Origin of the sequence: Acidiphilium sp. JA12-A1, assembly GCF_000724705.2 — a bacterium.
Classification (GTDB): Bacteria; Pseudomonadota; Alphaproteobacteria; order Acetobacterales; family Acetobacteraceae; genus Acidiphilium; species Acidiphilium multivorum.
In genome coordinates, this window is record NZ_JFHO01000013.1 from 1 (window position 1) to 55411 (window position 55411).

Genomic DNA, 55411 nt, shown 5'->3' on the forward strand with positions numbered 1-55411 from the left:
GTGCGGCGCGGGGTGGGCGCGGTTTCGGCGGCAGCGCGAGGGCGGGCGGCGGGGCGATGCCGATGGTGTGGCAGAGCGGGCGGAGGATGCGGCCGGCGGCGGGGGTGGCGGCGATGAAGGCCCGCATGTCCGGCGCATCGAGCAGGGCGCGGAGTTGCGGGGCCAGGGATGCGGTGGCGGGAAAGGCGCGGCGGAGCCAGCCATGGGCGCGCGGGAGACGGTGCGGCGGGCCGGAGCGGCCGGGACGGCCGGGACGGCGGCGCGCCGGGGCTCGCGGCCTGGTGGCAAGGGCTTCGAGGCGGGCGCAGAGGCGGCGCAGGCGGGTCCAGGCGAGGACGGTCAGCGCGCCGCGCCGGTGACGCACGCCCTCCGCCGCGACGCAGGCGCAGAGCGCGGCGATGAAGCCGGCGAAGCGGAGCAGGAAGCCGGGCGATGCGGGGGCGGCGGCCGTCATTCCCGCTAACAAGCATGACCGGCCGGGGGTGGGCAAGGAGGTTGCGCCGGCGGATCAGCCCCCTGCCGGATTTCGGGACGGCTCCCGGCTTTTTCGACGCCGTCTCCGGACAAAGTGTCGGAAAACTTTACACATTGCGGCGACCGAAACTTTATCCCATTGAAATCATTTATTTTATTTTGTCGGCATGATTTTTGCTTTCGAAACGAACGTTGGCATTGGCGCCGCCAGGCCGCTTCACGAACGAGACCGGGACATTTTGGTCCCACAGGCAAAGGAATAAACGGATGCAACACAAACGGAACGGGTCGGGGATGCTCAGGGCCGCCCTGCTCGGGGCTGTGGCCTGCGGCGCGATCAGCCTCGCGGGCGTGGCCACGGCCCATGCGACGCCGGTCAGCGGGACGTACAACATCACCGTGTGGCAGGGCACCAATCCCAATCCCGGCCACAGCAACGATCCGTCGCAGCTCGCCAATACGAGCAACACGATTTTCAATGGATCGGTCGGCAGTGAACTCGCGGCCTTCACCTATACGGGCGCTCTCAACCTGTACCAGCCCGGCACTGCCAATAATGGCGAAGGCAATATCCTGGACTTCATGAACAGCGCCCACGGCACCCTGTCCAACTTCACTTATGGCGGCAATTCGAACGTTCTCAACGTCGCCATGAGCTCAAGCGGGTTCAACCTGACGACCGTCTTTGAAATCCAGGGATATCTCGACCATTCCCTTACCGGCACGATCAACAGCGACGATGGGTCGACCGTCTATACCAATAATCTCCAGACTGTGATCGCCGGCGCGGCCGCCCCGCAAACCGCGTCCAACCCCTACAGCTTCAGCCTGCCCGGCAATAGTGCTTTCCAGATTCTCTATGTCGAGGCCAATGGCGCACCGGCGCAGCTGACTGTGAATGAAACGAGCGTTCCGGAGCCCGGCTCGCTTGCGCTGCTGGGGACCGGTCTTCTCGGCCTCGGGCTGATCAGCACGCGTCGGCGCCGCAAGGCCTGACGATCGCGCCACCGAGCGCCTGAGCGCGGCCGGATCGGAGATTACCGATCCGGCCGTTTGCGTTTGGCGTTGCGGCGGGTTTCCGCGCCACCATTTGATGGGCGGGACGATTACGGTGGGGGCCATGACGCTGGAGGCGGGCATTGTTCCGATTTCCGCGACGGAGCGGATCGGGCCGGGGCTGACGGAGGCGGCGTTCCGGGCGTCGCCGCGCGGGGCGGGTGCGCGGGAGTTTGTTCGCAACGATCCGCACCGGTCGTATCTGCTGAAGCCTGTCTCGTTCGAGGGGCGGGATTGGATTGCGGTCGTGTATTTCACCGATGGGCGGCTGATGCGGGCGTCGCTGTCGCGGATCACGGATCGAACCTGGCTCACGGTCGATCCTGAGTATGAGCAGCAATGGACCGCAGCGCTCAAGGCGGAGATGGAGACAAGGCTGCAACGGCCGCTTCCGGCTACATTTCCGTGGGGAGAGATCGACGTCGAATACGATCAGCGGTCAATTTCAGGGTATCTTATTTTCAGTTATTTCGGGCGGTAGGGCGGTGCGCGTAGAAAGATGAGGCCCGATCAAGAGTGCCAGATGGTCGTGCATAGCGGTGCCAATTCGGAATTCCTTCGACATGCAGTCCGGGGACAGAGGCTAATCAGACAGTTAAAGGATTGAGGCGCGATGACGCGGGCAGCAAGAAGGGTCTTGGCAGACTGTGAGATCGCTCTTGAGATGTTGGAGACCGAGCAGAATCTCGACCGCTGGCGCGTTCATTGGGCGGGTGCGGTCGCACTTGCACGCGCTGTCGGCCACGTGCTTCACAAAGTTGACGGCGCAGACGTTCACCTTAAGCAGAAAATTGAGATCGCTTATAAAAGATGGATTTCTGACGATCCTCAGCACGCCATCTTCAGAGAATTTATTGATGAAGAACGAAATAATATCCTGAAAGAATACCACTTCAACTTGAACCCCCTCGACGAAGTCGATATCGTTACAATGCAGTCAGTTCGAGATGCTAACGCAGACAAACCATCTGAGGTTCCTCATGTATTTCCGATAAGTGATAACATCTACCGCCCAATCCTTGATGGCTACAGCGAAGGCGATGATGCACGTGACGTCTACCGCGAGGCTCTTGACTGGTGGAACGCCGAACTCACTGCAATCGAGCAGACAGTTTCGGATAGAGACCCTAGATCTACTGCTGGATCATAATTATGAACGACCCATTTTCTCAAAATTCATATATCTTTCTTAGTTATTTATGAGATCTCATATAATTTTATTTGCCGACCTGAGATGAAACTCCACATCATATTCAAAAAGATATAGATTCGGAACAACAGATGCCGCATAACGTAGCTTCTCGCTGATTGCCTTCGCAACTATTACCCCAAAAACATCACGGTCCTTTCCAATCGTTTGCCTTATCCATCCCATATAACGCGCAACTTGGCCTACTGCATGATCATGGCTATTAGCGCGCTTCAACTCGAATACGAAAAACGAGCCTTTTTCATCAACTGCCACTATATCAATTGGTCCAACGGCTGTCGGATACTCAATACCTTCACGACCAGTCAGATCGACGTAAAGTCGCAAGTGCACCCCGTTAACTGCGACTTGTGCAAGATTTGCTGCTAGAAAGTCACGTAGTTGGTACTCAAGCGAAAATGCCGCGGAGCCGACATTATCTTGGAAATCTTCATCTGACCCGAGTACTTCGTCGACAATGTCTAATGTTTCCGCCCCCGGTTTAACGAGCCGTATCTCAGTGGGGGTCTGCTGCATGGTCCACCCCATCCGACGCAATCCGGATCGAAGTTGGTGTGATGTGCTCATTGTTGGGTCAAGTCCCGATGGCGTTTCTTCGGGGTTCCGTCGCAACCACTCCTTCAGAGGAAAAAGCTCGACTCCTCCGTCTTCACGCGGAATTACGACAATGTGACGCTGAACCGGCATCTTCCTGTCCCTACACGCACCTGATGTGGCGGACGCGAGCCAGTGCACCACGATCAGAAATAATCACCGCCTGCTCGATAGAAAGTCAAGAAATACGGAATATCCCGCACGCACGAGGCTTTGTGTGGATAGCTGAAATGAACCAACCTCCCTGCGACGAATGCAAAGCTAAACTCGCAGGAGGGCACACACCCTGCTCAGTCCGTTCTGAGATCGCCAAGACAGACGACTGCCGCAATAATCTTGCAAGTATCCCCGCCGAAGCGGGGGGATCAAAATCATGAGGCGGATTGGTGGGTGGTGGCGAAGGTGATTTCGGGCCAGCGTTCGGCGGTGAAGCGGAGAGAAAAAGTGTCGCGGGCGAGGAAGACGGGGGAGTCGTCGCGGTCGTGGCCGAGGGTGGACTGGTTGGCTTCGATGAAGTCTTTCAGGCGTTTGGGGTCGGGGCAGGAAATCCAGCGGGCGGTGACGTAGGGGGCGGGTTCGAAGCGGATGGGGATCTTGTATTCGGCGTCGATGCGGGCTTGCAGGACGTCGAGCTGGAGGGCGCCGACGACGCCGACGATCCAGTCAGCACCCAGCATCGGGCGGAAGACCTGGGCGACACCTTCCTCGGCGAGGTCTTCGAGGGCGCGGCGGAGCTGTTTGGCTTTCATCGGGTCGGTCAGGACGACGCGGCGGAGGATTTCGGGGGCGAAGCTGGGGATGCCGGTGAAACGGAGGGTTTCGCCTTCGGTCAGCGTGTCGCCCACGCGGAGCGAGCCGTGGTTGGGGATGCCGATGATGTCGCCGGGGAAGGCTTCCTCGGCGAGGGAGCGGTCCTGGGCGAAGAAGAAGATCGGGGCCTGGATGGCCATCGGCTTGCCGGTGCGGACGTGGAGCAGTTTCATGCCGCGCTGGAAGCGGCCCGAGCAGATGCGGGTGAAGGCGATGCGGTCGCGGTGGTTGGGGTCCATGTTGGCCTGGACCTTGAAGACGAAGCCGGTGACGGATTTTTGATCCGCGCGGACGGGGTGGGGTTCGGCGCGCTGGGTGGTGGGCGGCGGGGCGTGTTCGGCGAGGAGGGAGAGGAGTTCGAGGACGCCGTAATCCTTCAGCGCGGTGCCGAAGACGACGGGGGTGAGGTGACCGGCGAGGAAGGCTTCGCGGTCGAAGGCGGGGTAGGCGCCGGCGAGTTCGACGGCATCGCGCAGGTCGGCCATCTGCTCGTCGGGGATGGTGACGGGTTCGGCGGGTTCGCCATCCGGGGCGACGCGGCCGATGGGGCGGTTGGCGCGGATGTCCCAGCAGCCGCGGAAGAGGCCGCCCATGCCGACGGGCCAGACGAGGGGGCAGACGTCGAGCGCGAGGGTGTTCGCGATTTCATCGAGGAGCGAAAACGGGTCCTGGCCTTCGCGGTCGATCTTGTTGACGAAGGTGATGATCGGGATGTCGCGCAGGCGGCAGACCTCGAAGAGCTTGAGGGTCTGGGCCTCGATGCCGCGGGCGGCGTCGATGACCATGACGGCGGCGTCGACCGCGGTGAGGGTGCGGTAGGTGTCTTCGGAGAAGTCCTGGTGGCCGGGCGTGTCGAGCAGGTTGAAGACGACGTCGTGCCAGGTGAAGGTCATGACCGAGGAGGTGACGGAGATGCCGCGCTGGCGTTCGATGGCCATCCAGTCCGAGCGGGTGTTGCGGCGCTCGCGGCGGGCCTTGACCATGCCGGCCTCGCGGATGGCGCCGCCGAAGAGGAGGAGCTTCTCGGTCAGGGTGGTCTTGCCGGCGTCGGGGTGGGAGATGATCGCGAAGGTGCGGCGGGGGAAGGCGCCGGTGCTGGCGGGGGAAGCGTCCTGCGCGAGCGTTGTCAATTCGTCACTCATGCCCAGCCTATAGCAACGGCGGGGCTTGATGGGTAGGCAAGGCGGATGAGCGGGACGCGCGGGGCGGTGCTGATCGGGGCGGAGGTGTATCGGGCGGCGATCGCGGCGCCGCCGCATCCGCTGGCGACGATGAGGGCGCCGGTGGCGGAGGATCTGATCCGGGCGATGGGGTGGCTGGCGGCGGGGCAGTATCGGACGGCGCCGGTGGCGGGGCGTGCGGCGCTGGAGCGGTTTCACGATCCGGCCTATCTCGACGCGCTGGAGGCGGCGGAGCGGACGCAGGAGGTGCCGGCGGAGGCGCGGGCGCGGTTCGGCATCGGGGCGGAGGGGAATCCGTTGCATCGCGCGGTGTATCGGCGGCCGGCGACCTCGGCGGGGGGCGCGATGCTGGCGGCACGGCTGACGGCGGAGGGCGGGGTCGCGCATGTGCCGGCGGCGGGGAACCATCATGCCTGGCCGGCGCGGGCGAGCGGGTTCTGCTACATCAACGACGCGGTGCTGGCGCTGATGGAGTGGCTCGACCTTGGGCTGGAGCGGCTGGTCTATCTCGATCTCGACGCGCATCACGGCGATGGGGTGGAGGCGGCGTTCGCGCGCGATGGGCGAGTGACGACGATCAGCGTGCATGAGGCGGGGCGGTGGCCGCGGACGGGGGGGACGAGCGACGCGGCGGCGGGGGTGTTCAATTTTGCCGTGCCGGAGGGGTTTTGCGACGCGGAGCTGGCGTTCCTGATGGAGGCGCGGATCGTGCCGGCGATCGCGGCGGCGCGGCCGGAGGGGATCGTGTTCCTGCCGGGGGCGGATGCGCTGGCGGATGATCCGATGAGCCGGCTGGCGCTGTCGAACCGGGGGTTGTGGGCGGCGCTGGAGGCGATCCGCGGGCTGGCGCCGCGGCTGATCGTGCTCGGGGGTGGCGGGTATAACCCGTATGCGCTCGGGCGGGCCTGGGCGGGGTTGTGGGGCGTGCTGAACGGGCACGCGGTGCCGGAGGCGCTGCCGCCGGCGGCCTTGGACGTGCTGGCGGGAATCAGCTATTTCCGCGGGCAGTCGCGGCCGAGGCCGGCGCACTGGCTCACCCGCCTCGACGATCCGCCGCAGGCGGGCCTGGTGCGGGACGAGGTGCGCCGCCTCGCCGCGTGACGCAACAAGGAGCAGGACGATGAGACGCTGGATGGGAATTTGCCTTGCGGCCGGGATTGCTGGCGGATCGGCCGTCGGGGTGGCCGCGGCGGCGATCACCGGGCCGCAGGCGAAGCTGCCGACCGAGACGATCACCATCGTCAACCAGCACGGCAAGCGGTTCACCTTCACGGTGGAGAAGGCGATCACGCCGAAGCAGCAGGAAATCGGGCTGATGTTCCGCAAGAGCGTGGCGGCGGACGAGGGGATGATCTTTCCGTGGAACCCGCCGCAGGTGTCCGAGATGTGGATGAAGAACACGCTGGTGCCGCTGGACATGGTGTTCGTCGGGCCGCACGGGACGATCCGGCATATCGCCAACGAGACGGTGCCGCAGAGCCTGCGGATCATTTCCAGCCATGTGAAGGTGGCGGCGACGATCGAATTGCAGGGCGGGATCACCGCGAAGGACGACATCGATGTCGGCGACAAGGTGATCGGGCCGCAATTCGGCGACGACAAGTGAGGCGCTTGCCTCGCACCTTGGAGGCGCTGTAGTAGCAAGCGTCCGTGCGGGGCGTGGCGCAGCCTGGTAGCGCGCTTGTTTTGGGTACAAGAGGCCCCCGGTTCGAATCCGGGCGCCCCGAGACGGACCGACCGAGAGGAATGCCGCATGAATCGCGCCCGCATCTATCTGCCGCCGAAATCCGCCATGCAGTCCGGCTGGGCGAAGACGAGGGAATGGGTACTGGAGTTCGAGCCGGCGATGGCGAAGCGGATCGACCCGCTGATGGGCTGGACCGGCAGCGGCGACATGATGGCGAGCCAGGTGCGGCTGAGCTTCGCGACCCGCGAGGAGGCCATCGCCTATGCGGAGAAGCATGGAATCGCCTTCGACCTCGAGATCCCGACCGAGCGGCACCGGCGGCCCAAGGCCTATGCCGACAATTTCCGCGCGGACCGGCGGGCGAACTGGACGCACTGAGGCGGCCCGGTCTGGCATTCGGCGGCGAATTGGGCGATGTTCGCCGCCGCACGGCCCTGTAGCTCAACTGGATAGAGCACCCGCCTTCTAAGCGGGTGGTTGCGTGTTCGAGTCACGCCAGGGTCGCCAGTTCTATCAACGGGTTGCGTGAGGTTTCATCCCCCTGCCCTGCTCCGTCATCGTGCCTTGCGGGGCACAGTTCGCGGGCCGCGAGACGGCCAACTTCGTGCGGATATGCGATTGTTTGCGCCGCCCGTATCCGGGTGCGCGGCGCCGGGAACGGCGCGGCCGCTGCGGCGTTGCGAAAAAAAAGCCCCGGATCTCTCCGGGGCTTACCGTCAGAAATGATCTCCCTGAACGCGGATCTCTGAAACCAAGGCCGTTGAAAGAAAGGGGTCCTGAAATTCGATCGTCTAATTACATATCGATTAATGATTTTTCATGACACATCGGTTAATTAATTACAACCAGTCTCATTAAAATGTGATCATTGTTTATATTTTGATACAGACGGTTACGCATCGCGCCGGCCGATCGCCGGCGCGCAAGGCCGTGACGGCGGCAGCACCCTGTGGCGACGAAGTGCGGGAGCGAACGCGGTTCCGTTCGCGACGGCAGGCAGGGAAGCGCGCCGGCCCGATGCGCACGCACGCGAAGGGCGGCCGTGCAAGGGGCATTCGCGACAAGGGCGACAAAAGACACAAAAATAAGGAAAGTATTAATTACGAGATAAGAGATAGTTATAGAGACAGCCGTTAATTTTTTGTTGATCATTTGTGACTAGTTTTCCGACAAAAAACATAAAAACCATAAACAAAAATGAGGTCGGAGATGACGATAGTCTATCGCGTAAAATGGGTCCTGTTTGGATTTGCCGTTGGCCTGGTGGTGTCTGGATTTATTCTCGCGTTTGCGAAATATACATACGTCAACCGGATTTCCTTTCTTTCCAATTACCGTTTCAATAACAAGAAGAGCCTGATGTATTTCAATCAGGCCATTCATTATGCCGAATTCAACACGGGGCAATTCATACATACGGCCGAAAGTCAGGACAGCCATAATGGCCATCTTTATATTGCAGTAAATTCAAACAATATAAATCATTACAGCATATTGATTTCCAAAATCTCGGCACGGGTATGCCGCTTCATTGTCGACATGTCATACAGTTCAAATATCATAAAAGACGTATATATAAACAGGAAGGAAATCGACCGGTTTCAGTTCCAGCCGATCAGCGGCCGGTTCCTGCTGGTGAACGGCAAGGCGGTCTCCATCGAGCAGAATGCCTATGCGCGACGGGTGTGCGAAAGGGCGGATGGCCGCGTGCAGATCCGCCTGGAGATCATGGATCATGCCCGGGAAGACTGATGCCGCCGGCCGGGCGTGGCGCGGCACGCCGATGACGCGCATCGGGACGACACGACGGACCTTGCCGATGGCCGGGCACGGCAGGATCGGGGCCGGGCCGGCATGAACGTCCGCACCGAGGGAGGCGATCAGGCGATGGCGTCGCCGCGGCACCGTCTCCGCGCCCTGATCGAATGGATCAGCGCGAAAAGCGTCGTGCTCTACGATCGTCCGCTGATGGCGCTGACGGTCGTCCTGCTCGGCGCGATCGCCCTTGTCGATCTCGCCCTGCTGATCAGGGCGGTCTCCGGCGCGTCCGCATCGCATGCGGCGCTCTATCCCGTTGATAAATAAGTTATCCTTTTCCGGTCGGACGATGGTCCGGCGATCACGGAGCGGGCCGGCATGCGGCGCGCCGCGAGGCGCCAGGGCGGGGCGAGGAACGCCCTTGCGGGCGGCGGCGCCATAATATAGACATCATGCATTCCTGATTTGTTCGAATGTTGCTCGCCCATGACGATTTCCTGTGCCGCTCCGGCGCGCCGGCCATGGCTGCTGCTGGCCCTGCTGGCGGCGGGCGTGCTCGGCCACGCGCGGCCGGCCGCGGCGGCCGCCTGGTCGGGCTCGGCGGTGCTGGCCGAGGCGGCGGCGATGCCCGCGCGGCCGGACGGGCTGCGCTTCACCCGCGATTCGGCGGATGCGGCGAGCGGCAATGACGGCTTCACCCTGACCTCGCCGTTCGGGGCCCGGCAGCAGGTCAGCTACGGCATCGATGACCGCGCCTACGGCGCCTATGAAGAGACGACGCTGACCGACACCGTCATCGGCGATGGCGGGGAGCGCCTCAGCGTGTCTGGCGGGCTGGCGCGGCGGCGCCAGGGGGACGGGACGGATGCCGGCTACGCCATGACGACCGGCGTTTCCTATCGCTGGCGCGGCGCCACCTGGGGCGGAACGCTGCGGGCGCGGCTGCAACGGTCGGATATCGGGTTCGGGTATGGGCCGGTCTGGCTCGCGCCGGGCGGTGGGCGGCAGCGCGACGTGCTGCTGCGCTGCGCCGGGCGGCGGCACGATGGCGGCGGGACGACGAGCCTCGCCGGCACGGTGATGCTGGGGCGCGGCAGCGCCGGGTTCGACCCCGCCGCGCCGGGGCTCGCCCGCTCCGATTTCGCCTATGGCCGGCTGACGCTGACGCGCAGCACCGCGCTGCCGGCGGGTGCCGTGCTGACCACGGCGTTCTGCGACCAGTTCGGCAGCGGCCTGCTGTTCAATGCCGATCGCGTCAGCCTGGGCGATCTCGCCAGCGCCGATCCGGCCCTCGCGCCGATTTCGCCGGCGAGCCGCGGCGTGCTGGCCGGGCAGCAGGCGGTGTTTCCGCTCGGGGCGGCGGGCGGCCTGCGGATGCTGCGCGGCGGCGTGTTCTGGAATGTCGCGCGCACCGCGCAGCCGGCCGGCGCCGGGATGCCCGGCAGCCGCGCGATGATGACGGCGGCGGGGGTCGAGATGCGCTCGCGGCTGTTCCGCCGGGTGTCGATCGACGCCGATCTCGGCTGGGAACGGCTGAACGCGGGCAACGGGCCGCGCAACCGCCCGTTCGGACGGTTCGCGGTCTCGCTGGTGTTCTGAGCCGGCCCCCTGCCCTGCCCGGCCCGGCCGCCTCGGGTCAGCCGCCTCGGGTCAGCCGCCTCGGGTCAGCCGCGCGCGGGAGAGGCGAGTGGCGCGCGCATCCGCTTCAGCCAGGCCGGATGCGCGGCGATCCATGCCGCGGCGACCGGCCCGACGGCCTCGCGCTTGACCTGGATGTCATACATCATGCGGCTTTCCGCCCGGACCGGCAGGCGGAAGCGGTGCAACAGGCCGCCGATGGCGGGGCATTGCGCGGCGTAGCCGGCGCGCGTCAGGATCAGGCTTCGCGCCGCCCCCTGGTCGTGGCCGAAGGCGGCGCCGCCGCCGCCGAGGTAGCGGATGCGGTATTCGACGTTCATCGCGTCGGGCTGCCAGCCGAGGAACAGGATCGGCTCGTGGTGGCGGATCTTCGCCGCCAGCGCCCGCAGCATGCCGCCGGCGCCGGCCTGCACGAGGTGGAAGCCGCCGAGGCCGTCGGTGTTGCGGCGGATCATCGACAGCAGCTGACGGTCGCCGACATTGTCGGGCTCGATGCCGTAGATCGTGTGGTCGAGTTGGCCGGCGAACTTGTGGATGTCCGCGAAGTCCTTCAGGCCGGCGCGGTAGAGATAGGCCGGCACCGCGAGCGTGTGGCGGGCGCCGGAAAGGTCGGTCCCGGCCACGGCGATGCGCTTGCGGGCGACATCGGAATCCCGGATCGCGGTGACCGATGACATCCAGTTATCGGGCCGCCAGTCCTGCAGGTAGACGTCGAGCCGGCCGGTGGCGAGGCGATGGTAGATCGTCTTGAGGCGGGCAGGCTCGATCCTCACCTGGTAGCCGAAGGGTGCCACGACGGCGCCGAAGACGGCGTTCTGCACCTGGTTGTCGAGCCATCCGCCATGGCCGAGGCGGATCGTGCGGCAGGCGGCTGGCGGCTGCGCCCGCGCCGGGGCCGGGGCGATCGCGATGGCGGCGGCGCAAAGGGCGGACAGTCGCAGGGTTCGTGCAAGCATGGTTTCCTCATCATCAAGCGGGGCGCGGCCCGCCGGTTGCTGCTATCGGCCCGCAGGCGGCCTGCCAAGCGGGCGGGGCGCGCGATCACGCAACCGTGCCCGGCGGCGGCGCGAAGGCGGGGGTTGATTCATCTCCGGCAGTTATCAAACCTATTCCTCCATCGCTCTAGGACGATGAATCCGGCAGGCCTACATCCTGGACATCGCGGATGAGACGGCCCCGTCGTGAGGCCGGGACATCCGGAAAGTTCAGGAGACTGACAATGAAAAAGACCATCATCGCTTCCGTGGCGGCCGCCGCTCTGCTGGGTATCTCCGGCACCGCCCTTGCCGGCATGGGCATCCCCAACCTGCCGGCCCAGCCGATCACCGCGCAGACCCCTCCCGGCGTGATCGGGCAGGCCTACCCGTCCTTCACCGGGCCGTCGCAGCCGGTGGTGAACGTGCCGTTCGCGCACAAGGTGGTTGGCAACAGCTGATCGCGAACTGATCGGGCGCGGCGGCCGTCACATTTCCGCGCATCACGCGACGTTGCCTTGAGCGGCGTCGCCGTGCTGCGACATCTGGGACATGAGGACGGAAGCCGCGATCTGCCTGATTGTCCTGGGGTTCGGAGCGGGTGCTCGCGCCATGGCGGCGGGGCGCCCGCATTTCGTCTCCGAGATCGGACACTGGATGGTGCTCAGGGACGGCAGGGGACGGCATGAAGTGTGCTACGCGGCGACTTACCCGGTCTGGGGCCCCATGAAGGGACGGAGCGGGCGGCGCCTCGTGCTGATCGTGGCGGAGCATCGCGGCCATGCGGCGGAGACCGCCATCGACGGGCTCGCGGCGGCGCCGGCCGACCCGGCGGTGCGAATCGGCCCGCGGCGGGTCCGCTTCCGCACGCGCGGCGCCATCGCCTTCGCGCCGGCGGCAAGGCCGGTCATCCATGATCTGAAGGCGTACAAGCGGGTGTATCTGGGCGTCGATACCGGGCGGCACGGCGTGGCCACAACGGCCTTCAGCCTCGACGGATTCACCAAGGCCCATGCGCTGAGCAGGAAGATCTGCGCGATCGCGTGGACGGGACGGCCGCTGCGCGGCGATGCGGACAGCACGGAGACGGGACGGCACCATGCCTCGACCAACTGAGAGCCGGCGGGATTCGCCGCGGACGCAGCCGCGAAAGGAAGGCGGCGAGCTGCCGGTATGGGTGTTCGGGCTGGTCCCCCTCGTGGTGGCCGCGCTGATGCTGCTGCTCGCGCTGCGGGTGTAGAGCACGTTCCGATCCCGATGGATCGGATGTCGTGCTCTATCTTGTTGATAACCAGAGCATCTTTATCCGATCAGATGACTCCATCTGATCGGATGGTGCTCTAGAGAGGTTTCGGGAGGCGAAGGCGCCGGAACATACGGGGCGGCTCGGCTTGTCTCGCCCCCCGGCGCGCAATAGCATGGCCGATGCCGGTCATTGCCGCGCCGCACCGAGCCGATGCGGCGGAGAGGGTGGCCGGACGATCGCCGCAACTTGATCCCGGCCAACCAGCAGGAGCCACGATGACCCGCCTCGATGCCAAGCTCGCCCGGATCCGCGCGGGGAAGTACCGGCCCAGCGACTTCATCATCGCCGATGCGAAGGACGGCGACATGGGACCGAGCATCACCGCGGCGGGGCCGAAGCGCGAGCGCGACGGCAGCTGGACCCGCCACCGCACCAGGGCCGAGTTCCTCGACCAGGTCAGGGCGATCGTCGCGCAGGACATCGTCGATATCATGCTCGTCTCGGCCTCCAACCTCGAAGTGCTGGCGGCGCAGGGCACGTTCGCCGGCAGCGCGGTGAAGCCCGCCATCCGCGCGAACGACACGACCGACATCTGGCGGATGCGCCGCGCCACCTATCACCTTGCGGCGTCGCGTCCGTTCCGCACCGCCGACCTCGCCCAGGCCGCGCGCCTCACCGATCTCGGCCTGTATTCGATGACGTTCTGCAACGATATCGAGACCGACCTCGCCGCGCTGGACGCGTTCGCCGCGTTCCGCGCCGATGCGCGGGCGGCCGGCTTCACCTATTTCCTCGAAGTGTTCAACCCGAACATCGCCTGCGGCATCGACCCGGAACAGATCCCCTTCTACGTCAATGACTGCATTCATCGCTGCCTCGCCGGCGTGATGCAGGCGGACCGGCCGCAATTCCTCAAGATCCCCTATAACGGCCCGAAAGCGCTCGAGGAGCTGGCGTCGTACGATCCGTCGCTGATCGTCGGCGTGCTCGGCGGCAGCGCCGGCACCACGCGCGACACGTTCGAACTGCTGCACCAGGCGGAACGGTACGGCGCGCGCGTCGCGCTGTTCGGCCGCAAGATCAACCTCGCCGAGGATCCGCTCGCCATCGTGTCGCTGATGCGCGAGGTCGCCAACGGCGCGGTCTCGCCGGAGGAGGCGGTGAAGGCCTATCACGGCACGCTGCAGGCACAGGGGATCGCACCGACGCGCCCGCTCGCCGACGACCTGCTGATCACGGAAGCCCCCCTCAGGCAGCACTGACGCGCCCATGAGCGACATGGCGCGACGTGGCTTCGTCACCGGCGGGACCTGGTGCGTCGACCGCAACCGTGTGGTCGAGTTCTGGCCGGGCGAGGACGGCCTCGTCGAAATCCTGGAGGAACAGGCGCGCGGCGGCGGCTCGGCGTGCAACCTCGCCCTCGGCATCCGGCGGCTCGACGCCGGCATGCCCGTGGAGACCATCGGCGTGGTGGGCGATGACGAAAACGGCCGCCTGCTGCATGCCGCGGCCGCGGCGCACGGCATCGACGCAACCGGGCTCACCGTCGTCGCGGGCGCGCCGACGCAGTTCACCGACGCCTACACCTCGCGCCGGAGCGGACGGCGGACGCACATCTTCCGGGCCGGCGCCGCCGATGCGCTCACCCCCGATCATTTCGACTTTGCCGCCACCCGCGGCCGCATCCTGCATCTCGGCCTGCCCGGCATCCACGCGCGGATGGACGGCGCCTGGGGCGACGCCGCGAACGGCTGGGTCGCGACCCTGCGCAAGGCGCGGCGGGCCGGGCTGCTGACGAATCTCGAACTGTGCAGCGTTCCGGCCGAACGCCTCGCCGCGCTGGTGCGGCCCTGCCTGCCGGAACTCGATCTGCTGGTGGTCAACGACGTCGAGATCGGCGCGATCGCCGGCATGGCGACATGCGACCATGGAGAGACCGACACGGCGGCGTGCCTGCGCGCCGCGCGCGCGGTTCTGGCCAGCGGCGCGATGCGGCTCGTGGCCGTGCATTTCCCGCGCGGCGCCATCGCGGTCGCGCGCGACGGAACGGTTGCCGCGAAGGCGTCGGTCCGCGTGCCGGAGGCGGAGATCGCCGGCGCCAATGGTGCCGGCGACGCGTTCGCCTCAGGTTTTCTCTACGGTTTTCACGAGGGCTGGGAGACCGCGCGCGCCCTCGCCCTCGCCCACGCCGCGGCGGCCGTCTCGCTGCGCAGCATCGGCACGACCGATGCGATCGAGGCCTGGCAGGACTGCCTCGACATCGCGTGCCGGTGGGGATGGCGGGAGGAGCTGACCGGTCTCGGCTGATGCTCTGATTATCAACAAGATAGAGCACTACATCCGATCCAGAAGGATCGGATGATGCTCTAGTCGAGGTGAACCGGGTTCAGAACGCGGCGCAGGAAGCTCTGCGTCCGCGCCTCGCGCGGCGCGCCGATCACCGAGTCCGGCGGCCCCTGCTCGATGATCGTGCCGGCATCCATGAACACGACCCGATCGGCCACCTCGCGGGCGAACGCCATTTCATGGGTCACGACGATCATCGTCATGCCGGCCTCGGCCAGTCGCCGCATCGCGGTCAGCACCTCGCCCACGAGTTCGGGATCGAGTGCCGAGGTCGGTTCGTCGAACAGCATCAGCGCCGGCTCCATCGACAGCGCCCGGGCGATCGCCACCCGCTGCTGCTGGCCGCCGGACAACTGGGCGGGATAGGCGCCGAGCTTGTCGGCGAGGCCGACGCGCTCGAGATTGGCGCGGGCCGTCGCCTCCGCCGCCGCCCGCGTCAGGCGCAGCACCGTCATCGGCGCGACGATGCAGTTCTCCAGCGCGGTGTGATGCGGAAAGAGGTTGAACTGCTGGAACACCATGCCGATGTGCCGGCGTGCCGCATCGATGTCGCAATCCGGGTCGAGCAGGTTCTCGCCATTGACCTCGAGCCGGCCCTGCTGCGGCCGTTCGAGCAGGTTGATGCAGCGCAGCAGCGTCGACTTGCCCGACCCCGACGGGCCGATGATGCACACCACCTCGCCCCGCGCGACGCTGAAATCGATTCCCCTCAGCACATGGTTCTGGCCGAATCGCTTGTGCAGCCCTTCGATCTTCACAACCGTCCGGCCTGGATCGATGCCGCTCATGCTCCCGTCACCCGCGATACCTCCATCCGCCGCACCAGCATCGACAGCGGCAGCGTGATCAGCAGGTAGCCGAGCCCGGCCACCACGAGCGGCGTGATGTTGACGTTGGTATTGGCCGTGGACCGCCCGAATTCCGTCAGATCGAACTGCCCGGCCGACAGCCCGACCACGAACACCAGCGAGGAATCCTTGATGAGCATGATCAGCTCGTTCGTCAGCGGCGGCACCATGAGCCGCAGCGCCTGCATCAGCACGATCTTGCGCATCGCCTGCGCCGAGGACATGCCGAGCGAGCGCGCCGCCTCGACCTGGCCTTTCGGCACGGCCTGGATGCCGGCGCGCATCGTCTCCGCCATGTAGGCGCTGCCGACGACGCCGAGCGCGACCCAGACCGTGCCGTAGGGCGACCATGGAATCGTCAGTCCGGAAAAGGCCAGCGGCAGCAGCGAAAACGCGATGAACACGACAAGCGAGGGCAGGCCGCGGAAGAATTCGATATAGACCGTCGCCAGCCAGCGATAGGGCGCGACCGGGGACAGCCGCATCAGCGCCAGCACGAGGCCGAGCACGAGGCCGAGCACGAACGCGCCGGCCGTATAGAGCGCCGTGTTCAGCAGCGCGTTGGCGAGGCCGTGGAGAATCGTGAATTCGATCAGCCGCGGCTCGAAGAAGGTCCGCCCGATCTCGCGCCACTTGGCGAACTCGGCCGCCAGCGCGAGAACGATGGCCAGAATGGCGTATTGCGCCATCCTGGACCGCCTCGCCCGCAGCCGCGGGCTTGCGCGCCGGCGCGCCGCCGGCCGGTCGGCGTCGCCGCTCATCCGCCTTACTGTTTGACGTCCTGCGGGATCTGGCCGAACCACGTCTTGAAGATCTTGTTGTATTCGCCGTCGCTCTTGGCCTTGGCGAGGACGGTGTTCAGCACGCCGGCCAGCCGGGTCGCGTTGGCGCTGTTCTTCTTGAACGCGAATCCGTAGTGCTCGCCGGTATCGAACTCGGCCACCACATGGGTGTCGGGATGCGTCCTGGCGTATTCGTACATCGGGCCGTTATCGTTGATCGCCGCCGCGACGGCGCCGACGCTGACGGCCGAGGCCTCGGCGATCAGGTCGGGAAAGATGACCGTGGTGTAGCCGAATTTGGCGGCCCGCTTGTCGGCGTAGATCTGCCCGGTGGTGTTGACCTGCACGCCGAACCGCTTGCCCTTGAGGCTGGCCAGGCCGTGCACGCCGGAGCCCTTCTTGGCCAGGAGGACCTGCGTCGCGTCGAAATACGGATCGGAGAACAGCACCGCCTTGGCGCGTTCCGGCGTGATCGTCTCCGCGCCCATCGCGACATCGCAGCGATTGGCGGCGAACACCGCGCCGGAGGTCACCTGGTTCCAGTCGATGCTGATGATCCGGGTCTTCACGCCCAGCCGCTTCGCCAGCAGATCCAGCATGTCGACATCGAAGCCGACGACCTTGCCGTCCTTGTTGATATACTCGAAGGGCTTGTAGGACAGATGGGTGCAGATCGTCAGGTGACCCGGATTGACGAGCTTGATGCCGTTCGGGACGGCGCCGGACGCCGCCGCCGGCAGCGCCAGCAGGACCGCGGCGCCGGCGGCCGCCAGCCTCGCCCCACGCCGTCTTGCCGACAGTTTGCTGATTGCCGCACGCAACATGTCCGTCTCCCGTTCTTCCTGTGATCGTGTCTTGCTGTTTCGGGTTCGCACCCGTTGATCGCCCTTATGGCGGTTCCCGCTTCGGCGGTCCATGCATGACCGCAGCATGGCAGGATAGACCGCTGCCGGCCCGGCCGGAAGGGAGGGCCGAGGCCCGGATTGGTGGCGGCCGGCCCTTGTCACCCTTCGGCGTCGGTCTCCGCGAGCCGCAGGCGGGCGATCTCGGCCTCGATGACGGCGGGCGCCGGATCGGCGATCCAGCGCGCCGGCCGCGCCACCGCCTCGGCCAGGCGCGCGTGATACGCGGCGCGGCCGATCTCGAACGCCCCGAACCGGGCCAGGTGCGCGGTCAGGAACTGCGTGTCCAGCAATGAAAACCCGCCCAGCCGCAGCCGCGCCACGAGGTGCACCAGCGCGAGCTTCGAGGCATCCCGCACGAGCGAGACCATGCTCTCGCCGAAAAAGGCGCCGCCGATCGCCAAGCCATACAACCCGCCGACGAGTTCCCCGCCCTGCCAGACCTCGACGCTGTGCGCATGGCCGCGCCGGTGCAGGTCGACGAAGAGGCGCTCGATCTCCTCGTTGATCCAGGTCTCCGGCCGCACCGGCCGGCGCGCGGCGCAGGCGGCGATCAGCGCGGGAAAATCCCGGTCGGAGACGATGTCGAGGCTCGTGTTCCGCAGCGTGCGCGCGAGCCGGCGCGGCAGGTGGAACGCCTCCAGCGGCAGCACGCCCCGCCGCTCGGGATCGAGGAAATGCAGGTCCGCCGCATTCCGCCGCTCGGCCATCGGAAACAGGCCGAACCGATAGGCGCGCAGCAGGATGTCCGCCGTCAGTTCGAAACGTGGCGAGTCCATGGCCGATGATGGTCCGAAACGCGGGGGCGGACAACCGGCCCGGCGGCGGCGCTCAGGCGGCGTGCATCGCGTCCGCGCCGGCCGGGGCCGCTTCGCCCGGCTGGCGGATCCGGAATTCGCCCACGAGGCCGGACAGCCGCGACGCCTTCTCGGAGAGGTTGCGGCAGCCGGCGGTCGCCTGTTCGGCCATCGCCGCGTTCTGCTGCGTCACATGGTCCATCTCGCTGATGGCGGCGTTCACCTCGGCGAGCCCGGTCGCCTGTTCCCGCGCCGAGGCGGTGATGTCGCCCATCAGGCGGCTCAGGGTGCCGATTTCCCCGCCGATCCGCTGCAGCGCCTTGCCGGTCTCGTCGACGAGGTTCACCCCGGCCTTGACCTCGCCGGACGCCGCGAGGATGAGCGACTTGATCTCCCGCGCCGCGTCGGCCGAGCGCTGCGCCAGGGCGCGGACCTCGGTGGCGACGACGGCGAAGCCCCGCCCGGCATCGCCGGCGCGCGCCGCCTCGACCCCGGCATTGAGCGCCAGGAGATTGGTCTGGAAGGCGATCTCGTCGATGATGCCGATGATGTTGGTGATCTTGTTCGAGGAGGTCTCGATCCGGTTCATCGCCGCCACGGTGTCCTCGACGACCGTGGCCGAATGCCGCGCCGTCGCCTCCGCCTGGCTGACCGCCGCCCCCGCCTCGGCCGCGCCCTGCGCCGTGGTGCGGACCGTCGCGGTGATCTGCTCGACGGCGGCGGCCGTCTGTTCGAGGCTCGCCGCCTGCCGTTCCGTCCGCTGCGACAGGTCGCCCGAGGCGCGGGCGATCTCGCCGGTCGCCGCCAGGACGTGCTGCGCGTCCTGGTCGATGCGCGACAGGGTTCGCTGCAGCTTCTCGATGGAGTTGTTGAAATCGACCCGCAGCGTTTCATACTCCGCCGGCAGGGCCCTGGTGATCCGGAACGTCAGGATTCCCGCCGAGAGGTTCCGCAGCCCGTCGGCGATCGCGGTGACGACGGCGGCCTGCGCGCCCATCACCCGCTCGCGCTCGGCGGCGAGGTCCAGTTCCGCCTGCTTCGCCGAGGTCATGTCCTTGAGCGTCTCGACCACGAACACCGTGTTCCCCTCCGCATCGCGGATCGGCCCGGCATCGATTCCGAGATAGCGCCTGCGGCCGGTCAACGGCATGTCGCACCAGTTCTCGGCGCTCATCCGGCCGTCCTGCCCGCCGCTGTTCTGCGCGTAGAGCTGGCCGGCCTGCCCGCCATTGCCCGACAGCACGAGATCCGCCATGCACGGGCGCGGCGCCGGGTAAAATCCCTTCCAGTGCTCCTTCGTGCCGATCACCTCGGCGGCGGCAAGGCCGGTCAGTTCGGCGCAGGCGGGATTCCAGAACACCACGGCGCCGTCGCGCCCGAGCACGAACAATGGAACGCTGATCTGTTGCAGCGCGGCAAGCAACATGCCGGCATCCTTCGAGAGCGGCAGAGCGTCTTTGGATTTCCTGATGCTGAACACGGTCGGCGGCACCCCATGGCAAGCTGGTTCGCTGCCCGGGCTAGAGCACTATCATTAATGAAACCTTACCTCGCGATGCGCGCGATGCACCTTTGGCGCGGGCGCAGCGGCAGCGGATAGGCCGGCCAGGATGCCACCCACCGGCTCAGCAGCGACGCCGAAGCCACCACCGCGAGGGTGAAGGGCAGCACCACCGCGGCGGCGAACCACGGCCCCGGATGCAGCAGCGCGGGATAGAGCGCGAGCGCCACGCCGGGCGGATGATAGGCGCGCAGCCGGGGCAGCACCGCCAGCGCCGCCACGGCGGCCAATGCCGCGGTCTGCGGCCCGGGGCCCAGTCCGGCCGCCGCGGCGGTGCCGATCAGCGTGCCGAGGGTCGAGCCGGCGATCACCGCGAAAGGCTGCGCCACCGCGGCATCCGGCAGGCACAGCACGATCGTCATGGTGGCGGCGAAGGGCGGGATCAGCAAAAGGCCGAGATGGCGGCCGCCGAGCCAGGCCAGCGCCGAGAGCAGCCCGCCGATCCAGACGATGCCGGGCAGCGGCGGGCGGTGCGGCGCGCCCCATTGCCGCGTGATGGCACCGAGCGAGGCGAACCCGCCACGCCGCGCGAACGTCACGCGCCCGCGCTACCCGCGCCCGTCGCCGCCGGCGCCGGCCGGAGGATGCCGACCTTGAGCAGCACGCCCAGCGTCGCTCCCTTGATCGGCCTCAGCAGCAGGAGGATCAGCGCCAGGGTCAGCGGCAGGAAGATTTCGAGCAGCGTCGAGGACGGCATCCTGCCGCCGCGGTCGAGGATGACCGCGGCCGCGACGACGACATGCAGCACGACGACGAGCGTCAGGTAGGGCGGTGCGTCGTCGCACGGCACCCGGCCGAGCGGCGCGCCGCACGCCTCGCAATGCGGCCGCACATGCAGGTATCCGTCGAATGCCGGGCGCTCGCCGCAGGAGGGGCAGCGCATCGCCAGGCCGCGCCCGAGCACGGTGGTCCACGGCACATCGAGTCGCGCGCGGGGCCGCCGCGCCATGCCGGGGGCACTCGCCGCCGGTTCCGTCAGCTGGGTCATGTCTGTCTCCGCCGCATGGATCTCGCTATGGCAATCGTCCATGCAATATCGATGGATTGGCATATATATGCTTTCCTGCCGGGAACCAACGCGGAGATGCCGGCAGCAGCACGGCGATTCCCGCATGACCCGAGGAAGGCCCGCCAGCGCGGCATGGCAGAAGATGCGGGACGCCGCGATTGCCTCAGGCCACGGGCGGGGGTAAGGAAGCGGGGATACATATATATGGAACGAGAGCCGGACCATGACGGACCGTGACATGCCCCCCGCCTGGCTGCCGGATATCCGCAAGCCGGACGGGCCGATCTATCTCGCGATCGCCGCGGCGCTGGAGGCCGATATCCGGTCCGGCGCGCTGAGGCCGGGCGACCGCCTGCCGACCCAGCGCCGCCTCGCCGCCGCGATCGGGATCGATTTCACGACCGTCACCCGCGCCTATGCCGAGGCCGCGCGCCGCGGGCTGATCGAGGGCCGGGTGGGGCTCGGCACCTATGTCAGGATTATCCCGCCGCCGCGCGCGGCCGCCACCGCCGGCGGCCTGATCGACATGAGCATGAACCTGCCGCCGTGCTTCGACGACCCCGCGCTGGCGGCGCGCCTCTGGCGGGATGTCACGGCGCTCGGGGCGGAGGCCGGGCTCGACCTGCTGCTGCGCTATCAGGATATCGGCGGCGCCATGGCCGACCGCGCCGCCGGCGCGCACTGGCTGCGTGACCGGATGGGCCCGTTGCCGCCCGAGCGCGTGCTGCTCTGCCCCGGCGCGCAGGGCGCGTTGCTCGCGATCGCCGGCCTGCTCGCCGCGCCTGGCGATGCCGTCTGCGTCGAGGATCTCACCTATCCGGGCTTCCGCGCGCTGGCCGCCCATCGCGGCCTTCGCCTGGTGCCGGTCGCCATGGATGCGGACGGGCTGCTGCCCGACGCCTTCGAGGCCGCCTGCCGCGCGCACCGGCCGAAGCTGCTCTACTGCACGCCGACCCTGCACAACCCCACGACCGCCACGATGCCCCCGGACCGCCGCGCCGCGATCGCCGCCATCGCGACGGCGCAGGGCATCGCGATCGTCGAGGACGACGCCTATGGCATGCTGCCGCGCAGCGCGCCGCCGCCGCTCGCCACCTTCGCGCCCTCCATTTCCTATTACATCGCGGGGGTGGCGAAATCGCTGTCCCCGGCGCTGCGCCTCGCCTATGTCGTCCCGCCCGACGCCGCGGCCGCGCACCGGCTTGCCGCCGCGATCCGGGCGACCACGTCGATGGCCTCGCCGCTGACGGCGGCGATCGCGACGCGCTGGATCGGGGACGGCACGGCGGAGGCGGTGCGCGAGGCGATTCGCCGGGAAACCGCTTCGCGCCGGCAGATCCTGCGCGCGCTGTTGCCGGAGGCGGGCCTGCGCACCGCCGAGGACGCGTTTCACGCCTGGCTGCCCCTCGACCCGCCCTGGACCCGCAGCGCCTTCATCGACCGTCTGCGCTCGGCCGGGATCGGCGCCGTCGGCAGCGACGCCTTCGCCGCCGGCACCGCGCCGGAGGCGGTGCGCCTCGGCCTCGGCGCGCCGGCCACGCGCGAGGCGCTGCGCACGAGCCTGAAGGCCGTCGCCGCAGCGCTCGCCGCCCCGCCGCCGCTGGCCGACATCATCGTCTGATCGGCGCGGCCGGGTCAGCCCCGCCCGTCCGCCGCGATCCCGTCCCGCAGATGGTCGATCAGCGCGCGCGCCGCGGCGCGGGTGTTCCGGCCCATCGGGAAATAGGCGTGCACGGGAACGTCGGCCATCGTCCAGTCCGTCAGCAGGCGCACGAGGGAGCCGTCCTCCAGCGCCCGCCGGCACTCCCATTCGCCGGTCGAGGTGATGCCGAGCCCGGCGATGGCGGCGACGATCGCCCCCTCGTTATCGTTGGTGGTGAACTGCGGCTGCACCCGTGCCGCGATGCTCTCGCCGTCGCGCTCGAAGGTCCAGGCCAGGGGGTTGGCGGCGGCGGCGCCGCGGATGATCCGGTGGCCCGCCAGATCCTCGGGCCGCGCCGGCGCGCCGTTCGCGGCCAGGTAGGCCGGCGAGGCCACGATCACCCGGGAGACCAGCGCGATCTGCCGGGCGGTGGCGCTCGCCGAATCCGGCAGCGCGCCGATCCGGATCGCGACATCCACCGCCTCGCGCACCAGGTCCTGCCGCCGGTCGTCGAGTTCGAGGTGGATCTGCAGCCGCGAATGCCGGGCGGCGAAATCGGCGAGGCGCGGAATCGCGACATGGATGCCGAAACTCGTCGGCATGCTGAGCCGCAACATGCCGTGGAACTCGCCGCCCTCGCGCACGCTCTGGCCGGCCTCGTCGAGCGCGGCGAGAATGGCCTCGATGCGGAGGAGGAACGCCTTGCCGGCCTCGGTCGGCACCACCGCCCGCGTCGTCCTCGACAGCAGCCTGGCGCCGAGTTCCTGTTCGAGTTCGGCGATCATGCGCGAGACCTGCGGCTGCGACATGCCGCTCTCCCTGCCCGCCGCCGAAAAACTGCCGAGGCGCGCGACCCGCGTGTAGAGCTTCAGCGCGGCGATGTCCTTCATGACCGCGAAACCCTACCGCGCCGGCGCGAAACTGTCATGTCACGATTGCGCCGCCGGCCGCAGCCGGAGCCGCAGCCGTTCGATCGCCCGGACGAACACCGCCTGATCGCCGGTCGCCCGCGCCAGCACGAGGGCGCCCTGGATGCCGAGCACGGCCTCCTCGGCGCGGGCGGCGGCCTCGGCCGGCGCCCAGCCCCGCCGCACCAGCGCGTCGCGCAACGCCGCGATCCACCGGACGAAATATCCGGAGACGGCATCGGCGAACCGGTCCCGCGTGCCGTCGAGCGCGAAGGCGCCGACCAGGCAGATCCGCGCGCCGGACCGGAAATAGGCGGTCACGGCATCCCACATCCCCTCGATGGCCGCCCCGGGCGCAACCTCGGGCGCCTCGTCGCGCAGCGGCGCGAAGACGTGGCGCTCGAACCAGGCGTCCACATCGGCGAGCACCGCCTGCGCCATCTCCTCCTTGCCGCCGGGAAAGAAGTGGTAGAGGCTGCCCTTGCCAAGGCCCGTCCGCCCGGTGATCCGGCTCAGCGAGGCGCCCTCGTAGCCGAACTCGCGGAACACCTCGCCCAGCAGCGGCACGACGTCGGCGCGCTGGTTGATCGTCCGCATGGCCGCGCCGCCGGCTCAGAGCCCGAGATCGGACAGGCCCGGATGATCATCCGGGCGGCGCCCGAGCGGCCAGTGGAACTTGCGCTCGGCCGGGGCGATCGGCAGGTCGTTGATGCAGGCGAAGCGCCGCCGCATCAGCCCGGCGGCGTCGAATTCCCAGTTCTCGTTGCCGTAGGAGCGGAACCAGTTGCCGCTGTCGTCGTGCCATTCATAGGCATAGCGGACGGCGATGCGGTCCTCGCCGAAGGCCCATAATTCCTTGATCAGGCGATAGTCGAGCTCCTTCGCCCATTTGCGGGTCAGGAAGGCGACGATCTCGGCCCGGCCGCTGACGAATTCGGCGCGGTTCCGCCAGCGGCTGTCGGGCGTGTAGGCCAGCGCGACCTTTTCCGGGTCACGGCCGTTCCAGCCGTCCTCCGCGAGGCGAACCTTCCGGATCGCGCTGTCCCGCGTGAAGGGTGGGGCGATAATGCTCATCCGCGTCTCTCCTGTACCGATTGGTATTCTCGATACCTATCGGTACAGACGGGATCGCGCAACCCCCGGCCGTGCCGGGCGGTCAGAACAGGGACCGCCGGCCGCTCGCCTCCGCCACGAAGGCGGTGCGGCCGAGAACGCGCAATCGCCCGGCCTCCGCCAGGATCGCCGCGAAATCCGCGCTGGAGAGATGCGCATCGAGGGCGGCCCGGTCAGCCCATCCCTCCGAGAGATGAAAGAGTCCGGGCACCGAAACGTCCTCGGCGATGGTGAAATACAGGCAGCCCGGCTTGACCACGGTGAGGGCGACGCAGCGCCGCGCGATCTCCGCGAAGGCCGGCGCATCCTCCGGGGCCAGCCGATAGCTGCCCACGAGGGCGAGGAAGCGTCCGGACTCTTCGCTCATGCGGCGCGCCGCTCAGCCGGCCGGCTGCGGCGGAAAGGCGACATAGATGTCGACCCGCCGGTTGGCGGCGCGCCCGGCGGCCGTCGCGTTGCTGGCGACCGGATCCTGCGGCCCCATGCCGCGCGTGGCGATGCGCTGCCCGCTGATCCCGCGCGAGACGAGATAGGTCTTCACGCTCGCGGCGCGATTGTCCGAGAGCGGGTAGTTGATCGCGTTCGAGCCGGTGCTGTCGGTATAGCCGATGATCTGCACCGTCTCGGTCGGGTTCTGCTGCAGGCCCTGGCCGAGCTGGTCGAGGATCGGGTAGAGGCGCGGGTTCAGCGTCGCGCTGCCGGTGGCGAAGCCGGCATCGGCCGGCACGTTCAGCTTCAGCCGGTTGTCGGCGGTCTGGCTGACCTGCACGCCGGTTCCCTGCGCGGTGCGCTGCAGCGCCTGCTTCTGCGCCTCGAGATGCTGGTTCCAGAGATAGCCGCCGAGCGCGCCGGCCGCAGCGCCACCCAGCGCGCCGATGACGGTGCCGCGGGCCTGGCCGCCGCTCGCCAGCGCGCCGATCAGCGCGCCGCCCGCGGCCCCGAGTCCGGCCCCCGTCGCGGCACTCGTGGCCCCCGGATTGTTCGCGGCGTATTGCTGGCTGCAGCCGGCGAGCATGGCGACGCACATCGCCGCGGCGGCGGCTCGGTTGACGGATCGGATCATTGGTTTCGGCGCTCCGGAATGTCTGTTCTTGAATGTCAGCGAGGCCGCCCGGCAAGCGGGGAAATTCGCCCCGCGCCGAACTTCCCTTGTCTTTCTGCCTCCGGATTCTTCCGCAAGCAAGACGTCAGCTTCCGGTGAAATTCGGCTTGCGCTTTTCGTGGAAGGCCTCGACACCCTCCCGGAAATCATCGGACTGGCGCAGCCGGCTGTAGCAATGCCCCTCGAGTTCGATCGCGGTCGTCAGCAGGGCGTCCTCCGTCTCGTTCAACAGCCGCTTCGCGGTTCGCTGCGCCAGCGGGGCGAAGGCGCGAAGCTCGTCCACCAGCGCGTCGACGGCGGCCTCGAGGCGATCATCGGGCACGCATTCGGTGGCGATGCCCCAGTCCAGCGCCTGGCGGGCGGAGATGCGCCGTGACCGCATGACGATGTCCTTCGTCCGGGTGATCCCCACGATCTTCTGCAGGCGCGCCGAGCCGCCGGAACCGGGGATCTGGCCGAGCTTCTGCTCGGGAAGCGCGTATTGGCAGGTCTCGGAGACGATGCGGAAATCGCAGGCCAGCGAGATCTCGAAGCCGACGCCGAAGGTGTAGCCGCGGTTCGCGGCGATCACCGGCTTCGAGCAGCGTGCCGGCGCGGCGATGTTCCATGCCAGTTTCGAGACATGCTCGGGCGATGCCTCGAGAAAGCCGCGGATATAGCCGCCCGAGGAAAAATGCTCGCCATCCGCCCGCAGCACGATGACCCTCACCCGCCCGTCCTCGTCGAGGGCTTCGAAGGCGTGGCGCAACTGGTCGCGCTGCGGCATCGAGATCGTGTTCATCGGCGGCCGGGCGAGGACGATGTCCGCGCGCGCGCGGTCGGCGTCGATCTCGACGCGGAAACCGTCGAGGCGGGCGAGGCGGGGATCAGGCTGGTCGGTCATGGATTCGGTTCCCTGGAGGTGGATGGCCCGGAGAGGCACGATGGATCGAGGGCGTAGTCGCCGGCGACCAGCTTGCGCCGCAGCAGCTTGCCGACGGGCGATTTCGGCAGCTCCGTCACGAAGACATAGCGCCGGGGGCGCTTGAACCGCGCGAGGCCCGAGGCGATGCAATGCGCATCGAGCGTTTCCGCGGCCACCGGGGCGCGGCATTTCACGAAGGCCGCGACGATCCGGCCCCAGCGCTCGTCCGCCAGCCCGGCGACCGCGACCTCGGACACCGCGGGATGCAGCGACAGGCAGCTCTCGATCTCGACGGGCGACACGTTCTCCCCGCCGGTGATGATCATGTCATCGACCCGGCCGGTGACGAAGAGGTCGCCCTCCGCGTCGAGATATCCGGTGTCGCCGGTGAAATACCAGCCGCCGCGGAAGGCGCGCGCGTCGGCGTCCGGCCGCCGCCAGTAGCCCTCGAACGCCTCGTCGCTCGCGGCATCGGCGATGATCTCGCCCTCCTGCCCCTGGGCGACCTGCGCGTCCGGATCGCCGGGGCCGATCCGCACGACGCGCAGACGCTGGTTGATCCCGGCCCGCCCCGCCGAACCGGGCTTGCGCACGGCATCCTGGTCGATCGCGAAGGTGTAGATCTCCGACGAGCCGTAATGGTTGACGAACAGGTCCGGACGGAATGCGCCGTCGAGCGCCCGCAGCAGCCCGTCGGTCATCGAGGCGCCGGCGAAGCCGAGCTTGCGGACCGAGGACACGTCGTGCGCGGCAAAGGCCGGATGGTTCAGCAGGTCGTGATACAGCGTCGGCACCAGGTAGAGATTGGTGATCCGCTCCCGCTCGATCAGGCCGAGCGCGCGCGCCGGATCGAACCGCGGCAGGCAGACGAAGCAGCCGCCGATGAGCGACATGGCGAGCAGCGAGCGCACGCCCATGGTGTGATAGAGCGGCATCACGCCCAGGGTGCGTTCGCCGGCGCGGTAGAGGTTCTGCGCGACATGGGCGATCGCCGCGGCGCGCTCGGTGCGGTGGCGGCGCGGAACGCCCTTGGGCTGCCCGGTCGTGCCGGAGGTGTAGAGCATCAGCGACAGCGCGTCCGCGGAGACGTCCGGCAGCGCGCCATCGCCGGCGAGATCGCGGAAGCCGATCCCGGCCGATGCGGCGTTATCCACGCCGATCCGGAGCAGGCCGGCGGCGTCCACCGCGTCACCGGCCGCGTGCGACACCGGCTCGGTGACCAGCGCCCGCGCGCCGGCATTCTCCACCACGAAGCCGAGTTCGTCGCCGGTCATCCTCCAGTTGACCGGGGTGATCACCAGCCCGGCGAACTGGCAGGCCCAATGCAGCGTCGCCGCCTCCCAGCGGTTCTGCAGCGCCGTGACGATCCGCTCCCCCGGCCGCAAGCCCAGCGCCGCGAGGCCGCGCGCCACCGCCTCGATCCTGGAGAGCCAGTCCCGATAGGAGAGGCGGACGCCCTCATCGACGATGGCGATCGCCGAGGGGTCGCGGGCCGCACTCGCGCGGAAGCTCGTGGCGAGATCAAACATCGCCGCCCTCCCCCGGCGCGCCGCGCAGGGATGCGGCCGCATCGAGCGCCGCCGCGACGATCGGCGCATAGCCGGTGCAGCGGCAGAGATGGCCGCCGACGACCTCCCGCACGGCCTCCGGCGTCGGGTCGGGCGCGGCGCGCAGGAAGGCATCGAGCGACATCAGGATGCCGGCGGTGCAAAACCCGCATTGCAGCGCATGATGGCGGCGGAACGCCTCCTGCAGCACGCCGAGCCGTCCCGCCCGCGGCGCCAGGCCTTCCACCGTCCGCACCGCGCAGCCCTCGACCTGCAGCGCAAGGGTCAGGCAGGCCCGCGCCGGCGCGCCGTCGATCTGCACGGTGCAGGCGCCGCAGACGCCGTGCTCGCAGCCGACATGCGTTCCGGTCGCCCCCAATCCGTGGCGCAGCAGGTCGGCGAGCGAGGTGCGCGGCGACGCGGCGGCGACCACCTCGCGCCCGTTCAGGGTGAAGCGGATCTCGTGACGTTCGTCGGCGGTCAGGATCGTCATGCCAGGGCCTCCCCGATGACCTGTCGGCCGAGATGGCGGACCAGGTCGCGCCGGTAGCGCGCGTCGGCGTGGAAATCCGCCCTCGCATCGAGCGACCACGCGATGTCATTCAGGGCGTCGTCGAGCGCCGTGCCGCCGATGCGGGGCAGCAGGCGCAGCACCGGCCGGTCGGCGACGCCGCCGATCGCGAGGCGCACACCGTCCGCCGTCGCCACCGCCGCCGCCGCGACGATGGCGAAATCGCCATGCCGGCGGCCGATTTCGGCAAAGCCGCAGCGCCGCCCGGACAAGGCATCCGGCAGGCTGACCGCCTCGATCAGCTCGTCGTCACGCCGTGCGGTCTGCATCGTGCCGAGGAAGAAGTCGGCGGCGCCGATCACGCGCGCGCCCGCCGCGCTGCGAAGATGCACCGCGCCGTCGAGGGCCAGCAGGCAGAGCGGAATTTCGGCGCTCGGATCGGCATGGGCGACCGAGCCGCAAACGGTGCCGCGCGCGCGCGTCTGGTAATGGCCGACCCAGGGAAGCGCGAGACCGAGCAGCGGCGCCTCGCCGGCAAGGCCGGGCCGCGCCAGCAGCGCCGCCTGCCGCACCCCGGCGCCGATCCGAAGCTGCCCGCCCGCGTGGCGCACCTCGGCCAGCGCGCCGATCCGCATGATGTCGACCAGAACCTGCGGCCGGGCCAGCCGCATGTTCAGCATCGCGACCAGCGACTGTCCTCCGGCCAGCACCCGCGCATCGGCCCCGTGGGTCCGCAGCGCGTCCAGCGCCTCATCCAGCGTCCCCGCGCGGCAATAGGCGAACGGCGCGGGCTTCATCGGCCAACTCCCAGCATGCGCAGCAGCCGTTTCCAGAAGCCCGGCCGCGCCCCGGCCCCGCCGGCGCGGCGCGCCAGCGCCTCGAAGAAGGCGCCGATGACGACCCGGCTCGCCCCCGCCAGCAGCCGGTCCCCCGCCGCGGCGACCCGGCCGCCGATCCGCACCTCGTACTCGTATTCGATCCGCGTGCCGCCCGCGCCCTCGGGCAGGAGCCGGACCCGGCCGCTGCCGGCACCGCCCCCCAGCGCCCCCTCGATCGTGCCGGACAGCGTCGCTTCCCGCGGCTCGTCGAGACCGGAAAGCCGGATCGACGCGCTGTAACGCCCCCTCACCGGCCCGACGCCCAGCGTCACCTCGGCGGCGAACCCGTCGGCGCCGACGCGCCGCACGCCATGCGCGCCGGGGATGAGGGCGGCAAGTTCGTCCGGATCGAGCAGAATGGCCCAGATCGTGGCGGGCGGCGCGCCGACGGACGTATCCCCGCTTCCGCGCAAAAGCCGCGCGCCCGCCCGCGGCTCCTCGCCGGCGACAGGGCCTGCGGGACGGTTCGCGGGGGGCGGCTCCGCCTCGCCGAGCAGGGCGCGCAGCCGCGACGGGGTCAGTGGCAGATGGAGTTCGGCAACGCCCAGCGCGTCGGCCACCGCATTGGCGATGCAGACCGGCGTGGACATGCAGTTCCCCTCGCCGACCCCCTTGGCGCCGAGCGGCGTGAAGGGGGATGGCGTTTCCTCGTGCAGGATCTCGATCGGCGGCACCTCGGTCGCGTAGGGCAGCATGTAGTCGGCGAAGGTGCCCGAGATGAACGCGCCGTCGTCGCCATAGGCCAGCTCCTCCAGCAGCGCCGCGCCGAGCCCCTGCGCGAACCCGCCGCGGATCTGCCCGTCGACCATCGCGGGATGCAGGATCGTGCCGCAATCATGCATGGTCACGTAGCGGTCGATCCGCACCCGGCCCGTCGCCCGCTCGATCTCGACGCCACAGAAATCGAAGATGAAGCCGTGGCAGAGCGAGGAATTCACCTCGTCCGCATCATTGGGCGCGGCGAGTTCGGGCGGTGTCCAGAATACGGTCTCGCGCAGCGTCTGGCCGAGTTCGGCATCGATCGTCCCGGGCGCCCAGTGGCCGGCGGCAGCGATGCGGCCGAAGGAGACGCCGTTGCCGGGATTGCCCGCGGCGAAGATCCGGCCTGCGGCGAAGCGGACCTCGCCGGCCTGCACGTTCAGCTGTCCGGCGGCGACCGCCGCAAGCCGGGCCCGCAGCCGCCGCGCCGCGAGCGCCGCCGTGCCCGCGACCGCCGGCGCGAAGCGGCTGGAATAATTGCCGGAGGCGATCGACCAGGCATCCCTGGCGGTATCGAGGTCGGTCACCACCATGATGTCCGCCGGATCGAGGCCGAACTCGTCGGCCACGACCTGGGCGAGCACGGTCCGGTGCCCCTGCCCCTGCGGCACCGAGGCGACATGGACCGAAACGCCGCCGAGCGGGTCGAGCGCCACCGTCGCGCTGGCCTGCGCGCCGTTCTTGGGCCCGGCGCGGCGCCGTTCCTCCGGCGTCAGCACCGTCGTGACATAGCCCATGTTGGAGACGCTGGGCTCGACCACCACGGCGAGCCCGATGCCGTACAGCCTCCCCGCCGCCCTCGCCGCCGCGCGCCGTTCGAGCAGCGAGGCGTATCCTCCGGCGTCCAGCGCGCGGTCGAACGCGCCGCGGTAATCGCCGGAATCGTACAGCGCGCCGGTTGCCGTGCGATAGGGAAAGGCGCCGGCCGGAATCAGGTTTCGCCGCGTCACCTCGACCGGATCGAGCCCGAGCTCCACCGCGATCCGCTGCATCAGCCGCTCCAGCGGATAGTAGACCTGCGGGCCGCCGAAGCCGCGCACGAGGCCGGTCGGCGTCTTGTTGGTCGCCACCACCCGGTTGCGGATCCGCACGTTGCGGATGTCGTAGGCCCCGGTCATGTTGCCGTGCATGCGATAGAGGGTCGCGGGTTCCGGGGCGCGCAGATAGGCGCCGCAGTCTTCCAGCTGGTCCCAGTCCAGCGCGAGGATCCGCCCCTCGGCGTCGACGGCGGCGTGAAGGCGCGTCACCCGGTTGGTCGCCGACACCGACGCGGCGAGATGCTCCATCCGGTCTTCGATCCATTTCACCTGGCGCCCGGTCAGCCGGGCGCAGGCGGCCATCAGCACGACATAGGGCGCCACCCCCTGCTTGACGCCGAAACTGCCGCCGGAGTCCGGCGGCATCCGCAACCGCAAGCGGTTGCCCGGCACGTTGAGCGCGCGCGCCAGCACGGCATGGATGCTGAACGGCCCCTGGAAATTGGCCTGCACGTCGTAGGAATCGCCGTGCGCGTCATAGGTCGCGATCACGCCATAGGTTTCCATCGGCGCGCCGGTGTTGCGCGGATAGCGCGCGACGACGGTGATTCGGCGCGCCGCCGCCGCGAACGCCGCATCCGGATCGCCATAGGAAAAATGCCGCTCGTTCAGCAGGTTTCCCCCAACCGCCTCGTGCAGCACCGGCGCACCGGGCGCGAGCGCCGCCTCGGGATCGACGACGGGGTCGAGCAGGCGGTAGCGCACCCTGACGGCGTCCAGCGCGTCCTCGGCGATGTAGCGATCGGCGGCGATGGCGACGGCGACCGGCTCGCCCACGTAGCGCACGCGGTCGGTTGCCATCACCCGCGCCTCCGCCGGCACGCGCACGCTCGCGACCAGCGCGCCGGTGACCGGCACGAGATCCTCGCCGGTGATCACGGCAAGGACGCCGGGAATCGCCAGCGCCTCCCGGACATCGATCTCCTCGATCGCGGCGTGAGGGTGGGGCGAGCGCAGGATGGCGGCATGCGCCGTTGCCGGGCCGACCGGCAGATCGTCGATGAAACGTCCCCGCCCCGTCAGCAGGGGGGCATCCTCGATCCGCGGGAGCGAACGACCGAGCGACTTCCGGGCCTGCGTGTCCATGCCTGTTTCCTCCTGGCGCCGCGATCGCGGCACTCATCTCGGCCGGAGACTAGCGCCGCGAGACCGCGGCTGGCGACCGCATCGCGTCACGCGACTTTGCAAATCATCTCAAAATCGGCCGTCAGGCGGAGCGTAGCACGGCGCGGAACTCTCGCGGCGCGACGCTGACATGGTCGCGGAAAAAGCGGCTGAATTGCGCGGGCGCACCGAAGCCGAGGCGCTCGCCGATGTCGGCGAGGCTCTCATCCGCGTTCATCACCGCGTCGACCGCGCGCTCGACCCGCAGCATGTTGAGGAAGACCAGCGGCGTTACGCCGGTCGAACGCTCGAACAGCCGGAAGAAATGCGCGCGCGACAGGCCGGCCTGCCGGGCCATCCGCTCCATGCCCGGCACGCCGCCGGGATCCGCCCTCATCGCGTCGATCGAGCGGCGCACCCGATGGTCGATCGAGGCGCGGCCGGCCGCCTCGATCAGCATCGCCCGCCGGTCCCGCAAGGACCCGAACCGCGCGACGACGCGAATCATCAGCTCGGAGAGCAGGGCCTCGCGCGCCGCCGCCTGCATCGCCGGGTCGACCATCGCATCGGCAAGATCGTGGGCGAGCCGGCGGATGCCGGCATCGATGCGGCCCGCCGAGGCGGGGAAAAATCCCGGCGCTCCCGGCGCGATCCGGTCCGCCTGCACCAGCCGGAGCCAGGACGGGTCGATATACAGCGCCAGAATCAGCGCATTGCGCCGTGATGGATCGTGCACATAGGCATGCGGCTCCCAGGCGTTCACCAGCACGGCAAGGTCATCGGTCAGCGGCGCCAGGCTCGAACCGACCGCGAACCTCGTGTCGTCCCCGCCCAGCTTGAGCAGGACGTGGCAATGCGGATGGGCATGGCGCACCAGGCTGCGGTCCATGTCGAGCAAGGCGACCCGGCCAAAGTCGCCATGGGCGATCCGCAGCGCACGCGACACGCTCAGCCCTCCTCGAAACGGGCGCCGCGACCGCAACCGATCATGGGCCATGATGAAAGTTTCACGCGCGCCAGTTTCTCGATCGCCCCTCGCCTGTCAACGGCGGGAGGCCCGGCGCGACGCGATGACGCCAGCGGTCCGCGATGTCCGCAGCGGATGCGGCCCCCGATCTGCCAGGGTGCGATCTGCCAGGGTGGCGGTGAGGTGCAGACGCCATTTCGGAGAGCCGCGAACGCAGATGGGGAAAACCGGTCGATCATGGGCCATCCAGGACCAGGCGTCTTTCCGTCGGGACGGCGAAGGCGGCCACGCCGCGTCATGATATGAGACGATGTTTGCCGCAGCGCGGCATGGATGATAAGCGGAACGCTGTCTTGAGGAGGGGCCCGGATGGAAGAGCTTCTGGCAGGGTATCGACGGTTCCGCGCGGCGCGCTGGCCGGCGCAGCGGGAAACCCTGGAGGCCCTGGCGCGCGACGGGCAGAAGCCGCACACGCTGGCGATCGCCTGCTGCGATTCCCGCGTCGCGCCGGAGATGATCTTCGACTGCGCCCCCGGCGACGTGTTCACGGTGCGCAATATCGCCAATCTGGTGCCGCCCTATGCGCCGGACACCGCCAATCACGGCACCTCGGCGGCGCTGGAATTCGCGGTCCGGGTGCTGCGGGTGCGGCGCATCGCGGTGATCGGCCATTCCTCCTGCGGCGGCATCGCGGCGCTGCTGCACGAACCCCCGCCCGAGGCGCGCGACTTCGTGGCGAACTGGGTGCGGATCGCCGAACCCGCCCGCAAGCGCGCCGTGCGCTTCGCCGATGACCCGGTGGAAGCCGCCCGCCGCGCCGAAATCGAAAGCGTGCGGGTCTCGCTCGAGAATCTCATGACCTTCCCCTGGATCGCCTCCGCGCACAACGCGGGCGAACTCGGCGTCTATGGCTTCTATTTCGACGTTCCGAGCGGCACGCTGCGCGAGGTGACGGCGGAGGGCGAGCGGCTGATCACCGAGGGCGCGGGCTGAGCCCGAGCGCGCGCAGGCACGCCCCAGCACAGAAAGGCATGGCGATGGAAACGGCAGATCGGAAGGCCGACCGCAAATCGATCGGATCGTGGGAACGCGCGAAGCGCAACGGCGAGCGCCGCGCGCTGATCACCGCCTATGATTATCCGTTCGCGAAACTCGCCGAGGCCGCCGGGATCGACGGCATCCTGATCGGCGATTCGCTGGGAATGACCGTCCAGGGCGAGCGCGACACGCTGCGGGTGACGCTGGAGCAGATGGTCTATCACACCGGCATGGTCGCGCGCGGCGCGCCCGCCTGCCTGATCATGGCCGACCTGCCCTTCGGCAGTTTCGAGGCCGGCCCTGCCCAGGCCTTCGCGAGCGCCGCCCAGTTGCTCAAGGCGGGGGCGGACATCGTCAAGCTCGAGGGCGGGGCGGCGATGGTCGAGACCGTCGGCTTCCTTTCCGCCCGCGCCGTGCCCGTCTGCGCGCATATCGGCCTGACGCCGCAGCATGTCCGCCAGCTCGGCGGCTTCCGCAAGCAGGGCAAGACTGAGGACGCGGCGGCGCGAATGATCGAGGACGCCGCCGCCCTCGCCGAGGCCGGCGCGCGGATGGTGCTGATGGAAGCGATCCCGGCCGGACTCGGCGCCGAGATCACCAGGCGGGTGCGCGTGCCCACCATCGGCATCGGCGCCGGCAACGGGACCGACGCGCAGATCCTGGTGATGCACGACGTGCTGGGGCTGACCGGCGGCTATGTTCCGGGTTTCGCCAAGGTGTATGCCGACGGGGCGCGGATGGTGCGCGAGGCGATCGGCGCCTATGCCGAAGAGGTCCGCACCGGCATCTTCCCGCCCGCCGAATAGGCCTCGATCAGCCGGCCGAGCTCCTCCGATCCGGCGGGCAGGAGCGGAACCGGGCGATTGGCGGCCGGTTCAGCGGCCCTGCTGCGGGATCTCGATATAGGTCTTGCCGGAACCCGCCGCGCCGCCGCCGGACCCGAACAGGCCGCAGCCGGCCAGGCTGCCGGCCAGCGCCAGCGCGAGGGCCAGGCCGATGATGCGCTTCGTCGTGTTCATGCCGCCTCTCCTTGTGCCAAAACGAAACGGGGCCCATACCCGATGCGGATATAGGCCCCGAGACTTCAAACCGGAAGCAGGGTCAGCGCGAGTAGAACTCGACGACCAGGTTGGGTTCCATCTGCACCGGATAGGGAACGTCGGCCAGCTTCGGCGCGCGGGCGAAGGTGCCCTTCATCGCGCGGTGGTCGACCTCGATATATTCCGGCACGTCGCGCTCGGCGCTCTGCACCGAGTCGAGCACCATGGCGAGCTGCTTCGACTTCTCGCGCACCTCGACGACATCGCCGTCACGCACCTGGTACGACGAGATGTTGACGCGGCGGCCGTTGACGAGAACGTGGCCGTGGCTGACGAACTGGCGCGCGGCGAACGGGGTGATCGCGAACTTCATGCGATAGACCACCGCATCGAGCCGGCGCTCGAGCAGCTCGATCAGGTTCTCGGAGGTGTCGCCCCGGCGGCGCACCGCCTCCTCGTAATACTTGTAGAACTGCTTCTCGCTGATATTGCCGTAATAGCCGCGAAGCTTCTGCTTCGCCATCAGCTGCACGCCGAAGTCGGACGGCTTCTTGCGGCGCTGGCCATGCTGGCCGGGGCCGTATTCGCGCTTGTTGATCGGGGATTTCGGCCGGCCCCAGAGATTCACGCCAAGGCGGCGGTTGATCTTGTACTTGCTTTCGGTACGCTTGGTCATGCGTGCCGCACTCCTTCTTGTTGACGCGGACGTGCCGCTGATGTTGCACCGGTAGGTTCCGTCGCGCATGCGCGACGGAACGGGCGCGCACCCCGAAGGTGCGTCCACGTTCCCGGCCATGCCGGTCCGCATAGAGAGGCGGCCGCCGAATGTCAAATCCGCGGCGGCTCAGAGCGCGAGCGCCGCCGGGTCCCGCACCCAGCGCGGCACGCTGCCGACAAGATCGAGGCTGATCCGCCGTGCCGGGCGGTCGAGCAGCAGTTCCGCGGTCCCGCCGCTCCACATCCCGCGATCGCCCTCGTCCGGGCGGTACCAGCCCGCACCGTGCCAGACCGGCAGGCGCACGCCGTCGGCTTCCAGCGCGGCGGCGCAGATGCCGAGCCGCCGCCGGTCCTCCGACGCGGGATCGGTATAGGCGGGCCGCGAGACGCGCGCGCGCAGCACCAGCCTCGCTGCCGGCGCCGGCAGCGTGAAGTCGAGCCGCCCCGCACCCCGGCGCGGCTGCACCGGCGGCGCGTCATCCTCCACCAGCGCCTCGACCACGGCGCCGTGGACGATCTGGTAGTCGAGTTCGAGGGCGCGGCGATGCAGCCGCGCGCGCACCCGGCGCAGCGCCGGGCCGGTGGTGACGACCGGCCGGCACGAGTCCGCCGGCGCGCCCGGCAGGCCGAGGGCGGCGGCGAAGCGGTCGCGGTTGCCATCGTCGCGATAGGTCTCGCAGGGCAGGTTCTCCGCCCGGATCACCGCGTGCCGGGCCAGTTCGACATGATAATAGGTCACGGCGAAGCGTGAGGAGTCGTGCAGGATGGTCGCCTCGTTGACCAGCAGCGTCGCCGGCACCAGCACGCCATCGGCATACACCGCATGCAGCGGCGAGAGGGTGAGAGGATGCGACGGCATGCAAGGCCCGAACGCGCCGGGCGTGATGACGACCGGATGCAGCAGCGCGGCGGCGGGATCGCGCGACAGGTCGATGCTGCGCCAGCCGATCCAGACGACCGGCTCCGCCGTGCCGTCCTCGGTGACCAGCCGGTCGCCGGGCCGCAGGATCTCGACCGGGCGGTAGCCCTCCGCCGTCAGCAGCCTGGTGCCACGGGCGAAGCAGGGCATGGCGCCGCCGACGGTGACATAGCTGCCGCCGTACCCATCCGCGGTGATGGCGATCGCCGCCTGCCCAGCGGCCTCGGCGAGACCGAACCCGCCGCGCCCGCTCACCGCGAGCGTGCCGCCGGCGTAGCTGACCAGAGAGGGGGCGACGCCGATCAGGTCGATCGCGTCGCCGGATGCCATGTTCACCACCGGATCGGCCATGGCGGCGACGTCGTTGATCGTCAGGATGCCGTCGGCGCCGGCGAAGGAGACGGTGCCGCCCGTGGCCGGGCCGGCGAGGTCGAGCGCCGCGCCGGGATCGATGGTCGCGCCGCCGGCGAGCGCGCCGCCGAGCACCAGCGTGCCGCCCGACGCGGCGAGCGCGCCGGCGGCGTCGATCGGGATGAGGCCGGGCGCGCCGAACGTGCCGATCAGCCCGTAGCCCGAGAGTTCGGCGCCGGAACCGATCGTCAGCGAGGCCGCCCGCAATGCGCCCTGGGCCAGGGCCAGCGTCGCCCCCGCGGCGAGCGAGGCGCTGCCGGCGAGCGAGAGCGTGCCGCCATCCAGCGCCGCACGCCCCGACTCCGCCAGGCTGCCGGCCGTCAGCGTGCCATCGAGCAGCAGCGCCCCGCCGCCGCCCAGCCCGAATCCGCCCGTGCCGAACGACGCCGCCGCCAGTCCGCCGATGCTGAACGTGCCGCCCGCGAGGTCGATTCCGCCGGTGCCGGCCAGGCGGCTCGCATCCGCGAGCGCGAGATCGCCCGCGGTGATCGTCGCCGGGCCGAGCGACAGGCTCGCCGCGTTGCCGAGCGAGACGATGCCGCCGGCGAGCGTGAGGCTGCCCAGCGCGAGCGAGGCGGTGCCGGCTTCGCGCAGCAGGGCGCCGGTGCCCAGCGCCGATGCGCCGAAGGATGCCGTGCCACCCAGCTCGAACGTGCCGGCGGCAGCGGTGCCGAGGGCAAGCCCGGCGGCGGCGAGGCTGCCGGTCACCTCAAGGACGTCATTGCCCGATACTGCCGCGCCGCCGACATCGATCGTTCCCGCCGCATCGAGAGTGCCGGCGATGCCCAGGGTGCCAGTCCCCTGCGCGTCGCCGACCAGCGCGCCGCCGCCGAGCGTCGCCGCCGCATTGGCGTCGAACAGGGCGAAGCCGCCGGCGCCGATATCGAGCGCGGCGCCGCTCGCGGGCAGATCGAACGTGCCGGCGAAATCATAGGCTCCGGCAACCGATACGGTGCCGGCGACCCCCGGCCCCTCGACCAGCAGGGGCGCGCCGGCATGGGGGCCGAACAGCGCGACATCGCCATTGGCCGGCGGCGCGCCGCCCTGCCATGACGACCCGGCATTGAACAGGCTGCCATTGGCGCCGGTGAAGTCGAGCGTGCCGGCGGGGGCGATCGCGATGCCGATCGCGGCACTCAGGCCGGCGAGCCCGGTGCCGCCGGTGAAGTTCAGCACATCGCCCGTGCCGCCCGCCGGCGCGGTATAGTCGAGCGCCGCGAGTTCCGCGTTCAGGTCGAGCGCGTTGGCGGCCGAGAGCACCAGCGACCCCACGGCCGCGCCGCCGCCGGTGGCGATCTGCCCATGGCTCGCGCTGACGGTCAGTTGCAGCCCGGCGGAGCCGTCGCTCGGCACCAGCAGGCCGAGGCCGATGATCGGCGTGGCGATGCCGTTCACCGCCTCGATCGAGGCGCCGGCGGCCGGCACGTCGTTCAGGGTGAGCGCGGCGCTGCTCGCCCGCAGGCCGATCACTTGATCGCCGGCCGAATCCGTCTCCACCACCGGCGACACGCCGGCGGCCAGGCTGGCATGGATGGTGACGATCTCGCTCTGCGCGGTATTGCCGATGACGACGCCGGCCACCTCGAACGAAGTCGGGGACACATTGAAGACCGACAGGTTGGTGAGGGTGGGAAAGGCGATGCGGTCGCCGGGGCGGAAGCCGGCGAGCGTGGCGGCGAAATCCGTCGGGTCGTCGAGCACGAGGACGCCGCCCTGCTCGCCCAGGGTGCTGGCATACCCGGTGCCGTCCTGCCCCGCGCTGGCGCCCGGCGCGAAGCTGATCGTGGCATCGGCGCCGACGGTGACCGGCGTGGCGTTGAACACGCCGTAGAGCGGCTGCACGGCGCCGAGCTCCAGCACCGCCCCCGGCGCGATGGCGAGATCGATCGAACCGCCGATGCTGCCGGCGGCGATGCTGAGCGGCGCCGGGCCGAGGGCGAGAATCGTGCCCGGGCCGACGATGGTTTCCGCCTCGCTGAAATTGCCGGCCATCAGCAGGCCCGCGCCCTCGAGCGTGCCGCCGGCGGCAAGCGAGATGGCATTGTACCCGGTGTTCGGCGCCGCGCCGTCGGCCTCGAGCGTGCCGGCGAAATCGACCACGCCGCCGCCAGGAATGCCGATCGGCCCGCCCAGCGTGCCGCCACCCGGCAGCAGCGCCGCGCCCGCGGAATCGAGCCCGTCGATCGACAGCGCGCCGAACGCCGCCAGCGCCGCGCCGGAGGACAGCGTGACGCCGGCGGCCTCCAGCGCGCCCGCCGCGCCGACGACGAGGGTGGAGGAGTCGAGCGAAAGCCCGCCGGCGATCGACAACGCGCCGCCGATCGCGGCCGTCGCACCGCTGGCGAGCGTCGCCACCGCAACGCCGAACGCCCCCGCGAGCGCGACCGACGCGCCGGCCGCCACGTCGAGCACCGCGCCGAGACCGTATCCGCCGAGCACCGCGCCGTTGCCGATCGTGATGTCGGTCCCCGGTCCCGGCACCTGTGCGCCGGACCAGTCCGCCGCGGTCTGCCAGTCGCCGTTGCCGCCGTTCCAGCTTTCGCCGCCCGTCGCCGCCGAACCGGTGACGGAGAAGCTCAGGCTGCCGGAGGTGACGGCATCGGGCAGCGGGCCGCCGGTCTGGCGGAGCACGTATTCGAGCGTGCCGGCCGCGGTGGCATCGAGCCGCACCGCGTCGAGCGCGGCGCGCAGGCCGGCGAGATCGCCGGACGCGGCGGTGAGCACCAGCGTGCCGGTGCCGTTCCCGGCAACGCCGACATCGTTATGGGCGGCGGCATCGAGCAGCAGCGCGCCGGAACTCGCGATCAGGCTGACCGCGAGCGTCTCGGCGGCCAGCCCGAAGCCCGCCAGCAGCGCGGCCGGATCGTCGGCGATGGCGAGGCCGAGCGTCTGCGCGACGCCGGCGGTGAGCGGCAGACTCGCCGGCGGCGCGACGAAGGCGGGCGGCGAATCGGCAAGGGCCTGCACCGCGATGGTCGTCGCCAGCGTCGTCCCGCCGCTCGTGGCGCTGACGCCGAGCGTGCCGGTCCCGCTCGCCGAGGCGCCGATGGCGAGGCTCGCCAGCGCATCGTTCACCTGCGCTGCGGTGCCGCTGATGGTAATCGCGTTGCTGCCCAGTGCAACCGTCGCCCCGCCCGCGCTGCTGGCGGAAAATGCGTAGGCACCCGACAGGGTGACGCTCGCCGGGGCACCCGCCGCCAGCCCGCCCAGGGAGAAGCCGCAAGGCGGCACGCCCGCAACCGAGGACAGCGCCAACCCGTCGATCAGCCCGATCGCATCCGGCCCGATAATCTGGAACGTGCCCGACATGCTGCCCTCCAAGGTAAGGGCGGCATGATATTATTCTACCTAAAGTAGTTCAACTGGGGAATTTCGCCTTAACCGCGAAGTTCCCGGCGCAGGATCTTGCCGGTCACGGTCTTGGGCAGGTCGTCGATGATCTCCACCGTGCGGGGATATTTGTAGGCGGCCATGCGCTCCTTGCAGAAGGCGATGATCTCCTCCTGTGTCGCGCTGGTGCCGGGCCGCAGGCTGATCACGGCCTTCACCGTCTCGCCGCGATAGGAGTCGGCCACACCCACCACCGCCGCCTCGCGCACGGCGGGATGGGTGTAGAGCACGTCCTCCACCTCGCGCGGCCAGACCTTGTAGCCGGCGGCGTTGATCATGTCCTTCTTGCGGTCGACCAGGTAGAACCAGCCGTCCTTGTCCATGAAGCCGACATCGCCGGTATGGAACCGGCCGTTGCGGATCGCCTCGGCGGTCTTGTCCGGCTTGTTCCAGTAGCCCGGCACGATCATCGGCCCCTGGCTGACGATCTCGCCGACCTCGCCCACCGGCAGTTCCCGCCCCTCGTCGTCGCAGATCCAGGAGATGGTGTTGTAGGCCGGCACCCCGATCGACAGCGCGCCCGAGGCCGGATCGACCGGCGCCTCGCGCGAGAGCGGCACCACATGCGTGGGCGAGTTGGTCTCGGTCAGCCCGTATCCGTTATGGATGTAATGGCCGAACGTCTCGCGGAAGGCGGTGACCACGCTGGGCGGAATCGGCGCGCCGCCGGAGTAGATCCTGGTCATCGAGGCGAGCTTGGCGGGGGCCGCGTCCGGATGGTTCATCATCGCGATGAAGGCGGTGATGGCGCCGATGGTGAAGGCCGCCTTGTGTTCCTCGATCGCGTCGAGCATCACGCCCGGCTCGAAGCGATAGGCGAGGATCAGCGGGGAGGCGGTGATGAAGGCGGCGGCGATATGGCCGATCAGCCCGGTGATGTGGAACAGCGGCGCGATGCCGAGGATCGGCGCGCCCTCGCCCAGCCCGATCCAGTCGCGATAGGTCTGGGCGTTGAAGGTGACGTTGCCGTGGGTGTTCATCGCCCCCTTGGGCACGCCCGTCGTCCCCGAGGTGTAGACGAGGAAGGCGATGTCGTCCGGCTTGTAGGAGGGCGCAGGCGGCAGCGCCCCGCCCGCCGCGATCGCCGCCTCGAAATCGACCGTGCCGGCGCAGGCCACGCGCTGCGTCGCGGCGAAGAGGCGCCTGTCGTTGCGGGTCTGGAAGGCGAGCGCCGAGGTGGTCAGCACGATCTGCGGCCGCAGGCCCGGCTCCAGCGCGCCCACCGTCTCCTCGAAGGTGGTGTCGTGGCAGACGACCGCCTTCGGCGTGCAGTCGGCGAACAGGATGCCGATCTCCCGCGCCCGGTTCATCGGGTTCACCGCCACCGCGATTCCCCCCGCCTTCCAGGCGCCGAGAATGGCGATGACGAATTGCGGCACGTTCTGCAGGTAGACCGCCAGCCGGTCGCCCGCGCCGAAGCCGTGCGCCGCGAGATAGCCGGCCAGACCGTCGCTCAGCCGGTCGAGCTCGGCATAGCTGATCCGGCCGTCGAAATAGAGAATGGCCGGCGCCTGCGGCGCCCGCGCCACGGCGGCGCGGAACATCGCCAGCGCATCGGTGAACTCGGGCACGATCTCGGCGGGCTGGCCCGCGTCGTAGAGCGCGAGCCAGGGTTTCTCGTCGTAGATGCTCATCCAGGCGTCCTTACTTGATCACGACGGGGTTCACCGGCGCGCCGGTGCCGTTGACGACCTTGAGCGGTGCGGCGGTGTAGAGGAAGGTCCACTGCCCGTCCTTCGCGCAATCATCGGCGAGGTCGTCGAGGGCGGCGATCTCGGTGAAGGTGACGCCGAGATTGCGCATCAGCGCGTTGTGCAGCGGCAGCACCACGCCGGAGACCGGGTCGGCGGTGATCTCGTTGGCGATCGTGTCGGTGACGAGATTGGGAATCTCCATCTCGTGGAACCATTTCACCAGTTCCTTCGAGTAGGTCAGGCCCGGCTCCATGAAATCCTTGTAGAACTCGTCCTTCTCGCGCTTGTAGTAGGAGCCGATCCAGCCGGTGCGGATGATCAGGATGTCGTGCTTCTCGATCCTGGTGCCCTGCTTCTCGGCCGCCGCCATGAGGTCTTCGTGGGTGAAGGTCTCGGCGCGTTCCAGCCAGGGTTTGCCGCGATGGCGGGCCATGTCGATCAGGATGCCGCGGCCGACGATGCCGCGCTCGGCGATCGGCAGCACGCTGGCCTTGGTCATGCCGCCCGCGGTGGTGCGCGCGTCATAGCCGTTGTAGAGCGTGTCGTCGCACCAGACATGGCCGAGCGCGTCATACTGCGTCGAGCCCTGGAGATACATGAACAGCACGTCGTCGGCGTATTCGGCGTGGCCGGGGAAGACCGGCCCCTTGCCGCACATGTAATGGCCCTTGTCCATCACGTTGATCCGCACCGGGTCCTTGCGGCCGGGCCAGACCGGGTCGCCCTTGGGGTGGCACATCTGGATCTGCAGGGTGAAGGTCTTGCCCTGCTTCACCGACTGCACGCCGCGCAGCACCTCCTGGCTGGTGAGAAAGTTGAGGCCGCCGACCTCGTCGTCCGGCCCCCAGCGGCCCCAGTTCTTCGGATCGTCCTTCAGCAGTTCGGTGACGGGAATCTCGGCGCGCAGTGATCCGGCCATCTTCGTTTCCTCCATGATGGGGCGGATCGTTGCCGCCCGGGCGCATCCTGCAACGCGCATCCGGGCGGCACAAGAGGCAGCGAGACTGCCGGGCTCAGGCTGTTTCCGTCTGGAACACCGCGGCCGGATGTTCGTCCGCCGGGCCGAAGAACTCGAAGCGCAGCCGCTCTTCCGGCACGCCGAGCCCGGCGAGCCCGCCGATCACCGCGCGCATGAAGGGCTTCGGACCGCAGACATGGAACACCGTGTCCGCCGGCACGTGCGCGTGCAGGAAGGCGGCGGTGACGAGCCCTTCGCGATCGTAGTCGATGCCCGGCCGGTCCTCCTCGGCGGGCTCGGCGTAGAACGTCGCGGTCGAGACGCCGGGCGCCCGCGCCTCCAGCGCGCGGACATGCTCGCGCATGGCGTGGACGCGGCCGTTCAGCGCGCCATGCACCCAGAAGGTCGGCCGCTCCGGCGACGCCGCCACGATGGTCTCCAGCATGCTGACCATCGGCGTGAGGCCGACGCCGCCGCTGACCAGGGCGACCGGTGCCGTCGACGCGGGATCGAGGAAGAAGTCGCCCGCCGGCGCGGCCACGCGCAGGATGGTGCCGGGCACGGCGTGATCGTGCAGCCAGTTGGAGATCCGGCCCATCTTCTCGCGCTTGACGCTGATGCGATAGGCACGGTCGTTCGGCGCGCAGGAAATCGAATAATTGCGCCGCTGCTTGCCGGTGCCCGGCAGGTCGAAGGCGAAGCCGAGATACTGGCCGGGGCGATGGCGCACCACCGTCCCGCCATCGGCCGGCACCAGCGTGAACGACCGAATGACGCTGCTTTCTTCCACGACCTCCTCGACCGCGAAATCCCGCCAGCCGTTCCAGCCGCCCGGCGCGGCGGCGAGATCGCGATAGATCGCGGCCTCGCGGCCGATCAGCAGCTCGGCGAGGAACCAGTAGGCCTCGCCCCAGGCGGCGAGGACCTCGTCGCTCGCGGCATCGCCCAGCACGTCGCCGATCGCGGCGAGCAGCGCGGTCGCGACATGCGGATAATGCTCGGGCAGGATGTTCAGCGCGACATGCTTCTGCGCGATCCGCTCGACCGCGCCGGCCATCGGCGCGAGATTGTCGATATGCCGCGCATAGGCCAGCACGGCGCCGGCCAGCGCCTTCGGCTGCGCGCCGGCCGCATCCTGATGCGACTGGTTGAACAGCTCGGCGATCGCCGGGTTGCGAAACATCAGCTCGTACATCCGGCGGGTAATGGCAAGGCCGTGCTGGTCGAGCGCGGGCACCGTGGCCTTGATCAGGGCGATCGTGCGGTCGGAAAGCGGAGCGGGCATGGGCAATCTCTTTCTGCAGCCGGAGGATGGTTACCGTATTAAAGGTGTATTTTCGGTGCAGGTTTTATGCGGAACCGAATTCGGTATTACCAATACCTGTTTTGAGAACCACCCATGCGCGACCCGGCCTCGACAGGCCGGCCCGCGCGTGAGCAACGCATTTTCGATTCAGGAAGCCATCCGGCCGCGCGGCCTTCAGGCGCGGCCTAATCGGCGTCGGCGGTCTCGAACTCGACGTCGCGATGCACGTGCACCGACATGAGAACGCCGAATGCCAGCATCACCGCGGTCAGCGCCGAGCCGCCATAGGAGACCAGCGGCAGCGGCACGCCCCCCACCGGGATGAGGCCCATCACCATCGCGAGATTGACGAAACAGTAGAGGAACAGGTTCGTCGAGATGCCGAGCGCCACCAGCCGGCCGAACTGGTGCCCGCAGCGCAGGGCCGTATAGGTCGCCATCGCCACCATCGAGAGCAGGATGGACACCAGCACGAGCGACCCGGCGAAGCCGAATTCCTCGGCGATGATGGTGAAGACGAAATCGGTCTGTTTCTCGGGCAGGAAGTTGAGCTGGTTCTGCGAGCCGTGCAGGAACCCCTGCCCCCACATGCCGCCCGAGCCGAGCGCGATCTTCGACTGGATGATGTTGTACCCCGCACCGAGCGGATCGCGCCCGGGATGGAGGAAGGTGAGGATCCGTTCCTTCTGGTAGCCGTGCAGGTGATGATAGGCGAAGGGCGCGATGACCGCGACGAGCCCGATCACGATCGCGAATTTCCACCAGCGCACGCCGGCGCCGAGCATCACCGCGCCGCCGATGCTCATGGTGATCACGGCGGTGCCGAGATTGGGTTCCTTGAGGATCAGCCCGGCGGGAACAAGGATCGCGAGCGCCGGGGGGATGAGGAAGAGCGGATTGCCGACCCGTTCGTGGCTGGCCCGGTGGAACCACGATGCCAGCGCCATGGCGAGGAACAGCTTCATCAGCTCGGAGGGCTGCACATGCACGCCACCGAGGTCGAGCCAGCGCTTGGCGCCAAGCCCCACATGGCCGAATTTCCACACCGCGACCAGCAGCAGCACGCCCACCCCGTAGAGCGGCCAGGCGAGTTTCGCGATCAGCCGGATATCGACCATCGCGATCGCGATCATCATGATCAGCGCGGCGAAGAAACGCTCGATCTGCGGCGTGGCATAGGGCTGGCCGTGGCCGCCGGCCGCCGAATAGAGCGCCGCATAGCCGATCCCCGCCACCGCGCAGCATGCGAGAACGAACAGCCAGTTCACCCGCAGCAGCTTGGCGGCGATGCCGGTGCCGCGCTCGTAATAGGGCTTGTAGGTCTTGTCGGTCAGCAGCGTGTTCATGCCGGCCCCTCCCCGACGAGCTTCGCCTGCGGCGCCTCGATCACGGTTCCCGGCGGTGCCGCGGTCAGGTCCCGGGTCAATGCGGCGGTGACCAGGTCACGGGCGATCGGCGCCGATGCCGACGCGCCCTCGTTGCCGTGCTCGACCGCCACCGCCACGGCGACGCGGGGGGCGTGCACGGGCGCAAAGGCGATGAAGAAGGCGTTGGGCCGGAACTTCCAGGGCAGCGTCGCGTCGTCCAGATTGGCCTTTTCCTCGGCCTGGGTATTGTCGTGCACCTGTGCCGTGCCGGTCTTGCCCGCCATGAACACGCCCGGCAGGGCGAGGCGCGAGGCATAGCCCGTGCCCTTCGGCGTGTTCACCACATCGAACATGCCCTGGCGGACCGCGGCAAGGCCACGCTCGTCAAGGCCGAGATGCGGCCAGCGATCCGGCATGTCCTCGTGCAGCAGATCATGCCCGATTCCGCGCGCGATATGCGGCTCCACCGCCCGCCCGGTGGCGATCCGCGCCGTCATGGTCGCAAGGCCAAGCGGCGTCACCTGGGTATAGCCCTGCCCGATCCCCTGGATGACGGTGTTGCCCTTGGTCCAGACCAGCCGGCGCTTCCGCGCCCAGGCGGTCGTCGGCAGAAACCCCTCGGAGACGGCGGGCAACCCCAGCGGCAGCTTGCCGATCAGCCCGAGGCGCCGCCCCATCGCCGCGATCCGGTCGATCCCGACCGCCAGGGCGACGTGATAGAAGAACACGTCGCAACTCTGCTGCAGGGCGCTGACCACGTTGACATGGCCGTGGCCGTAATGATCCCAGCAGTAGAAGACATGATCGCCGAGCTTGAGATAGCCGGGACAGAAGAAGGTCGTGTCCGGCGTGATCGCGCCGCATTGCAGCGCCGCGAGCGCGGCGCAGGGCTTGAAGGTCGAGCCGGGCGCGTAAAGCCCCCTGGTCGCCCGGTCGCTCATCGGGTGGCGCGGGTCCGACATCCAGGATTTCCACACCGATTCGGGAACGCCCGTGTCGAAGAGCGACGGATCGAAACTCGGCTGGCTCGCCATGGCGAGGAGCTCGCCGTTGATCGTATCGATCATCACGGCCGCGCCGGACTGCCCGCTCAACCGCTGCGCCGCGATCGTCTGCAGCCCGGCGTCGAGCGTGGTCTGCACCGTCCGGCCCTGCACCCCGTTGTCGCGGTCGAGCACGCGGACGACCGATCCGTGCACGTTCACCTCGGTCTGCACGATCCCGGGCGTCCCCCGCAGCACGTCGTCGCGCACCCGCTCGACGCCGGCGCGGCCGATCCGCATCCCCGGCAGCGCGAGAACGGGATCGGAGGCGGCTTCCTTCTGGGTGGGGCGGGCGACATAGCCGATGAGATGAGCCAGCTGCGCGCCGAACGGATAGACCCGCGATGCGCCGACATCGACGAACACCCCCGGCAGATCGGTCGCGTTCACCTCGATCCGCGCCATGTCGTTCCAGTCGAGATAATCTTTCAGAAGCAACGGGATGTAATGCGGCTTTCCGACCAGATCGCGCATGATCCGGGCGGTTTCGCCCGCATCGAGGCCGACGATGCGCGAAAACCGCTCGACCACCGCCCGCGGGTCCGGCGCCTCGATCATCATGAACATCGCCCGCCAGTGCCGCTTGTTGCCGGCGAGGACGGTGCCGTAGCGATCGGTGATCAGCCCGCGCAACGGGGCGACCAGGCGTTCGTTGATCGAGTTGTGCTTGGCCAGCGTGGCGTATCGTCCATGCTCCAGCACCTGCATCCGATACAGCCGCAGGCCGAGCAGGCCGAACACGCCGAGTTCCGCCGCCCCGAGCAGCAGGGCCCGGCGGGTGAAGATCGGCCGCAACTGGCGTTCGCGCTTCATGCCGCCTCAGGCCTGTTCCGGCGCGGCCGGGCCGGCATGCGCGCGCGACAGCGGCACCGCCACCAGCGGATAGAACAGAATGCTGATCCCCGCCTCCATCAGCGCGGGCGCGATGGGCAGCAGCGTGAGATCGAGCGTCGCGCGGATCACCCATTCCAGTGCGACGACAATCGCGACGCAGCCGGCGAAGGCCAGCCAGACCAGCATGAAACCCTGCCTGAGCAGGAGGCGGCGGGACATTCCCACCGCCGCCTGTTCCAGCAGCAGCAGGACCGACCAGACGCCGAGCGGCACGTTGCCCAGCAGCCCGAGCAGGACGCCGATCAGCGCGACCACCGGCGCCGGCAACGCGCCGGGGCGATACAGCGTCCAGAAGAATACCGACGACATGACGAACCCGGCGCGCAGTTCCGCCTGGGCCGGCAGCAGCCCCGGCAGGGCCAGCAGCACCATCACCACGACGATCGCCGCGGTCGGCAGCATGTGGCGCGCCGCCCGGTCGAGCGCGCGCCAGAGATCCATGAAGTCGATCATCGATGGACCCGCCTTCGGGTCACCGCGCCTTGGCGATCGTTGCGTTGGACGCCACATCGGTCGAGCCGCCGGTGCCGTACTCGAAAATGCGCAGGACCCGCAGACTGTCGAGCCGGGCGAACGGCACCACCTCCGGGTCGTTCCGTCCGGCGTAATGGACGATGCCGACCGGCAGCCCGTTCGGGAAAATGCCGCCGACGGCGCTGGTCAGCACGATCGCCCCCTCGCGCGGCGGCTTTCCCGGCGTCCAGTACAGCAGCCGCGGCGACGCGGTATTCTGCCCGACCATGATCGCCCGCTCGCCGTCCCGCCCGATCGCGACGGGCACCTTGCTGTTCAGGTCGGTGATCAGCAGGACGCGGGCGGAACGCGACCCGGCCTCGATCACCCGGCCGACCACGCCGGCGCCGTCCATGGCCACCGCGTCGCGGACATCGCCGGGGTGGCGCGGCAGCGTCACCATCACCGAACGCGCATAAAGCCCGCCGAGATCGGCAATGACGCGGGCGGTGAAGAAGCTCGGCGTCGGCGTCGGCACATAGTGCAACTGGGATTTCAGCGCCTCGTTCTGCGCCTCGAGCGCCAGGGCGACGGCCCGCCACCGCCGCAATTCGTGATTCTGGACCCGCAGCGCCGCGTTCCGCGCGCGCAGGTCGAACCATGTGCCGACCGCGCCGCGATCGGTCTCGACCGCGCGGACAGGCGCCGCCGCGGCCCGGTAGAGCGGCGCAAGCGCGTCATCGACCTGGGTGCGGAGGAACACGCCGAGACGGCGATCCGCCCGCCCGGCCAGAACCAGCGCAAGCGACATCATCAGCATCACGGGAAGAGTCAGCCGCGAGAGAGCTGTTCTGACAGGCATGGACAGCCGCAGCATGCGGCAAGCTCCGCTTAGCAAAGGGATACGATGCGGATCGTCTTACGCCAATCGCGGCCCGAGTCCAAGAACGGGTTTTCCCTTTCCCCGCGAATCACGAATTTTCGTCGGGTTTGTCCTCGCGTTTTTGCAGGTATTCGGCCAGCGCCCCGAGAACGAGCCCGGCGAAGACCAGTCTCGCCGGCTCACGCCGCAACAGCGCGGCGAACACCGCCAACCCCTCGCGCACCACCCCGGCCCGTGCCGCGGCGGCGAGCGGCCGCGGCCGGCTGCGCCAGGCATAGGTGCCGATCCCATACAGCAGGGCGGAGAGCAGAACACAGGCTCCTGCGAACACGAGCGGCGCGTAAACCGGACCGATCGCCGCGGCCACCGCCTGTTCGGCGGCGACAAGCAGGAACACCAGCCCGATCAGCAGCACGACGATGGCGGCAACGCCGAGCCCGACCCTCAGGCCGAGCCGCCGCATGGTCGCGCCGTCGAAGAAGAGTTCGGTCAGGAAGCGCAGCACGTCAGCGCCCCGCCGGGGGCGGCACGCGGGTCACCGCGCGCGGCGCCGGCGAAACAGATGCGCCGCGACGAACCCGAGCCCGGCGGCGACGGCCAGCGCCGCCAGCGGCTTCTCCCGCACCGACTGCCCGATCCGCCCGGTCACCGCCCCGCCCTGCAGGCGCAGGTCGCGGCTCAGCGCATCGAGTTCGCGCTCGATCACCGCCAGCCGGCCATCGAGCGCGCCGCGCAGTTCCGTCAGCTTCTGCGGTCCGTCGCCGAAATCGCGCGCGGCCTCGCCGGCAAGGCGGCCCAGCCTGGTGCGCAGATCGTCGAACTCGTGCTGGAAGCGGCCGAATTCGCTTCCCAGCATGTCCGCCGCCTCTTTCCGCCTTGCATTCCAGTCCGCCATCCCGGCCTCCTTTCGCGCTATTCGACGTGATCGATGATTCAGGAATGGGAAGCCGCGCCGGGCGCTTCAAGCGGCCAGGCCGGACTCGTCCGGCTCCCGATAGGCAATCTCGATACTCAAGCTTCCGTCATTCGGAAATTGCGATTACACGACCGCGATGGCGTCTCCGCACCCCGACCTGCCCCGATCCCTCGCCGGGCTCTCGCTCCGCGATCTCGAATATGCCCAGGCCGTCGCCGAACTCCGTCATTTCGGCCAGGCGGCGGAACGCTGCGGCGTGTCCCAGCCGGCGCTGTCCGAGCAGATCCGCAAGCTCGAGGCCATTCTCGGCGTCACCCTGTTCGAGCGGACCCGCCGCCGGGTGACGCTGACCTCGGCCGGCGTCACGCTGCTGGCCCAGATCGAACGGGTGATGGCCGAAGCGCGACATCTGCTCAGCCTTTCGCATGAACAGCCGCAGGGGCTCGCCGGCACGGTCGGCCTGGGCGCGATCGAGACGCTCGGGCCCTATTATCTCCCCTTCGTGCTCCGGCTGCTGCGCGCAACGCGGCCGGGGCTGTCGCTCCGCCTCGCCGAGGGACGCACCGCGCGCCTGCTCGACCGCCTCGCCGAGGGCGCGCTCGACATGGTGCTGCTCGCCGCCCCTGTGCCACGCGGACATTTCAGCACCGCGCCGCTCTTCTTCGAGCCATTCCAGCTCGCCGCCCCGCCCGGACACGCGCTCGCCGGACTGCGCCGGCTGGTGCTCGACGACCTGCCGACGCAGGACCTCCTGCTGCTGGAAGAGGGCCATTGCCTGCGCGACCACGCGCTGTCGCTGTGCGACGCGAAGCCGGTGACGCGCCACGCCACCGGGCTTGAAACGCTATGGCAGATGATCGCCGCCGGCGAGGGCTATTCCCTGCTGCCGGAACTCGCCGTCTCCGCCCGCCCGGAGCTGCGCGACCTCGTCGTCTGCCGCCGGCTCGACGATCCGGATGCGGGCCGCACGATCGTGCTGGCCTGGCGGGCATCGGACCCTCGCGAGGCGGCCTTCCGCGATCTCGCCGGCCAGCTTGCCGCGAACCGGCCGCCCTGCACCCATGCCCCGGCACAAGGATGACGCACGCCCCGGCAGGTGCTACCGCCACCGCGATGATCCGCGCCTTCAAGTCCCGCACCCAGTCGCCCGCCATCCAGGCCAGGATCGGCGCGATGGTCGGCGCCGCCCTCGGCTTCAGCCTGCGGACGACGCGCTGGCGGATCGATGCCGATACCTTCATCGACGTCCTCCGCGGCGGCGCGCCGGCGATCGTCGCCTGCTGGCACGAATGCCTGCCCTCGATGCCCGCGGCGATGCACGCCCTGCGCCGCCCGGCGGATGCGCCGACGGCCTACATGCTGGCGAGCCGCCACCGCGACGGCCAGCTCGTGGTCAACGCGCTGCGCCGCTTCGGGCTCGAGGCGATCTCGGCCTCCTCGTCGCGCGGCGGCGCGGCGGGGCTGCTGGAACTCGCCCGGCTGGTGCGCGCCGGGCATCCGGTCGTGATCACGCCGGACGGCCCGCGCGGCCCGCGGCGGCGGGCGGCGGCGGGTGTCGCCCAGCTCGCGGCGCTGACCGGCGCGCCGGTCTTCTGCGCCGGTGCGGCCACCAGCCACGCCTTCGGGCTCGACAGCTGGGATTCGATGCGCCTGCCTTTGCCCTTCGGCCGCGGCGCGCTGGTCGCCTCGGCGCCGATCGCCGTCTCCCGGGACGACTGGGCAACCGCGCTGCCGCAGATCGAGGCCGAGATGAGCCGCACGCTGGACGAGGCGCTCGCGCGATGCCGGCAGGCCTGACCGCCTATCGCCTCGCCACCGCCGGCATCGCCCCGCTGCTGCCGTTCTGGCTGGCGCGGCGGGCGCGGCGCGGCAAGGAAATCGCCGCCCGCCTGCCGGAGCGCTACGGCATCGCCGGGCTGGCGCGGCCGCCGGGCCGGCTCGTCTGGGTCCATGCCGCCAGCATGGGCGAGACGATGTCCGCCCTCGGCATGATCGACGCCCTGGCCGACCGCGCAACCGTGCTGCTGACCACCGGCACCCGCACCGCCGCCACCCTTGCCGAATCGCGGGCGCGGGCGCTGCACCAGTTCGTCCCGCTCGACGTCGCCGCCCATGCCACGCGCTTCCTCGACCATTGGCGGCCGGACGCGGCGGTGTTCCTCGAATCCGAGATCTGGCCGAACCTGCTCGCCGGACTCGACGCGCGGCGCATCCCCCGCTTCCTGTTCAACGCCCGCCTCTCCGCCCGCAGCGCCGCGCGCTGGCGCCGCGCGCCCGGCCTCGCCCGCGCCCTGTTCGGCGGGTTCCGGCTGATCGCCGCGCAATCGGCGCCGGATGCCGCTTCGCTGCGCGGCCTCGGCCTCACCCGCGTCGAGACCTGGGGCAACCTGAAATTCGCCGCCCCCGACCTGCCGGACGATCCCGCCGCCCGCGCCGCACTCGCCGCCGCCGCAACCGGCCCGTTCATCCTCGCCGCCAGCACCCATCCGGGCGAGGATGCGCCGGTGATCGCCGCGCATCGCATTCTGCGCGAAACCCGGCCCGGCCTCGTCACCATCATCGCGCCGCGCCATCCCGAACGCGCCGACGCCATCGCCGGTCTCGCCGGCGATCTGCCCGTTTCCCGGCGCTCGCGCGGCGAGGCGCCCGCCGCCGGCGGGCTCTACATCGCCGACACGCTGGGCGAACTCGGCCTGTTCTACCGTCTCGCCGCCGTTTCCTTCATCGGCGGCTCGCTGGTCCCCATCGGCGGCCACAACATGATCGAGGCGGCGCAGCTCGGCTGCCCGGTGCTCACCGGCCCGCATCTGGCGAATTTCGCCGAAGCCGCGGCGACGCTGCGCGCGGCCGGCGCCCTCGCCGATCTGGCCGGGCCGGACGACCTCGCCCCCGCCGTCGCCGCCCTGCTCGACGACCCCGCCCGCCGCGCCGCGATGGCCGCATCCGGCCGCGCCGCCTGCGCCGGGCTCGCCGGCCTGCCCGCCCGGCTGGCCCGCACCGTTCTCGACGAGGCTCCCTGATGCGCGCCCCCGCCTTCTGGACCACCGACGCCTTCCCGGCGCCGCTCCTCGCCCCGCTCGGCGCGATCACGCGCGCGCTGACCGCCCGGCGCGTCGCCCGGCCGGGATTCCGCTCCGGCGCGCGCGTCTTCTGCGCCGGCAATGCCGGGGTCGGCGGCGCCGGCAAGACCATCCTCGCGCGGCACCTGCTCGCCCGCCTCGCCGACCGGGGCGAGACGGTCTTCGCCCTCACCCGCGGGCATGGCGGGCGGCTCGCCGGGCCGCTGCGGGTCGACCCCGCCCGGCACGGCGCCGCCGAGGTGGGCGACGAGGCGCTGCTCCTCGCCGCGACCGCGCCGACCATCGTCGCCCGCGACCGCGCGGCCGGCGCCGCCTTCGCGGTCGCCGCCGGCGCGACCGCCATCGTCATGGATGACGGGCTGCAGAACCCCGATCCGGTGAAAACCGCGTCGTTCCTCGTCATCGATGGCGGGGCCGGCTTCGGCAACGGGCGGCTGCTGCCGGCAGGGCCGCTGCGCGAGCCGGTCGCAGCCGCCGCCCGGCGCTGCGCCGCGGCGGTGCTGATCGGCGCCGACCGCACCGGCGCCCGCGCCGCGCTGCCGCCATCCCTGCCCGTGCTCACCGCCCGCCTCGTCACCGATGCCGGGCAGCTCGCCGGCGCCCGCATCCTCGGCTTCGCCGGGATCGGCCGGCCGGAGAAATTCTTCGAATCACTCAGCGATGCCGGCGCCGAGATCGCCGGCACGCTGCCCTTCCCCGACCATCACGCCTATCGCCCGGCCGATCTCGCCCGGCTCGACGCCGAGGCAAGCCGCCTCGGCGCCCGCCTCGCCACCACCGCGAAGGACGCGGTGAAACTGCCGCCGGCATTCCGCGCACGCTGCGCGGTGATCGAGGCGGGGCTTGCCTTCGACGACCCGGCCGCGCTTGATCGGTTCCTGACATGAGCCTCCTGCACAAGATCGAAACCACCGCGGCACGCGCCTTCCTCGGCATCTTCCGCGCCCTTGGCCCGCGTGCCGCGAGCAACCTCGCCGGCGCGCTCGGCCGCGGCATCGGCCCGCTGATCCCCACCTCGCGCGTCGCCGATCAGAATCTCCGCCGCGCCATGCCGGAACTCGACGAGGCCGCGCGCCGCCGCATCATCCGCGAGGTGTGGGAGAGCCTCGCCCGCACCGCTGGCGAATTCCCGCATCTCGCCGCCCTGCGCGAAACCGATGCCGGCCCCGGCTACGAGATCGTCGGCCGCGAGCATTGCCTGGCCCTCGCCGCGCAGGGCGGCCCGGCGCTCATCTTCACCGCGCATTTCGGCAACTGGGAGCTGATCCCGCCGGTGCTGCACCGGCTCGGCGTCAGGCTCGCCTTCTTCTACCGCGCCGCCGCCAACCCGGCGGTCGACCGCCTGATCCTCGATTTGCGCGAGCAGGCCACCGGCGAGCCGGTCACCATGTTCGCCAAGGGCGCCGCCGGCGCGCGCGGCTCCTATGCCCATCTGGTGCGCGGCGGCATTCTCGGCATGCTGATGGACCAGAAGCTGAACGACGGCATCGCCTCGCCGCTGTTCGGAATCGACGCGATGACCGCCCCGGCGCTGGCCGTCTTCGCCCGCAAGTTCCGCTGCCCGATCCTGCCGGTGCGCGCGGAACGCATCGGCCCGGCGCGCATCCGCATCGTCTTCGAGAAGCTGCACCGGATCGAGGTCACCGACGACCGCGAGGCCGACATCGCCGCCGGCACCGCCTGGATGAACGCGACGATCGAGCGCTGGGTGCGCCAGCGTCCCGGCCAGTGGCTCTGGCTGCACCGGCGCTGGCCAAAGCCGGTGGCCTAACGTCCCCCTGTCGGGTAAGATGAACGCACAATAATCAAAACCGGGAGCCATCATGTCTGTTCTGGGTTCGCATCATCGACTGAAGCGCGACGCGCTGGGCCTGCCCCAGATCGTCGCCTCGACGCTCGCCAACATCGCGCCGGCGATGAGTTTCTTCTTCGGCTTCGGGCTGATCGTCAGCGGTGC

57 protein-coding genes and 2 tRNA genes (1 of these 59 cut by a window edge) are annotated in these 55411 nt (G+C 69.5%); 25 read left to right on the forward strand and 34 right to left on the reverse strand.

Annotated elements, in window-relative coordinates; genetic code table 11:
* A partial coding sequence (locus tag RT91_RS02520; RefSeq protein WP_035185610.1) for a hypothetical protein occupies positions 1-454 on the reverse strand: 454 nt, incomplete at its 3' end.
* A 314-nt stretch (positions 455-768) separates the two neighbouring features.
* Between RT91_RS02520 and RT91_RS02525 the strand changes: the two genes are divergently transcribed.
* The 3 genes from RT91_RS02525 (at position 769) to RT91_RS21285 (ending at position 2680) form a co-directional block, all read left to right on the forward strand.
* Positions 769-1470, forward strand: coding sequence for a PEP-CTERM sorting domain-containing protein (locus RT91_RS02525; RefSeq protein WP_035185612.1), 702 nt, complete (start codon positions 769-771; stop codon positions 1468-1470).
* A 124-nt stretch (positions 1471-1594) separates the two neighbouring features.
* A complete protein-coding gene (locus RT91_RS02530) occupies positions 1595-2011 on the forward strand; it encodes a hypothetical protein (protein ID WP_011941706.1) in 417 nt (138 codons plus the stop codon).
* Between the two features lie 132 nt (positions 2012-2143).
* Positions 2144-2680, forward strand: a complete 537-nt coding sequence (locus tag RT91_RS21285; RefSeq protein ID WP_152982784.1) for a hypothetical protein — start codon at positions 2144-2146, stop codon at positions 2678-2680.
* Between the two features lie 57 nt (positions 2681-2737).
* Here the strand turns inward: RT91_RS21285 and RT91_RS20195 are convergent, their stop codons facing one another.
* Together RT91_RS20195 and RT91_RS02535 are read right to left on the reverse strand one after the other, a co-directional pair.
* Positions 2738-3256 carry an endonuclease NucS domain-containing protein gene (locus RT91_RS20195; RefSeq protein ID WP_160321837.1) on the reverse strand — a complete coding sequence of 173 codons (519 nt, stop codon included), beginning with the start codon at positions 3254-3256 and terminating at the stop codon, positions 2738-2740.
* 449 nt (positions 3257-3705) lie between these two features.
* The gene (locus RT91_RS02535; protein ID WP_035185616.1) at positions 3706-5286 is read right to left on the reverse strand and encodes a peptide chain release factor 3; all 1581 of its coding nucleotides are present in this window, start codon (positions 5284-5286) and stop codon (positions 3706-3708) included.
* Between the two features lie 45 nt (positions 5287-5331).
* Between RT91_RS02535 and RT91_RS02540 the strand changes: the two genes are divergently transcribed.
* From RT91_RS02540 to RT91_RS02575, 8 genes are all read left to right on the forward strand, one after another.
* Positions 5332-6426: an acetoin utilization protein AcuC gene (locus RT91_RS02540; RefSeq protein WP_035185617.1), complete on the forward strand. Its 1095-nt coding sequence runs from the start codon at positions 5332-5334 to the stop codon at positions 6424-6426.
* Positions 6427-6445: 19 nt separating this feature from the next.
* Positions 6446-6931 (forward strand): DUF192 domain-containing protein, encoded by a 486-nt coding sequence (locus RT91_RS02545; RefSeq protein WP_011941700.1) that lies wholly within the window; start codon positions 6446-6448, stop codon positions 6929-6931.
* A gap of 47 nt (positions 6932-6978) precedes the next feature.
* Positions 6979-7052: transfer RNA gene (locus tag RT91_RS02550), tRNA-Pro, on the forward strand.
* A 26-nt stretch (positions 7053-7078) separates the two neighbouring features.
* A complete protein-coding gene (locus RT91_RS02555) occupies positions 7079-7390 on the forward strand; it encodes an ETC complex I subunit (protein ID WP_007423125.1) in 312 nt (103 codons plus the stop codon).
* 52 nt (positions 7391-7442) lie between these two features.
* Positions 7443-7519, forward strand: a tRNA-Arg gene (locus RT91_RS02560).
* Positions 7520-8221: 702 nt separating this feature from the next.
* Positions 8222-8764, forward strand: coding sequence for a hypothetical protein (locus RT91_RS02565; RefSeq protein WP_007423126.1), 543 nt, complete (start codon positions 8222-8224; stop codon positions 8762-8764).
* Between the two features lie 15 nt (positions 8765-8779).
* Positions 8780-9097, forward strand: coding sequence for a hypothetical protein (locus RT91_RS02570; protein WP_035185620.1), 318 nt, complete (start codon positions 8780-8782; stop codon positions 9095-9097).
* Positions 9098-9256: 159 nt separating this feature from the next.
* Complete coding sequence (locus RT91_RS02575) at positions 9257-10369, forward strand: hypothetical protein (protein WP_035185622.1); 1113 nt, start codon at positions 9257-9259, stop codon at positions 10367-10369.
* Between the two features lie 65 nt (positions 10370-10434).
* Here RT91_RS02575 and RT91_RS02580 read toward each other — a convergent pair whose 3' ends face one another.
* The gene (locus tag RT91_RS02580) at positions 10435-11364 is read right to left on the reverse strand and encodes a glycine betaine ABC transporter substrate-binding protein (protein ID WP_035185624.1); all 930 of its coding nucleotides are present in this window, start codon (positions 11362-11364) and stop codon (positions 10435-10437) included.
* Between the two features lie 263 nt (positions 11365-11627).
* On the opposite strand from RT91_RS02580, the gene RT91_RS02585 reads away from it, so the two are divergent.
* From RT91_RS02585 to RT91_RS02600, 5 genes are all read left to right on the forward strand, one after another.
* Positions 11628-11843 carry a hypothetical protein gene (locus RT91_RS02585; protein WP_035185626.1) on the forward strand — a complete coding sequence of 72 codons (216 nt, stop codon included), beginning with the start codon at positions 11628-11630 and terminating at the stop codon, positions 11841-11843.
* A 91-nt stretch (positions 11844-11934) separates the two neighbouring features.
* On the forward strand, positions 11935-12498 hold the full coding sequence (locus RT91_RS02590) for a hypothetical protein (protein ID WP_035185628.1): 564 nt from the start codon (positions 11935-11937) through the stop codon (positions 12496-12498).
* Positions 12482-12622, forward strand: coding sequence for a hypothetical protein (locus tag RT91_RS21915; RefSeq protein ID WP_160321838.1), 141 nt, complete (start codon positions 12482-12484; stop codon positions 12620-12622). The genes RT91_RS02590 and RT91_RS21915 overlap by 17 nt, the downstream gene beginning before the upstream one ends.
* Before the next feature lie 281 nt (positions 12623-12903).
* Positions 12904-13890, forward strand: coding sequence for a hypothetical protein (locus RT91_RS02595; RefSeq protein ID WP_035185630.1), 987 nt, complete (start codon positions 12904-12906; stop codon positions 13888-13890).
* Between the two features lie 7 nt (positions 13891-13897).
* The gene (locus RT91_RS02600; RefSeq protein ID WP_035185632.1) at positions 13898-14935 is read left to right on the forward strand and encodes a carbohydrate kinase family protein; all 1038 of its coding nucleotides are present in this window, start codon (positions 13898-13900) and stop codon (positions 14933-14935) included.
* A gap of 59 nt (positions 14936-14994) precedes the next feature.
* Here the strand turns inward: RT91_RS02600 and RT91_RS02605 are convergent, their stop codons facing one another.
* The 7 genes from RT91_RS02605 to RT91_RS02635 form a co-directional block, all read right to left on the reverse strand.
* Positions 14995-15762: an amino acid ABC transporter ATP-binding protein gene (locus RT91_RS02605; RefSeq protein WP_035185634.1), complete on the reverse strand. Its 768-nt coding sequence runs from the start codon at positions 15760-15762 to the stop codon at positions 14995-14997.
* Complete coding sequence (locus tag RT91_RS02610) at positions 15759-16511, reverse strand: amino acid ABC transporter permease (protein ID WP_007423017.1); 753 nt, start codon at positions 16509-16511, stop codon at positions 15759-15761. The genes RT91_RS02605 and RT91_RS02610 overlap by 4 nt, the downstream gene beginning before the upstream one ends.
* A gap of 77 nt (positions 16512-16588) precedes the next feature.
* Entirely contained in the window at positions 16589-17428 is an 840-nt protein-coding gene (locus RT91_RS02615) for an ABC transporter substrate-binding protein (RefSeq protein WP_007423018.1), read from the reverse strand.
* Between the two features lie 179 nt (positions 17429-17607).
* Positions 17608-18285, reverse strand: coding sequence for a leucyl/phenylalanyl-tRNA--protein transferase (gene aat, locus RT91_RS02620; RefSeq protein WP_035185637.1), 678 nt, complete (start codon positions 18283-18285; stop codon positions 17608-17610).
* Positions 18286-18337: 52 nt separating this feature from the next.
* Positions 18338-19783 carry a methyl-accepting chemotaxis protein gene (locus RT91_RS02625; protein WP_035185673.1) on the reverse strand — a complete coding sequence of 482 codons (1446 nt, stop codon included), beginning with the start codon at positions 19781-19783 and terminating at the stop codon, positions 18338-18340.
* A gap of 65 nt (positions 19784-19848) precedes the next feature.
* Positions 19849-20403, reverse strand: coding sequence for an HPP family protein (locus RT91_RS02630; protein WP_011941690.1), 555 nt, complete (start codon positions 20401-20403; stop codon positions 19849-19851).
* Positions 20400-20852 (reverse strand): DUF983 domain-containing protein, encoded by a 453-nt coding sequence (locus RT91_RS02635; protein ID WP_231844494.1) that lies wholly within the window; start codon positions 20850-20852, stop codon positions 20400-20402. Before RT91_RS02635 ends, RT91_RS02630 begins: the two co-directional genes overlap by 4 nt.
* A 244-nt stretch (positions 20853-21096) precedes the next feature.
* Here RT91_RS02635 and RT91_RS02640 point away from each other — a divergent pair, with 244 nt between their 5' ends.
* The gene (locus RT91_RS02640; RefSeq protein WP_035185641.1) at positions 21097-22494 is read left to right on the forward strand and encodes a PLP-dependent aminotransferase family protein; all 1398 of its coding nucleotides are present in this window, start codon (positions 21097-21099) and stop codon (positions 22492-22494) included.
* A 14-nt stretch (positions 22495-22508) separates the two neighbouring features.
* On the opposite strand, the gene RT91_RS02645 is transcribed toward RT91_RS02640, so the two are convergent.
* The 11 genes from RT91_RS02645 to RT91_RS02695 all read right to left on the reverse strand — a co-directional run bounded on the left by RT91_RS02645 (position 22509) and on the right by RT91_RS02695 (position 33324).
* Positions 22509-23405, reverse strand: a complete 897-nt coding sequence (locus RT91_RS02645) for a LysR family transcriptional regulator (RefSeq protein ID WP_011941687.1) — start codon at positions 23403-23405, stop codon at positions 22509-22511.
* Between the two features lie 39 nt (positions 23406-23444).
* Positions 23445-24020, reverse strand: coding sequence for a TetR/AcrR family transcriptional regulator (locus RT91_RS02650; protein WP_013639848.1), 576 nt, complete (start codon positions 24018-24020; stop codon positions 23445-23447).
* 15 nt (positions 24021-24035) lie between these two features.
* On the reverse strand, positions 24036-24497 hold the full coding sequence (locus tag RT91_RS02655; protein ID WP_007423309.1) for a nuclear transport factor 2 family protein: 462 nt from the start codon (positions 24495-24497) through the stop codon (positions 24036-24038).
* An 82-nt stretch (positions 24498-24579) separates the two neighbouring features.
* Positions 24580-24903 (reverse strand): putative quinol monooxygenase, encoded by a 324-nt coding sequence (locus RT91_RS02660; RefSeq protein ID WP_035185643.1) that lies wholly within the window; start codon positions 24901-24903, stop codon positions 24580-24582.
* A 12-nt stretch (positions 24904-24915) separates the two neighbouring features.
* Entirely contained in the window at positions 24916-25599 is a 684-nt protein-coding gene (locus RT91_RS22920; protein ID WP_011941684.1) for an OmpA family protein, read from the reverse strand.
* Between the two features lie 124 nt (positions 25600-25723).
* Positions 25724-26521 carry an enoyl-CoA hydratase/isomerase family protein gene (locus RT91_RS02670; protein ID WP_007422485.1) on the reverse strand — a complete coding sequence of 266 codons (798 nt, stop codon included), beginning with the start codon at positions 26519-26521 and terminating at the stop codon, positions 25724-25726.
* Positions 26518-28071 (reverse strand): AMP-binding protein, encoded by a 1554-nt coding sequence (locus RT91_RS02675; RefSeq protein ID WP_007422484.1) that lies wholly within the window; start codon positions 28069-28071, stop codon positions 26518-26520. The genes RT91_RS02670 and RT91_RS02675 overlap by 4 nt, the downstream gene beginning before the upstream one ends.
* A complete protein-coding gene (locus RT91_RS02680) occupies positions 28064-28582 on the reverse strand; it encodes a (2Fe-2S)-binding protein (protein WP_035185645.1) in 519 nt (172 codons plus the stop codon). Before RT91_RS02680 ends, RT91_RS02675 begins: the two co-directional genes overlap by 8 nt.
* The gene (locus RT91_RS02685; RefSeq protein ID WP_035185647.1) at positions 28579-29397 is read right to left on the reverse strand and encodes a xanthine dehydrogenase family protein subunit M; all 819 of its coding nucleotides are present in this window, start codon (positions 29395-29397) and stop codon (positions 28579-28581) included. The genes RT91_RS02680 and RT91_RS02685 overlap by 4 nt, the downstream gene beginning before the upstream one ends.
* Positions 29394-32360: a molybdopterin cofactor-binding domain-containing protein gene (locus RT91_RS02690; protein ID WP_035185650.1), complete on the reverse strand. Its 2967-nt coding sequence runs from the start codon at positions 32358-32360 to the stop codon at positions 29394-29396. Before RT91_RS02690 ends, RT91_RS02685 begins: the two co-directional genes overlap by 4 nt.
* Before the next feature lie 121 nt (positions 32361-32481).
* Positions 32482-33324, reverse strand: coding sequence for an AraC family transcriptional regulator (locus RT91_RS02695; protein WP_035185651.1), 843 nt, complete (start codon positions 33322-33324; stop codon positions 32482-32484).
* A gap of 390 nt (positions 33325-33714) precedes the next feature.
* On the opposite strand from RT91_RS02695, the gene RT91_RS02700 reads away from it, so the two are divergent.
* Together RT91_RS02700 and panB are read left to right on the forward strand one after the other, a co-directional pair.
* On the forward strand, positions 33715-34338 hold the full coding sequence (locus tag RT91_RS02700; RefSeq protein WP_007423931.1) for a carbonic anhydrase: 624 nt from the start codon (positions 33715-33717) through the stop codon (positions 34336-34338).
* A gap of 44 nt (positions 34339-34382) precedes the next feature.
* Positions 34383-35189, forward strand: a complete 807-nt coding sequence (gene panB / locus RT91_RS02705) for a 3-methyl-2-oxobutanoate hydroxymethyltransferase (RefSeq protein WP_035185653.1) — start codon at positions 34383-34385, stop codon at positions 35187-35189.
* 69 nt (positions 35190-35258) lie between these two features.
* Here the strand turns inward: panB and RT91_RS21920 are convergent, their stop codons facing one another.
* The 12 genes from RT91_RS21920 to RT91_RS02760 all read right to left on the reverse strand — a co-directional run bounded on the left by RT91_RS21920 (position 35259) and on the right by RT91_RS02760 (position 50353).
* Complete coding sequence (locus RT91_RS21920; RefSeq protein WP_154653534.1) at positions 35259-35402, reverse strand: hypothetical protein; 144 nt, start codon at positions 35400-35402, stop codon at positions 35259-35261.
* Positions 35403-35484: 82 nt separating this feature from the next.
* Positions 35485-36099, reverse strand: a complete 615-nt coding sequence (rpsD, locus tag RT91_RS02710; RefSeq protein WP_007423933.1) for a 30S ribosomal protein S4 — start codon at positions 36097-36099, stop codon at positions 35485-35487.
* Between the two features lie 168 nt (positions 36100-36267).
* Positions 36268-40779 (reverse strand): Hint domain-containing protein, encoded by a 4512-nt coding sequence (locus tag RT91_RS02715; protein ID WP_035185654.1) that lies wholly within the window; start codon positions 40777-40779, stop codon positions 36268-36270.
* A gap of 68 nt (positions 40780-40847) precedes the next feature.
* A complete protein-coding gene (locus RT91_RS02720) occupies positions 40848-42494 on the reverse strand; it encodes a class I adenylate-forming enzyme family protein (protein ID WP_007422918.1) in 1647 nt (548 codons plus the stop codon).
* A 10-nt stretch (positions 42495-42504) separates the two neighbouring features.
* Positions 42505-43473 carry a cyclase family protein gene (locus tag RT91_RS02725; RefSeq protein WP_035185675.1) on the reverse strand — a complete coding sequence of 323 codons (969 nt, stop codon included), beginning with the start codon at positions 43471-43473 and terminating at the stop codon, positions 42505-42507.
* Between the two features lie 94 nt (positions 43474-43567).
* A complete protein-coding gene (gene hmpA / locus RT91_RS02730; protein ID WP_035185656.1) occupies positions 43568-44797 on the reverse strand; it encodes an NO-inducible flavohemoprotein in 1230 nt (409 codons plus the stop codon).
* A 206-nt stretch (positions 44798-45003) separates the two neighbouring features.
* Entirely contained in the window at positions 45004-46164 is a 1161-nt protein-coding gene (gene rodA, locus RT91_RS02735) for a rod shape-determining protein RodA (protein WP_007422915.1), read from the reverse strand.
* The gene (gene mrdA / locus RT91_RS02740; protein ID WP_007422914.1) at positions 46161-48041 is read right to left on the reverse strand and encodes a penicillin-binding protein 2; all 1881 of its coding nucleotides are present in this window, start codon (positions 48039-48041) and stop codon (positions 46161-46163) included. Before mrdA ends, rodA begins: the two co-directional genes overlap by 4 nt.
* Before the next feature lie 6 nt (positions 48042-48047).
* Positions 48048-48575 (reverse strand): hypothetical protein, encoded by a 528-nt coding sequence (locus tag RT91_RS02745; RefSeq protein WP_007422913.1) that lies wholly within the window; start codon positions 48573-48575, stop codon positions 48048-48050.
* Between the two features lie 19 nt (positions 48576-48594).
* On the reverse strand, positions 48595-49452 hold the full coding sequence (gene mreC, locus RT91_RS02750) for a rod shape-determining protein MreC (protein WP_007422912.1): 858 nt from the start codon (positions 49450-49452) through the stop codon (positions 48595-48597).
* Between the two features lie 94 nt (positions 49453-49546).
* Positions 49547-49963, reverse strand: coding sequence for a hypothetical protein (locus RT91_RS02755; RefSeq protein WP_011941673.1), 417 nt, complete (start codon positions 49961-49963; stop codon positions 49547-49549).
* A 30-nt stretch (positions 49964-49993) separates the two neighbouring features.
* The gene (locus tag RT91_RS02760; RefSeq protein WP_007422910.1) at positions 49994-50353 is read right to left on the reverse strand and encodes a DUF883 family protein; all 360 of its coding nucleotides are present in this window, start codon (positions 50351-50353) and stop codon (positions 49994-49996) included.
* 157 nt (positions 50354-50510) lie between these two features.
* Here RT91_RS02760 and RT91_RS02765 point away from each other — a divergent pair, with 157 nt between their 5' ends.
* The 6 genes in view from RT91_RS02765 to RT91_RS02790 are tightly spaced (at most 52 nt apart) and all read left to right on the forward strand, a layout consistent with a single transcriptional unit that may run on beyond the window.
* Positions 50511-51455 (forward strand): LysR substrate-binding domain-containing protein, encoded by a 945-nt coding sequence (locus tag RT91_RS02765; protein ID WP_011941672.1) that lies wholly within the window; start codon positions 50511-50513, stop codon positions 51453-51455.
* The gene (locus RT91_RS02770) at positions 51452-52171 is read left to right on the forward strand and encodes a lysophospholipid acyltransferase family protein (protein ID WP_051788155.1); all 720 of its coding nucleotides are present in this window, start codon (positions 51452-51454) and stop codon (positions 52169-52171) included. Before RT91_RS02765 ends, RT91_RS02770 begins: the two co-directional genes overlap by 4 nt.
* Positions 52156-53394, forward strand: a complete 1239-nt coding sequence (locus tag RT91_RS02775) for a 3-deoxy-D-manno-octulosonic acid transferase (RefSeq protein ID WP_035185662.1) — start codon at positions 52156-52158, stop codon at positions 53392-53394. The genes RT91_RS02770 and RT91_RS02775 overlap by 16 nt, the downstream gene beginning before the upstream one ends.
* A complete protein-coding gene (lpxK, locus tag RT91_RS02780; RefSeq protein ID WP_035185664.1) occupies positions 53394-54341 on the forward strand; it encodes a tetraacyldisaccharide 4'-kinase in 948 nt (315 codons plus the stop codon). Before RT91_RS02775 ends, lpxK begins: the two co-directional genes overlap by 1 nt.
* A complete protein-coding gene (locus RT91_RS02785; RefSeq protein WP_007423147.1) occupies positions 54338-55225 on the forward strand; it encodes a lysophospholipid acyltransferase family protein in 888 nt (295 codons plus the stop codon). The genes lpxK and RT91_RS02785 overlap by 4 nt, the downstream gene beginning before the upstream one ends.
* A 52-nt stretch (positions 55226-55277) precedes the next feature.
* A protein-coding gene (locus RT91_RS02790; protein ID WP_007423148.1) for an APC family permease crosses the window boundary here: on the forward strand, positions 55278-55411 show its beginning. 1276 nt of this gene lie beyond the right edge of the window; only the first 134 of its 1410 coding nucleotides appear in the window; it begins with the start codon at positions 55278-55280; its stop codon lies off the right edge, out of view.

Coding starts and splice junctions, on each gene's coding strand:
- RT91_RS20195 (WP_160321837.1), bottom strand. CDS start 3,256: ATGCAGCAGACCCCCACTGAGATACGGCTCGTTAAACCGGGGGCGGAA.
- RT91_RS02685 (WP_035185647.1), bottom strand. CDS start 29,397: ATGAAGCCCGCGCCGTTCGCCTATTGCCGCGCGGGGACGCTGGATGAG.
- RT91_RS02745 (WP_007422913.1), bottom strand. CDS start 48,575: ATGATCGACTTCATGGATCTCTGGCGCGCGCTCGACCGGGCGGCGCGC.
- aat (WP_035185637.1), bottom strand. CDS start 18,285: ATGGACTCGCCACGTTTCGAACTGACGGCGGACATCCTGCTGCGCGCC.
- RT91_RS02715 (WP_035185654.1), bottom strand. CDS start 40,779: ATGTCGGGCACGTTCCAGATTATCGGGCCGGATGCGATCGGGCTGATC.
- RT91_RS02540 (WP_035185617.1), top strand. CDS start 5,332: ATGAGCGGGACGCGCGGGGCGGTGCTGATCGGGGCGGAGGTGTATCGG.
- RT91_RS02610 (WP_007423017.1), bottom strand. CDS start 16,511: ATGGCGCAATACGCCATTCTGGCCATCGTTCTCGCGCTGGCGGCCGAG.
- RT91_RS02600 (WP_035185632.1), top strand. CDS start 13,898: ATGAGCGACATGGCGCGACGTGGCTTCGTCACCGGCGGGACCTGGTGC.
- mreC (WP_007422912.1), bottom strand. CDS start 49,452: ATGCTGCGGCTGTCCATGCCTGTCAGAACAGCTCTCTCGCGGCTGACT.
- RT91_RS02690 (WP_035185650.1), bottom strand. CDS start 32,360: ATGGACACGCAGGCCCGGAAGTCGCTCGGTCGTTCGCTCCCGCGGATC.
- RT91_RS02545 (WP_011941700.1), top strand. CDS start 6,446: ATGAGACGCTGGATGGGAATTTGCCTTGCGGCCGGGATTGCTGGCGGA.
- lpxK (WP_035185664.1), top strand. CDS start 53,394: ATGCGCGCCCCCGCCTTCTGGACCACCGACGCCTTCCCGGCGCCGCTC.
- RT91_RS02580 (WP_035185624.1), bottom strand. CDS start 11,364: ATGCTTGCACGAACCCTGCGACTGTCCGCCCTTTGCGCCGCCGCCATC.
- RT91_RS02555 (WP_007423125.1), top strand. CDS start 7,079: ATGAATCGCGCCCGCATCTATCTGCCGCCGAAATCCGCCATGCAGTCC.
- RT91_RS21285 (WP_152982784.1), top strand. CDS start 2,144: ATGACGCGGGCAGCAAGAAGGGTCTTGGCAGACTGTGAGATCGCTCTT.
- hmpA (WP_035185656.1), bottom strand. CDS start 44,797: ATGCCCGCTCCGCTTTCCGACCGCACGATCGCCCTGATCAAGGCCACG.
- RT91_RS22920 (WP_011941684.1), bottom strand. CDS start 25,599: ATGATCCGATCCGTCAACCGAGCCGCCGCCGCGGCGATGTGCGTCGCC.
- RT91_RS02725 (WP_035185675.1), bottom strand. CDS start 43,473: ATGGCCGGATCACTGCGCGCCGAGATTCCCGTCACCGAACTGCTGAAG.
- RT91_RS02775 (WP_035185662.1), top strand. CDS start 52,156: ATGCCGGCAGGCCTGACCGCCTATCGCCTCGCCACCGCCGGCATCGCC.
- RT91_RS02680 (WP_035185645.1), bottom strand. CDS start 28,582: ATGACGATCCTGACCGCCGACGAACGTCACGAGATCCGCTTCACCCTG.
- RT91_RS02535 (WP_035185616.1), bottom strand. CDS start 5,286: ATGAGTGACGAATTGACAACGCTCGCGCAGGACGCTTCCCCCGCCAGC.
- RT91_RS02585 (WP_035185626.1), top strand. CDS start 11,628: ATGAAAAAGACCATCATCGCTTCCGTGGCGGCCGCCGCTCTGCTGGGT.
- RT91_RS02650 (WP_013639848.1), bottom strand. CDS start 24,020: ATGCGGACGATCAACCAGCGCGCCGACGTCGTGCCGCTGCTGGGCGAG.
- RT91_RS02530 (WP_011941706.1), top strand. CDS start 1,595: ATGACGCTGGAGGCGGGCATTGTTCCGATTTCCGCGACGGAGCGGATC.
- panB (WP_035185653.1), top strand. CDS start 34,383: ATGGAAACGGCAGATCGGAAGGCCGACCGCAAATCGATCGGATCGTGG.
- RT91_RS02635 (WP_231844494.1), bottom strand. CDS start 20,852: ATGACCCAGCTGACGGAACCGGCGGCGAGTGCCCCCGGCATGGCGCGG.
- RT91_RS02605 (WP_035185634.1), bottom strand. CDS start 15,762: ATGAGCGGCATCGATCCAGGCCGGACGGTTGTGAAGATCGAAGGGCTG.
- RT91_RS02615 (WP_007423018.1), bottom strand. CDS start 17,428: ATGTTGCGTGCGGCAATCAGCAAACTGTCGGCAAGACGGCGTGGGGCG.
- rpsD (WP_007423933.1), bottom strand. CDS start 36,099: ATGACCAAGCGTACCGAAAGCAAGTACAAGATCAACCGCCGCCTTGGC.
- RT91_RS02525 (WP_035185612.1), top strand. CDS start 769: ATGCTCAGGGCCGCCCTGCTCGGGGCTGTGGCCTGCGGCGCGATCAGC.
- RT91_RS02565 (WP_007423126.1), top strand. CDS start 8,222: ATGACGATAGTCTATCGCGTAAAATGGGTCCTGTTTGGATTTGCCGTT.
- rodA (WP_007422915.1), bottom strand. CDS start 46,164: ATGAACACGCTGCTGACCGACAAGACCTACAAGCCCTATTACGAGCGC.
- RT91_RS02590 (WP_035185628.1), top strand. CDS start 11,935: ATGAGGACGGAAGCCGCGATCTGCCTGATTGTCCTGGGGTTCGGAGCG.
- RT91_RS02670 (WP_007422485.1), bottom strand. CDS start 26,521: ATGACCGACCAGCCTGATCCCCGCCTCGCCCGCCTCGACGGTTTCCGC.
- RT91_RS21920 (WP_154653534.1), bottom strand. CDS start 35,402: ATGAACACGACGAAGCGCATCATCGGCCTGGCCCTCGCGCTGGCGCTG.
- RT91_RS02770 (WP_051788155.1), top strand. CDS start 51,452: ATGACGCACGCCCCGGCAGGTGCTACCGCCACCGCGATGATCCGCGCC.
- RT91_RS02660 (WP_035185643.1), bottom strand. CDS start 24,903: ATGAGCGAAGAGTCCGGACGCTTCCTCGCCCTCGTGGGCAGCTATCGG.
- RT91_RS02595 (WP_035185630.1), top strand. CDS start 12,904: ATGACCCGCCTCGATGCCAAGCTCGCCCGGATCCGCGCGGGGAAGTAC.
- RT91_RS02645 (WP_011941687.1), bottom strand. CDS start 23,405: ATGAAGGACATCGCCGCGCTGAAGCTCTACACGCGGGTCGCGCGCCTC.
- RT91_RS02700 (WP_007423931.1), top strand. CDS start 33,715: ATGGAAGAGCTTCTGGCAGGGTATCGACGGTTCCGCGCGGCGCGCTGG.
- RT91_RS02760 (WP_007422910.1), bottom strand. CDS start 50,353: ATGGCGGACTGGAATGCAAGGCGGAAAGAGGCGGCGGACATGCTGGGA.
- RT91_RS02765 (WP_011941672.1), top strand. CDS start 50,511: ATGGCGTCTCCGCACCCCGACCTGCCCCGATCCCTCGCCGGGCTCTCG.
- RT91_RS02655 (WP_007423309.1), bottom strand. CDS start 24,497: ATGAGCATTATCGCCCCACCCTTCACGCGGGACAGCGCGATCCGGAAG.
- mrdA (WP_007422914.1), bottom strand. CDS start 48,041: ATGAAGCGCGAACGCCAGTTGCGGCCGATCTTCACCCGCCGGGCCCTG.
- RT91_RS02785 (WP_007423147.1), top strand. CDS start 54,338: ATGAGCCTCCTGCACAAGATCGAAACCACCGCGGCACGCGCCTTCCTC.
- RT91_RS21915 (WP_160321838.1), top strand. CDS start 12,482: ATGCCTCGACCAACTGAGAGCCGGCGGGATTCGCCGCGGACGCAGCCG.
- RT91_RS02720 (WP_007422918.1), bottom strand. CDS start 42,494: ATGAGCATCTACGACGAGAAACCCTGGCTCGCGCTCTACGACGCGGGC.
- RT91_RS02675 (WP_007422484.1), bottom strand. CDS start 28,071: ATGTTTGATCTCGCCACGAGCTTCCGCGCGAGTGCGGCCCGCGACCCC.
- RT91_RS02575 (WP_035185622.1), top strand. CDS start 9,257: ATGACGATTTCCTGTGCCGCTCCGGCGCGCCGGCCATGGCTGCTGCTG.
- RT91_RS02640 (WP_035185641.1), top strand. CDS start 21,097: ATGACGGACCGTGACATGCCCCCCGCCTGGCTGCCGGATATCCGCAAG.